This window comes from Dyadobacter sp. 3J3, assembly GCF_009801115.1.
Taxonomy (GTDB): Bacteria; Bacteroidota; Bacteroidia; order Cytophagales; family Spirosomataceae; genus Dyadobacter.
This window is the reverse complement of record NZ_VTOL01000010.1, coordinates 57,672-115,342: the sequence shown is the minus strand read 5'-3', so window position 1 is coordinate 115,342 and position 57,671 is coordinate 57,672. Positions and strand designations below refer to the sequence as shown.

Here is a 57,671-nt window from a genome sequence, read left to right as displayed (position 1 = left end):
CGCCCTTTATCACACACCAGATCATCATCAGTATACCTGCCGCTATAAAACGCAGCGCTCCCAAAAGAAACGGATGAAAGCCTGCAAGTGCTTTTTGAATAAAGAAATACGTAGATCCCCACACGATATACACCGTGGCGTAGGCCAAAACCACGATCAGGGTGGAAGCACTTTTGTTTTGGGCAGATTCCATGATTACTGTTTTTCGGGTATTACCAATTGTTGTTGTTCTTTCACAGTTTCCAAAACGATGGTTGTTCGGGTGGACAGTATATTAGGAATCTTACTGAAAGAATTCCGCATCAGATCCATTAAAGAGGAGGAGTCTGTTGTCCTGACTTTTATCAGGTAACAATCTTCCCCGGCAACGTGGTGCACTTCCTGGACTTCCGGAATTTTGGCGAGTTCCTGACCAACGTTGTTACTCCCAAGTCCATCCGCAGCTTTCATCGAAATAAAGGCAAGCAATTTTTGTTGCAGGGGAACGGGATTCAACCGCGTTGTATATTGCAGAATTACATTTTTCTGTTCCAGCTTTTTAACCCGTTCTAATACTGCCGACGGAGCCATTTCCAGCTCTCTTGCCAAATCTGCATTGGATATACGTGCGTTTTCCTGCATCAGTCTCAGGATGCTTAAATCCACTTTGTCTAATATAATATCGTTTCCGTTCATTATTCTGTAAAGTTATTGAAATTCAGAATTATATTCAAAATATTGACAATTTAATTTAGTAATATTCGATTTGGTTATTTTTAAGCGTATTCGTTAATTTTAAAAGGCTGGAATTTTCTTTCGACAAGCTTCGTTTTGGAAGTAGTTGATAGATTCCATTTACAAGTTTGTCCTAAATTCCATGGCTCGTAATTATAATGAAGCGGTGAAAATGAATAGTACGATTTCCACGACCACATATCAGGCAGCACAATCGGTAGCAAAAACGGTGGAGGAGCATTTTATTTTCCATCATGAGAATGCTAAAAGACATAATAAGGATGATTTTGCTCCGAAGCCTGATGCCCAGGTTATTGAGTCAATTATCGATACCACTTTCTGGGCCAGTTTGCGCAGGGAGGAAGGTCATTCGCCCTCTATTTCGCTTGCGTTTTTGCCTCCTGAGCTTGCCGGACAACCTTTGATTTTTGAAAACAGACTGACTTTCACGCCTGCCATTTTAACAAAGCTTGCACCAGCGGTGGAACGGTCAGGAATTCATTTAGGCATCTGGATAGATGGCGATCAGCTTTATATCTGGGGAACAACACGTGTAATTCCAAATCTTTGCTTTGTACTAGAAGTGATTGAACCGGGAATGCTGGTTATCAAACATCGCAGGATTGATGGATTTGGAAAATTTGTAAATGTGGCGGTTCTGAAAGGCGATCAGATCAAAATTGTGGACGATATCAGCGGAAAGATTCCTGATTGTCCAAATCTGGTAACCTCACTGATTGGTTTTAATTCTTCATCGCTTTGGAATGACTCTCTGAATGTGATGGTGCAGCTTGCGGTTTCGATGCGGGATCATAAAAGGGGAGGGATTCTGCTTGTTGTTCCATCCGGAAGAGAAACCTGGCGGGATTCTATTATTCACCCAATTTCCTATTCAATTACACCGATATTTTCGGAACTGGCGGAACTGTATGAGCAGCATGAGGAAGAATCTGAACATCCGATCTGGATCAATAAAATCACAAATGCCGTAAACCATATCGCCGGATTAACGGCTGTGGATGGAGCTACCATTATTAATGATCGTTTTGAACTGCTTGCTTTTGGAGTGAAAATAGGACGTTCTGCCTTTTCGTCTCGTGTTGATAAAATCATGGTTACTGAGCCTATTGTAGGAAACGTGGCCTCTGTTGTTCCGCCTGTGCAAAATGGAGGAACCCGGCATTTATCAGCAGCGCAGTTTGTTTTTGATCAGCGTGACAGCCTTGCGCTGGTGGCGTCTCAAGACGGCCGGTTTACCATATTTTCATGGTCTCCATGCGATAATATTGTACAGTCGCACCGGGTTGATACTTTGTTATTTTAAAATAATGTTTCAAATGAAATCAGAATATTAGCAATTTCGTATAGCGATTATCGTGTCGGAATTTCAAATATTCCACTTGGGTTGAAATAATTTAAAAATATTAAAGTAATCTTCAAAGTTGTGCGTCTTCCTTAAAAAATGAGGAAATGTTAAGCCAGGGAATGACTACAGATACCGGAAATGCTATTGCTAATACGATCAAAGAATACGGGAAACGTCTCTTTGGTTTTATTCGCAATAAGGTGCGGTCTGAGCAGGATGCTGAGGATATCATACAAGACGTATGGTATCAGTTGAGCAATGTCATCAATATAGAAGAAATTGATCAGATGAGCGGCTGGCTGCATCAGGTGGCGCGCAATAAAATTATTGATAAATACAGAAAAAAGACTCCGGAATTACTGGATGACTTCGCTTATGAAAACGATGAAGAAAGTTTCAATATAAGCGATATACTGCTGGCAGATAACTACACGCCGGAAACAGAATATATTCGCGAAGTTTTCTGGAAAGAATTATTTACTGCTTTGGAAGAATTACCTGAAAATCAGCGACAGGTTTTTGTTTGGAATGAATTGGAGGATGTTACTTTACAGGATATTGCCACGAATACAAATGAAAACCTGAAAACGATTATTTCCAGAAAAGGCTACGCTGTGAAACACTTGCGCAAGCGGATGAAAACTGTGTATGACGAATTTTTTAATTAAGAAACCTATTGATATGAATATGGAACCAAAGGATTTTAGAAGAAACAAGGCCAAATTTTTTCTATTTGTTCCGCTTATTATTGCGCTGGTCAGTACGGTTGTTATGTTGTTGTGGAACACGATTTTACCTGATCTGTTGGGGGTGAAGCATATCACTTTCTGGCAATCCGCAGGTTTATTGCTATTGTGTAAAATACTTTTCGGCGGCTTTGGATTTTCAAGGAACCAGGGAGGGGCCGGAATGCATTTGAGGGAAAAGTGGATGAATAGGATGGGGAGCGAAGACAAGCAGAAAATCAGAGAGGAATGGTTAAAGCGCTGTCGACAATGGAAAAAAGAAGAATGATTTCTAAAATGGTATGTATTTTTTTAAAATGTTTCAACCTGACTAATTAAAATTGAATTGGAAGGAAAGGTTAAATATTTAATGTATACCATAAATATAATGGGGAATTTTCAGAATTCTTGTTGAGAAAATTAATTTATACGCCTGTTCGAGAATAATTTAAAACAAAAAAGCAATCCATTTAATTGGATTGCTTTTTTGTTTTAAATTATTCTCATAAGTTGTGATATAGAAATAGAACAAATTTTATTCCTGAATTTAAACATATCATCGAAAGCGGAAGAAATAATATTATTTATTTTATGTTATTTCGAAAATTGTCTGCATGTTCAAAACTTGCGGAAACCAAAATAATGGATCGGTTAAGCTATATTTTTTGTTACCGAACAATAGAAATGAATATCATCAATATCCATTTTAGAAACCTGATCGAGTAGTAAAGAAAGTGCCACGTAAAATGGATAAGGAACTATAAGGTAAACTCAACGATGGACTTTTTAAAAAAGGAACTTTATAATTTAATCAGCAGTCAGGAAGATATATTTGATTTTATTCAGGACTTTGGACTGGATGGGTTTTGGTATTGTGACGTTGATAAATTTGAAAATCAGTGGATAAATCCAAAATTCTGGAATGGATTGGGGTACTTTACAAAGGAAATTTCTAATTTTTATCATAGTGTACAAAGTGTTTCCTTTAATGAAGATATTGAAGAATTAGTAAAAGGTGCACTAAGTCATTTTCAATTTTCGGATACAATTTTTAAGATAACAGCACGCTTTATCGAAAAAAACCAGCAAACGGTTTTGATGAATTGTCATGTTAAATGTATTCGTGATACAAACGGAAAGCCATTCCGGTTTTTGTGTGGTGTAGTTAAAAATGAGACAGAAGGTGAGAAAAGCCGAAAAGAATCGAAATTTTACGAATCTGTTTTAAACAGTCAATCGATATTTATCACACGTATTGACTGGAAGGGAACCTACACCTTTGTCAATGATTATTTCTGTAAAACTTTTGGCTACGAAAGAGAGGAAATAGTTGGTCAAAGTTCATTTTTGACAATTGTTAAAGAAGATCATATAAAATGTTTTGAAATCGGACGAAAATGTTTCGAACAACCGGATGTACCTTTTAAAATAGTTCTGCATAAAAGAGACAAGGAACAAAATGTCAAAGCGAGTGAATGGGAGTTCACCGGGATAAGAAATGAAGATGGGAGTTTTAGTGAAATTCTTTGTGTGGGCTACGACGTTACAGGCAAAATCAAAATAGAAAGAGATTATTCCGCCTTGGTTTCCAATATGACGGACGTCCTTTTCATCATTAATCCGGAAGGAGTTTTTGCTTATGTAACACCCAGCTGGACAAAAATATATGGCTATGAAGCCATCGAAACCATCGGTCATGTTTTCACCGAATTTGTTCATCCGGATGATGTTGAACGTTGCTTTCAGGCTCTTTCTGCAACCTATGAATCGGGGATTTCCCTGCCGTCTGTGGAGCATAGGATAAAACACAAAGACGGTTCGTGGTTTTGGAGCAGCACAAGGGCAAGTATAGATCCGGTAAACGGAGAAATGGTTTTGACCAGCCATGATATTACCAAAAGAAAAATTGATGAGGAAAAGTTAAGAGAACTTGCCCTGGTAGCGGCAAATACTACTGATATGATTATTACAACTGATTCGGAGGGGATAATAACCTGGACGAATGATGCTTTTACTAAACGTTCGGGGTATACCGTTGACGAGGTTATAGGCAAAAGGCCCTCGGACCTTGTGCAGGGCCCGGAAACAAATGCTGAAACACGATTGCGATTGCGCAAGGGGTTGGATGACAATATTTCCATGAGTGAAGTTATCCTGAATTATACCAAATCAGGAGAGCAGTACTGGATAGATCTCAATATAAACCCGATTATTGATGAGCATGGAAATTGCACACATTTTATTGCTGTAATGCGTGATATTTCCGTTTTCAAGCAAGCTCACGAGGAATTGAGACGGACCAAAGAATTACTTGAACAAACCAGCGAAGTTGCCAGAATTGGTGGCTGGGAATACTATCTGGAAAATAAGATCCTGACATGGTCCGATGTCATTAAAGAAATTCTCGGAGTTCCGATTGATTTTGTGCCAGACGTTGAAAACGTAATTCAATTTTACAGTTCGGTCGATAAAAAGAAACTTGAATTTGCATTCGGCGATTGTATGGAATCCGGTATGCCAATTGCTGAGGAAATTCATATTACAACATATGCCGGTAAAGAACTTTGGGTTAGGGTGATTGGTAAATCTGAATTTAAGGACGGAGCCTGTACAAGAATTTTCGGAACGATTCAGGATATTGATGAGCTCAAAAAGGCTGAGGAATTAAGCCATAAAAATGCTGAAATGCTAAGGAAAATGTCTGAACAGGTTCCTGGAATATTATATCAATTCCAGATTTTTGATGACGGCAGGATTAAATTTCCTTATGTTTCAAAGGAGGCAATGCATACGATAGAATTCCTGGAAGATGGCGAATACTTAGTGCCGGAGGCATTGGTAAAAATTATTCATCCGGATGATAAGGAAAAATTTATTAATTCTATAAACTTGTCCAAAGAAACGCTTCAAAATTGGGATTTGGATTACAGAATCATTAGTCCTACCGCAGGCGAGCGATGGCTTCGTGGAGAATCAATTCCGGAAAGGCTTGATGACAGCGTTTTATGGCATGGATATTTGCAGGATATCACGTTCCGGAAACAGGGAGAACAGGAGATTTTACAGTCCGAAATAAAATACCGGACTTTGTACAATTCCACGAGCGATGCTGTAATGCTGCTCAATGCAGACGGCTTTTTTGACTGTAACACGTCTGCATTGAAAATGTACGAAATTGATTCCTTTGAGGAATTTTACGCTTTGAACCCTACGGATCTTTCTTATCCGTACCAATCCGACGGGAGAGATTCTGCAAAAACAATTCTCGATTATAGTGTTTTGGCCATGCAAAATGGAAGTACCCGTTTTGAGTGGGAGCAAAAGCGCATGAAATCCGGAGAGATATTTTCGGTAGAGATTTTACTAAATGCCATTGACTTAAACGGTGCTCAAATTATTCAGTCCGTTGTTCGTGATATTACCGAACGTAAAATTGCAGAACAGGAAATTCGTGATGCGAGGGAACAGGCAGAAGCTGCCAGTAAATCAAAATCGGAGTTTCTTACCAATATGAGCCATGAGATCCGTACACCTCTGAATGGTGTAATCGGTTTTACTGATCTGCTCATGAAAACAGATCTTGATCCAACTCAGCACCAATATCTGTCCATGGTTTTTCAGTCTGCAAATTCTTTGCTGGACATTATTAATGATATCCTTGATTTTTCAAAAATAGAGGCAGGCAAGTTGGAGCTGGCCGTGGAAAAAATAGATCTGCTCGAAATATGTGGGCAGGTTACGGACATGATTACCTATCAGGCACATCAGAATAATCTGGAAATTTTGTTAGACATTGCTTCCAACGTACCCAGATATATTTGTGTTGACCCTGTGCGTCTCCGCCAGATTTTGATTAATTTATTGGGAAATGCTGTCAAGTTTACGGAAAAGGGAGAAATTGAACTAAAAGTAAATGTTTTGAAAGAATCCGGCGAGGATACTACTTTCAGGTTTTCGGTGCGAGATACCGGTATTGGAATAAATTCGAAGAACCTGCGAAAGATTTTTGAGGCCTTTGCTCAGGAAGATGCTTCCACAACCAAAAGATTTGGCGGTACGGGCTTAGGACTGCCGATCTCCAATAAACTTCTTGCACTGATGAATAGTGAGTTACAGCTCAAAAGCATTTTTGGCGAAGGAAGTACTTTTTATTTTGACGTAACGTTCAAGTCATTCCACAATTCATCTCAGGATTGGTCCAATATTGAATCGGTACATAAAATTCTGATTGCTGAAAACAACACTTCAAATAGTCTGATTTTGAAAAACATGTTGGCAAACCGGCAGATTGAATCAGAAATAGTGCAAACGGGTTATAGTGTGATTGAAAAAGTTAAGGCTGGAAACCGGTACGATGTTATTTTAATAGACTACCATTTGCCAGATCTTGACGGGATATCAGTGAGCAGGACAATAAGAGAAATTTATGGACAGGAAGAATCTGAGCAGGTAATTTTACTTATGCACCGCTCGGATGATAAGGAAATAAGCGCACTATCGGAAGGCCTGAATATTGTTCAGTTGAACAAACCTGTTAAAATTCAAAAGCTCTTTAACATATTATTAAAAATCGACGGCCGCGACGAAGAGCCATCCGTGTATGAAACAGATATAAAGGAATTGGAAAACAGAGAGATTGATCCAGGAAAAATAACGATTCTCATTGCTGAGGATAATAAAATAAACATGATTTTGGTCAAAACCTTTTTAAATAAAATTTTGACGAATACCATTTTAGTAGAAGCTGCTAACGGGAGAGAGGCTGTAAAACTTTTTGAATCCGAAAAGCCGGATCTGGTTCTCATGGATATACAAATGCCGGAGATGAATGGGTATGAGGCGGCATCGGAAATAAGAAAACTTGAAAAAGGAAAAAGGACACCGATCCTTGCTTTAACTGCCGGAACTCTGAAAGGAGAAAAAGAGCGCTGTGTTGAAGCCGGAATGGACGATTATCTAACAAAACCAATCCTTAAAGACACGTTGGAAAGCGTTCTGAATCAATGGTTGAAGTAACAACAAGGACATTCGTAATTATACGAATGTCCTTGTTCCAGCATAATTTTCCCGGAATTCTTTTGGTGTACAGCCATTTTTATTCTTAAAAATCCGATTGAAATAAGACAAATTATTAAATCCGCATTTATAGGCAATCTCGGAAATTGTATTTGTGGTATCGATCAACGAGCGCGAAGTATGTCCCAGCCTGATTTCGTTCAGGCTTTCAATAAATGTTTTTCCGGTCCTTTTTTTGATAAATCTGCTGAAAGATACCTCCGTCATTCCTGCAAGTTTAGCTACACCTTCCAACGAGACTTCCTTGTCGTAGTTATCCCGCATGTAAGCAAATACTTTTTCAATTCTGCGGCTGTTGAAATTAATATTCTCATCTGTAAAAGTACTGTTGGAAAGTACCTTCATATTTCTTGAAACTGATAAATCATGCAAAATCGACATCAGTTCCAACATAGAATCAAAACCGCTTTTTTGGGTAAGCGCTATCAGCCGTGGCATGATTCGGTCTATTGTTTCTTTTGAAAAAGAAATTCCCCTGACTGACTTGTCCAAAAGCGATTTGATAAAGAAAAGCTGATTTCTACGGAGCAATTTTTCATCAAACAGATCCCTATGAAATTGCAAGGTGATTTCCTGAACTTCCGGCATTCCTTCTTCCCATTTATATTGATTGGTAAACCAGCCATGCGGCAGATTATTCCCTACCAATACCAGTTCCGCATCATCAATAGTTTCTGTGTGATCGCCAACAATACGTTTCACCCCCTTTCCGCCCATAATCAGGTTGAGCTCAAATTCATCATGATTGTGAAGAGGAAAGTCGAAAAACTTCTTTTTTCTGGTGAAAATTGTAAAACAATCGTATTGGGTTAATGGCGTTATTTCACGGTAAACTTCAATCATTTCAATTTATTTTGATGTCAGATAAGATCAAATGTAAATATTAAAAGTGATTATTTGTACCATGTTAAAATTCTTTTAATTTTATTTTAATACAAATATATTTTAGCTTATTACTGTCATTATGTATACTTTTTAAATTTATTATATTTTTAATTTGCTATAAATAATTAAAATAGCCATGTATGAAATGTTTTTATTTATGAAGTGATAGATAAAATAGTACTATGTTTAAGATTGGAATTGTATATAATTTTATGAATTGATTTATAAATAAATTTATGTCTGTTTTTAATTCACGTCTTAAACAATTACAGGAAGAGCACCGGCAATTGCATGATCTTGAAAATCAGGCAATTTGGCCGGGAAACGGAATTTGTGATCGTTATACGCATCCGGTTCTGACAGCTGCCCATGTGCCCATTTTCTGGGAATATGATTTGAATCCGGATACAAACCCGTTTCTGATGAAACGTTTTGAAATCAATGCAGCTTTTAACGCGGGTGCTATAAAACACGAAGGAAAATATCTGATTGTAGCACGTATTGAGGGTTCAGATAGGAAATCATTTTTCGCTGTTGCAGAAAGTCCTGACGGTATCAGTCATTTCAAATTTTGGGACCATCCTGTGTTAATGCCTGAAACGGACGAGCTGGATGTCAATGTGTACGATATGCGCCTGACGAAACATGAGGACGGATTTATCTATGGACTTTTTTGCACAGAACGAAAAGATCCCAAGGCAAAACCTGGTGATGAAACCTCGGCTATTGCACAGTGCGGAATTGCCCGCACAACGGATTTGAAAACATGGATACGTCTGGCTGACCTCGTGACACCTTCACGGCAGCAGCGAAATGTGGTTTTGCATCCTGAGTTCGTTGATGGCAAATATGCTTTTTACACCCGTCCTCAGGATGGATTTATTGAAGCAGGTTCCGGCGGGGGGATTGGTTTTGGCTATTCTGAAACGATTGACAATGCCGTTATTGAGAAAGAACAGGTCGTTGACCACAAACAATATCACACGGTTTATGAAGTGAAAAATGGGCAGGGACCAGCACCGATCAAAACCGACAAAGGATGGTTGCATCTGGCACACGGCGTTAGGAATACGGCCGCTGGTTTGCGTTACGTACTTTATATGTTCATGACTGATCTCTACGATCTGACCAAAATTACTTACAAACCAGGGGGCTATTTTATCGCCGCAGAGGGTAACGAAAGGATCGGCGATGTATCTAATGTAGTTTTTTCAAACGGCTGGATTCTGGACGATGATGGAAGGATTTTCATTTACTATGCTTCTTCGGACACACGTTTACATGTGGCCACTTCTTCACTGGAAAAGCTCCTGGACTATGTCACCAACACACCGGCAGACGGATTTCGTTCGGCAGCATCAGTAGAAACACTTATTACAATTATTGATAAAAATCTTAATCTTCTACGTAAATGACTAGATTTTTCCGGACTCTTAATCATACATTTTAGTTCTTTTACCTTTTTTTTACTTATGTTAAAACCATTACTAATTGCCGGATTTACTTTATTGATAAGTCACTCCGGATTCGCACAGATTGACAGCAAAGCCACCAAGGAAACCAAAGCATTGTACCGTAATCTTGGTGAATTATCAAAAAAATCAATTTTGTTTGGCCATCAGGCAGCCACGGAATACGGCCATGGATGGTCAGGAGATGAAAACCGCTCGGATGTAAAATCGGTCACGGGTTCGCATCCTGCTATAATAGGTGCAGATTTTAGCGGATTGTCCGGACATCCAAAAGATCAAATTGAAAAAAATATAATATCTCTTCGGAAAAATGTAGTTGATACTTACAACAGGGGAGGCGTGACGACTATTGCCTGGCATTTCAATAATCCGGCTTCTGAGGGTGGGTTTTATTGGAAGGATTCGGTGTCGGCAAAATCCATTGCGCTCATCAAGCCGGGCGGATCTCATCATGAAAAATATAAGGAAATCCTTAAAACCATTGCCGATTTTGCACATTCTGTGAAAGGAAAAGACGGAACACTGGCACCGATGATTTTTCGCCCATATCACGAATTGGATGGCGACTGGTTTTGGTGGGGAAAAGGACATTGTTCGCGTGAAGATTTGATCGAAGTGTGGCAATTCACTGTTTCTTATCTGCGTGACGAACTGGGTGTTCATAATTTTATTTATGCCTTTTCACCAGATTGCAAGTTTAGCACAGAACAGGAATATCTGGAACGATACCCTGGCGATAAATATGTCGATATGGTAGGATTTGACGATTATGCAGATTTTGGACGTGACGGAAAATACAATCTGAATGCGGGTGTAAAAAAACTTAAAATCGTTTCTGATTATGCGAAAAAGGCAAATAAACTTGCAGCTTTCACAGAGTCCGGGCTGGAATCAATTCCTGATAAAAACTGGTGGACAGAATCACTTTTGAAATCCCTGAAAGCAGAAAAAGTGAACCTTGCTTATGTGTTGGTATGGCGGAATGATGCTAAAAGTCCAACTCATTTTTACGCACCTTTTCCCGGGCAAGTGAGCGTTCCTGATTTTATGACTTTTTACAATGATCCTTACACTTTATTTGAAAAGGATTTGAAAAATATTTACCGTTAAAACACGGCGAATTACTGATTTATAATTCAAGAATATCAATCAAAAACTTTACATTTGCAACGAAGATGCAAATGTAAAGTTTTTTTCAATAATGGAAAATCAAACACAAATAAATGTATATCTGATCACAGGATTTTTGGGAGCAGGTAAAACCACTTTGCTTAATAACCTGCTGAAAAGTCTGGAAGGAAGCAGAAATGTGGTTATTGAAAATGAATTTGGAAAAGCATCGATTGACGGAACGCTGATTGCCGAACAGTATAGTCAGTTGTTTGAATTAAACAATGGTTGTATCTGCTGCTCGCTCGATGAGGAATTATATGATGTCCTGAATATGCTGGCTCATAGCGACGAGCGTCCGGAAAATCTTTTTATTGAAACTACGGGTATAGCGGATGCAGGAACGGTAGCCGAAATTTTCAAAAGAGAGGATGTGGGTAAAATTTTCAAACTGAAAAAAGTTATCTGCGTTACGGATGCAGAAACGGTTGAGGATTATCTTAATGAAACAGAAGAAACCATTCGGCAGATTGTTGTTTCTGATTTGATCATCATTAATAAGACCAATTTTGTATCTGCCGATTATCTGGTAAAACTGAAAAGTCTTATGACTTCGCTGAATCCTTTTGCCGAAATTTTTCTATCCGCAGAAGGGCAGATCCCTTTGGAGAAACTGGAAAATCAAAGAGATGATTACTTTGAAATAAGCGAAAAGCCGGATGTGATTTTCACCCACACAAGTGGCCATAAAATAAAAACGGTAACCTTCAAAACGGAGAACGAGTTCTATAAAGATTACCTGATCCATACGTTGAATGTATCACTGATGTTACATTACAAACAGATCTATCGTATTAAAGGATTTGTAAAACTGGAAGGCAGTAACGAAAAAATTCTAGTGCAGTCGACCGGTAAAAGGCTTACACTAGAAAGTTACGGGAGCTGGAATGAAAATGAAGTTCCTATTTCTGAACTTGTATTTATTGGGATGGGTCTGGAATTAGCGTCAATCCAGAGAATTTTGCGCCCAGCTATCAAAAAGATAGCCGTGGAAAAACTGAAATCTATGAAATTATCAATTTTAAAAGGCTGATTGTTTAGAAAAAACACTCTTAGTTTTTTCTAAACAATGATTATTGCTAAATTGGCTTATCTCTACTCAAAGCCCGTTAATTTTGAAAACTTCTACCTTCTCATCAAATGGGCCAGGTTATGGCCCGGCAAAAAATTACAAGTTGATTAAATCTGTTTTTCTGCTCTTATTTCTTCTTTCGATAAGCCCGATGTTGCATGCGCAAAAGGCAAAAGTCAATGAAGATTCGGTTTACATCAGAGATCATTATTCCAAGATAGAGCGGATGATCCCGATGCGTGACGGGATTAAATTATTTACTGCAATTTACATCCCAAAGGATATTTCAGCGAGTCAAAAATATCCGATTTTGCTCAATCGCACACCTTATAATAGTGCGCCATACGGAGAAACGCTTTTCAAAACTTCGCTTGGTCCGTCCATGAGTTTTGCAAAAGATGGCTACATTGTCGCCTATCAGGATGTGCGTGGAAAGTATATGTCTGAGGGGGATTTTGAAGCGTATCGTCCTTTTATTGCCAATAAAAAAAGCCCGAAAGACATTGACGAAAGCTCGGATACTTTTGATACCATCGAATGGCTACTGAAAAATATTCCTGATAATAATGGCCGTGTGGGCTCCTGGGGCATTTCTGCACCTGGTTATTATGCAACGATGACAGCTGTTGATGCGCATCCTGCCCTAAAAGTAGTGTCCCCGCAAGCACCGGTTACGGATTGGTATATGGGTGACGACCGGCATCACAACGGTGCGTTTTTCCTGATGGGTACTTTCTCATTTATATCTTCCTACGGAGCACCGCGACCTGTTCCGACTCCAAAAGGTACACCTCCATTTTCCGCTTATGGTACGCCTGATTCTTATGAGTTTTATAAAAAACTGGGGCCGTTGAAAAATGTGAATGAGAAGATCTTCAAAAATGAAAACCGGATCTGGAACCAGTTGATGGAGCACGACAACTACGATGATTTCTGGCAGGCCAGGACTCCGGTTCCTTACCTGAAAAATATAAAACCCGCCATGCTGGTCGTTGGCGGATGGTTTGATCAGGAAGATTTGTACGGTCCGCTTAAAACATATGGTGGCATTGAAAACAACAAACCGAAATCTCCGAATCTTCTGGTTATGGGTCCCTGGATTCATGGTGGCTGGTCTCGAGGTACGGGTGAATCGCTTGGTAATATTCGTTTTGGATCAAAGACAAGTTCTTTTTATCAAACTTCGATTGAACTTCCATTTTTCAATCATTACCTGAAAGACAAGCAGGATCCGTCTTTACCGAAAGCCTACATTTTTGAAACCGGCTCTAATGAATGGAAAAAGTATGATCAATGGCCGCCGAAAAATACGGTTGAAAAGAAGTTATATCTACAAGCAAATGGAAAACTTTCCTTCGAATCGCCAAATGCTAAAACAGCTTCTTTCGATGAATATGTAAGTGACCCCGCGAAACCGGTACCTTATACTTCGGAGATCAGGATCATTCGTGGCAGTGATTATATGTATGAGGATCAGCGTTTTGCTGCAAGTCGTCCGGATGTTCTGGTTTACGAATCTGATGTTTTGAAAGAAGATGTTACAATTTCCGGAAATGTGTTTGCCAATCTTTTTGTATCCACAACAGGGACTGATGCGGATTTTGTTGTGAAATTAATTGACGTGTATCCAGGCGACGCGCCCAATAATAGTCCAGTAAATCCATCAATGAAAATGGGTGGTTTTCAGTTGCTTATCCGCGGAGAAGTAATGCGTGCAAAATTCAGGAACAGTTTTTCCAAACCGGAAGCCATGGTTCCTAACAAAGTGGAGCACGTCAAATTTGATATGCAGGATGCAGCGCATAGCTTTAAAAAAGGGCATAAAATCATGATTCAGGTTCAAAGTTCATGGTTCCCGCTGGTTGACCTTAATCCTCAGAAATTTGTCAATATTTACAAAGCTACGGAAGCTGATTTCCAGTCAGCAAAACATAGAATTTATACGTCGGGTACAAACGCATCGTATGTCGGTGTACGCGTAATGGAATAATATTCGGGACATAGACTAAAAAAAATCCGCAAAAGACTTTCTCTTTTTGCGGATTTTTTATGTCCAGACATTTTTTCGGTGTTCTTCTTTTTATTCGTTTCTTAATTTATTAAGTCTGTCAATCAGGTGAATTAGCTCACTTTCAGCACTGCTTAATTCCTTCAATTCGCCCTTATCGATTACGTTGCCTGCCGGATCGTAAACATTTTTAAAATCTTCACTTACATCCGGATTTTCGTTGTTTTCAGAGGAATATCCGGTCGTCAGATCCATGTCTGTTTTATCAAACTCGATCTGTTGTCTTTTAGCCATTATTTTTTCTTGCAGCTCCTTTATTTCCTTATCTTTTTGGTCTTGCATAATTGTAATATTTAATCTTTTGAAATAATTTATCAAAAACCAGGCCACTATGTCTGGTTATAGTTTGTCGGTATTAACGATAAAAATCGTTAAATTGTAACCAGTGTTATCAATTTGTTTATTTCATTTTGATAATTGACTTCCATTTTGATAAATAGATATCTTACCGAAAAACTGAATTTTAATTTGTAAGCAATTGATATTCAATTTACTGTAAATTTAAAAATATTTTGGAATACCTTTTTAAGTACTCAACATTATGATTTAAATTTCTGTACTATGATAACGCAATTTCAGGTTATTGGCTTATTGAAAGAAGAGTTACCGAGAATTACCGGACAGGCAAATTTTGAGGAAATTCCGAGAGCTTTTTCATCCATTCACGCCGCAATTTATTCCTTATCGGATTTTACAAGAATCAATCTTGAATTAAAACACTTCCAGACTGCCAGAAAATGTTTTTACCTCGCAGAAAAGATTTATCTGGAAGGTGATATTATGGTTCAGTTTCTGATTGAAAAAGTATTTATTGATTCACTTGTTCTGGCAAAAAAAGCAGGTACTAAAAATCATCTGGCCAGCCTGATTCCGCCAGCGCTTCAAAAAGTATATCTCAAACACCTTACGCCCCCAATACCTCCCAGCCATATTTGAATATCATAATAGTTACAACAACCAGAAAAATAATACGGACGAAGTCATTTCCTTTTCGAATAGCTAGTTTGCTGCCAATGATATTTCCGGTGATGTTCATAACAGCCATAACCAATGCAATTTCTAACATGTAATTTCCCTGTTTGACAAAGACAATCAAAGCGGAAATGTTGGTGACGCAGTTTACAATTTTGGCATAAGCGGAAGCCTGAACAAATTCGAAACCCAGGACAACGACAAAAGCGAGTACAAAAAAACTTCCCGTGCCCGGACCAAAGAAGCCGTCATAGAATCCAATGATCAATCCTATCATGGCACCGTAAATGATTTGTTGGCGATAAGCCAGCTCTTTTGTTTTTACTGATCCAAGGTCTTTTTTGAAAAAAGTATAAACTGCGATGCCTATCAGAATGAAAAGTATGAGGGGTTTCAATACTTCAACATTTATCAGACTTACAATTCTTGCGCCGGTAAAAGATGAAATGAAACAGCTGAATGAGATAACGAAAAGCAGTTTGAAGTCAAAAGTTATCCTTTTGGCATAATGAAAAGCAGCAACAGAAGTGCCAGCCAGCGCAGCGATTTTATTGGTACCGAAAAGCGTGGCAATAGGAGCATTTGGAAAGCTGATCAATAAGGCAGGAATCTGAATCAACCCACCGCCGCCAACGACAGAATCTATAAAACCGGCAATAAATGCAAGAGCACCAAGTGCAAGTAAAGTCCAGGTGTTGTAGTCGGAAAGAAAATTTGAAAACATGGGATTAATAGTAATGGGGCGTATTTCTGCGAAGCTAAGTAGGCAGTATTTAATAAAAAAGCGTTGGGCATTTTCCTAAACCTTTTATTCTTTCATTATAATTTAAAATGTAGCTTTAACCTGATTAAATTTTGTTTATTTTAGTCGGGAAATTGTCTGGAAAGTACTCAGACTTAAATTGTTGAAAATTTATTTAAACGAAAATTTAGCAAAAATGAAATCTGGATTCATCACAAAAGGAATTGTTCTGACAATGACAGCCATGCTTATTTCGTCACTTGTTTGGGCGCAGCAAGACAAAGCGAGTCGGCCAAGTCAGCCTCAGACGGCAACGGGAAAAGTTGACGGGGCAACCATTACGATTAATTATTCAAGCCCTTCGGTAAAGGGACGGAAGATATTTGGTGATCTTGTTCCTTTCGACAAAGTATGGAGAGCGGGTGCCAACGAAGCTACGATTTTCGAGACTGATAAAGCGATCAAAATCGATGGTAAATCACTTCCGGCAGGAAAGTATAGCTTATATGCTCAACCTGGTGAAAGCGAATGGACATTTTTCTTTAATTCAGAAGTTGGACAATGGGGGATTAAACGTACCGGGGATACCACAAAAGATACTGCAAAGGATGTTTTGAGCGTAAAGGCAAAACCTGCTAAAAGTGCTTCAATGACTGAAAAACTGGTTTATGAAGTAACGCCAAAAGGATTTGTTCTGCGTTGGGAAAATACAGAAGTTCCTGTATCAATAAAATAATGATGGAAATGAAAAAATACCGGCATCTGAAAATTTCAGATGCCGGTATTTTTTTGCTCTTTCAATCGGCTTGTTAAACCAGAACAACTTTGTCTGGTTGCGGATAGCTATGAATTGATTCCATAGGGTATTCCAGTCCAATTCTTTTTCCAGTTTCTTCGGCTACTTCCAAAAGTTGGAAAATTTTCTCTTCTCCTTCAATTTTCAGTGCCTGGTACAACAGATTTCCGTATAGAAATTCTTCGGAACCGAAACCATTGATCTGAGCAACAGACTGATAATGATCAAATAATTGTTTTCCTTTCATGGCTAATATTTTATTGGAGTGTTTCTTTTGCCTGAACAACAGATGCATGCAATAAAACAAAGGTTGCACGGCTTGAATGCGGATCATCATTTATTTTTACGAACGGCAAAATAAGCTGAGGAAAATGTAGGATTGCTATTAATAATCAACCTCCTGTAATATTGTGTTAAAGTAAGGAACGCAGCCGATTGCATAACTGTTGGTGAATGTATCCGTTTTTGTAGTTTCCGGTTTCAGAAATTTTCGGTTTATGGTTCAAAAAATTATACAAAATTATAAAGTTTCATTTAGTGGACTGAGCAGAGAAACCTGGCTATTGAGTCTGGTGATTCTCATTAATCGCTGCGGTTATATGGCCGTGCCTTTTATGAGTATGTACATCACCCAAAGTATGCATAGGAGCATTGCGGATGCGGGTTTAATTATAACACTTTTCGGCGTTGGCTCTGTGCTGGGCGCTTTGGCGGGCGGTTATTTTACGGATAAAATCGGTTTTCGTCCGGTTCAGGTAATAAGTTTGGTTTTAAGCGGAACCATGTTTGCGATCTTTGGGCACATTGATGATTTCAATGTGCTCTGTGCTTTAACCGTTATTTTAAGTTTTTTTGTTGAAGGATTCAGGCCCGCCAATAATACGGCCGTTGCATCCTATTCATCACCCGAAAACCTGACAAGATCTTACGCCTTAAACCGGCTGGCTACCAACGTCGGGTTTGGCTTTGGGACATCTGTGGGTGGTTTGCTTGCAGCCATAGACTATCATTTATTGTTTTGGGTTGATGGCGTCGTTTATACTTTGGCGGGAATTCTCATATTGGTTTTGTTACCAAAAGGAGAAAAAATCAAGGAAAAGACCTTAGAAGAAAAAGAATCTTTAATCGGCCAATCTCCTTGGCAGGACATGTTTTTCGTGCGATTTATTGTTTTGGTAACGATTTACATGATTGCATTTGTTCTGATTTTTCGTCTTGTTCCGGTTTACTGGAAAGAGCAGTGGAAAATCGGTGAATCTACGATCGGTATTTTGTTAGGGATGAATGGTGTGATTATAGCACTTTTTGAAATGGTACTGATCCAGAATCTGGGTAGCCGGAAAACTGATGCGTTTTATATTATTTCTGGCATAATATTAACTGCTTTTGCCTTCCTGTTTCTTATCGTTCCAGGTGTGGCGCCTGTAATTATAGCGGCGGCTGCTGTTTTATTTTTTACAATGGGGGAAATGCTCACTTTACCATATATCAGCACAATGATCATGAGCAGGGCTACGGAATCGAATCGTGGGAAATACTCCGCTGCATACTCCATGTCCTGGGCCGTCGCACAGATTATTGGACCGGCTGGTGGCGGTTTTATCGCCGCGAACTGGGGTTATAACAGTTTATGGCTCGCATTGGTTTTAATGAGTTTTGGTTGTGCTCTGGGCTTTAAAATTCTTTTCAGAAAAAGAAGAGATTTTAATGCATTTCCTCAGATTTAAGCCTTGTTAGTATCACCTTTGAAAAATACTTTTCTTAATTACGGTTCCATAACCACTTTTTACAATCTTTTCCTGGTTATATTTTTGATCTTAACTGACGATTTTATTCAATTCGCCAACCTGTTCAAATAGTTTTTTCAAAAAAGTAATCCAGCACGTATTTTGTGCGTATATTGATTTATATTGATGTATAAATTCCTCCATGCAAATTGATAAAAATACGATAAAACTTCTGAGGATTCCATTCTCTTTTTTCCTCATGCCCCTGTTTTTGTTTGCATTTAGTCAGGCAAGAAACATATCTTATTTGCAGGCCTCTCTTTCCTTTTTCATTATCCATTTTTTGATATATCCGGCCAGTAATGGGTATAATAGTTATATTGACAAGGACGAAGACAGTATTGGCGGAATTGAAAAGCCTCCCATGCCCACGGAAAGCCTTTTTTATCTAACCGTATTTTTGGACGCACTGGCGGTTTCGCTGGCTTATTTTTTTGTAAGTAAGTTATTTTCAGTTTGCTTAATTTTATACATTGTTGCTTCGCGGGCTTACAGCTCGAAACAAATCCGTTTGAAAAAGTATGCAGTTGTTGGCTTTCTGGTTGTAACAATCTTTCAGGGGGCTTTTACCTACTATATGTCGATTGTCGGTATCACGGGAAATGCTATGCCTTTGAACCGTGATACGATTTTCATTCTTTTAGGATGTTCTTTTCAAATCGCTGGTGCTTACCCGCTTACGCAAATATACCAGCACAAACAAGACCTCCGTGACGGTATTATTACATTGAGCTACAAACTTGGATATAAAGGGACATTCATTTTTACAGCCTTGATGTTTGCCTTATGTAATCTTTTTTACTATTTATATTTTCAAAGCCAGGATTCTGGAATGATTTTTTTTATAATCCAGCTGTTCTTCATACCGATCGTTTTGTATTTTTTTTACTGGTTTTATCTGGTTTATAAAAATACGGAAAATGCAAATTTCAGAAATACCATGCGTATGAACTGGATTGCGGCACTTTGTATGAACAGTTGTTTCTTTGTACTCATTATTATCAATTTTTTCCTTTGAGTTATATCACCGCTATCGGGACTGCAGTTCCGGAAAATTGTTTTTCGCAAGAAATGTTGAGTTCTTTTTATATGAATTCAACAAACGACGAAATATTTAAGCGTAAAATTAAAATCGTTGCCGGGAAAACCGGCATAAGTAAAAGGTATTCTGTACTGAAAGATTTTGACGGAGAATCAGCTGATTTTGAACTATTTTCAAAAACTTCATCGGTCGAGCCAGGTCTCACAGAAAGAATGAAGCTTTATAAAAAAAATGCTACGCAGCTGTCTCTTGCTGCCATTCAAAAAATTGATAACATTGAAACTCTAAAAAAGGAAATAACGCATATAATTACTGTGACCTGCACAGGGTTATTCGCTCCCGGCCTTGATATTGAGCTTATCAGAGAACTTGACCTGAATCCCGAAACGGAGCGTAGCAGCATTAATTTTATGGGATGTAATGCGGCAATTATTGCTTTAAAAAGTGCAGATTCAATATGTAGAAGTCTGCCAAATGCAAATGTCCTGATCGTTTGTACCGAATTATGCACCATTCACTTCCAGAAAAAATTCAACGACGATTATATCCTTTCCAATCTTATTTTTGGAGATGGCGCTGCTGCTGTCATGATGACTTCACAACCAAAGCAAACGCATAATCTCAAAAGAGTACAGGTTAACAGGTTCAATTCGATGATCCTCCATAACGGATACAGGGATATGGCCTGGCAGTTATCGGAAACAGGTTTTATCATGAACCTGACTTCCTATGTACCTGGGTTAATAAAGGAAAATATTCTACCGATGTTAGATAAGATTGGGTTAATCCCTTCTCAAATAGAGCATTGGGCAATTCATCCCGGTGGAAAGAAGATTGTAGATGACTTTGCTGCCGCATTGAGCCTTAATAAATCTTTGCTGACGGAAACCTATGATGTCCTGAAAAATTATGGAAATATGTCCTCTCCAACTGTTTTGTTTGTACTGAAAAAGGTATTGGAAAAAGCGGAAAGTGCGAAGGTCGGTGAAAGACTTTTCGCAGCTGCCTTTGGTCCTGGGCTGAGCATTGAAACCATGCAGCTGCAATATGTTTAAGTTGAGAAGTACCAGAAAAGAGCTTTTGGATCAGGAGGAAATTCCGGAACATGATTTATTCCAAAATCTTCGTGAACTGGATTTTATTAATCAATGGCTTGGAGGCTACCAAATTTCTTTTTCAGCTTTAAGATCCATAATACAGCCAACCATGCATTACTCGTTTACAGATATAGGTTGTGGGGCAGGAGATACGTTAAAGCGAATCAAAAAGTGGAGAACGAAACAGGGTTATTCTATTGATTTACATGGTGTTGACTTGAAGCCAATTTGCATTAAATATGCAGAAAGTAATCCTGAAAATACCGGAATCCGATTCATTTGTGATGATTACAGAAACATGTACAATCATATCAAAAAAATTGACATTATCCATGCCTGCTTATTTTGTCACCACCTTACCGAAAATGAAATTTTGACCCTGATAAGATTTGCAGTTCAAAATAAATCAATTCTGGTTATAAATGATCTGGAAAGAAATCGGCTTGCTTATTATTCGATCAAGGTGCTAACTTATTTTTTTTCAAAATCTTACCTTGTGAAAAATGACGCTCCGCTTTCGGTATTAAGAGGTTTTAAAAAGAAAGAATGGATTTCAATTTTGGAAAAATCTGTGGCCGTTCATTATTCAGTCAAAAATAAATGGGCTTTCCGGCACTTAATTATTGTTGATGGAACCAGAGAATAAAATATACGATTGTGCTATAATTGGTGGAGGTTTGGCAGGATTATGCCTGGCCATTCAGCTTGCGGATCAAGGCATTAGTGTCGTTTTGTTAGAGAAAAATGAATATCCCTTTCATAAAGTTTGCGGAGAATATATTTCCATGGAAAGCTGGGATTTTATTACAGGACTTGGTCTGCCGCTTGGTTCCTTCAATTTGCCCATCATTGACAGTCTGGGCATAAGTTCTGAACGCGGTTTTATGCTCAACCAAAGTCTTGAAATGGGCGGTTTCGGTATTAGCAGATATAGTCTTGATCATTATTTGTATCAACTGGCAATCGACAAAAAGGTATCAATTTATCAAAATTGTAGAGTTAATTCTGTTCATAAGTCTGACAATCAATTTCAGGAAATTGACACAACGATTGGGAAATTCCAGGCGTCAATTATTTGCGGAAGCTATGGAAAGTATATTCCTTCTTTTATTCAAAAAAATGAAAAATATCATGGTCATGATGATAGAAAAGGCACAAATTATATTGGTGTCAAATATCATATTAAGAGCGATTTAGCGGAGAATCGTATTGAGCTTCATAACTTTAAAAATGGCTATTGCGGTATTTCAAAAGTTGATAAGGATTGGCATTGCCTGTGTTATCTGACAACCGCTGAAAATCTTCAGAACAACGGAAAGGAAATCAAAACAATGGAAGAAAATGTACTTTACAAAAATCCATTTTTAAAAAACTACTTTACCAAATCAGAATTCGTCAGTTCTAATCCATTAGTAATCAGTAACATTCAATTTCGAAAAAAGCAAACTGACCTAGGGGATTCTTTTTTTCTATTGGGTGATGCAGCTGGCACAATTACGCCCCTTTGCGGAAACGGTATGAGCATGGGGATGAGAGCTTCAAAGTTGCTTTCCAAAGAATTGCTTAAATATTTTGACAATAAATGTTCAATTGAAGAAGTCTCCTCGGCATATAGAAAATCCTGGAACACCGCCTTCAACAGCAGAATCATTGCCGGTTATTATTTGCAGAATGTATTTGGCAAGAAAAATACTACCCACTTTGCTCTCAAATTATTGAGCAAAACGCCCGGATTGATGCGTAAGCTTATCACCCTTACCCACGGGGAAAAATTTTAATGTGCTTATACAGGCCGTTGTAGCTTATTTTGCTTGGCCATTGACTGCTTCGCTTCCTTAAAGTACTTGAATGAAACCCATAACATACCAAAACATTCTCCTTCTTCTTTTCCCAGATGTTTATGATGGACTTTATGCGCCTTCCGGATTGCTTTTAAATAAAAGGAATCCGTATTTCTGAAAATTTTGAAACGCTGGTGAATGAAGATGTCATGTACCAGAAAGTACGCCATTCCATATAAACTAATTCCAGTCCCGATCCAGAACAACATACTGAAATTCTGTTGAAGCCCGAAAAATAAAAGTAGTATTCCCGGTGTTGCGAAAATTAGAAAAAAGTAGTCGTTTTTTTCAAAAAAATCCTTATCATCTCTTTGGTGATGGTCATGATGAAGAAACCAGAAAAGACCGTGCATCAGATATTTATGCGCCAGCCAGGCCACACATTCCATTACCACAAAAGTTACAGCTACTGTCAGGATATTTATAATAACAGGATTCATATAATAATTAAATTCTTATTCTTTCTAAAACTTCATTGAGGCAGATCTTAAACCATTCGGTATAATGCGCAGGATTTTTTTGCATATCCGTGCGTAGGTCTTCTTCCGAAATGTACTTATAATTTAAAACCTCATCAGGATTTATTTCCGGAATTTTATCTGTAATTCCCCAGAAAACGTGGTCGAGTTCATGCTCAGTCAGTCCGTTATCAAGACCAGCCTCATACCGGAATGAATACAGAAAATTTAAAGATGCATCAATGCCCATTTCTTCATTCAGGCGCCTTATGGCCGCATTTGATGTACTTTCATCCGGGAAAGGATGGCTGCAACATGTATTGGACCACAATCCTTCTGAGTGGTATTTTCCATAAGCGCGTTGCTGCAGAAGCAATTCCCCGTTTGTATTGAAAATAAAAATTGAAAATGCCCGGTGCAAAACACCTTTCTGATGCGCCTCCAGCTTTGGCATTAAACCAATTTCAACATCATTTTCATTGACGAGGACAACGTGGTCATTCATTAGTTAATAGATTTAGGATTTGGAAGAAGCAGTATAATGTTGAGATGTCTGTTTATACTACTACTTTCTGTAACAAATTATTGTCATAAAAGATCAAATTGATGCCTAAATAATGACTGAACCATTAATCCGATTTTGTTATAGTCAGGAATTCTGACCCTGGCTGTCATCACTTTTTCCGGTGGCAATTCTTTAATTCTCAAAAACAACTTTTTGTAATAAAAATAAGCAAGATAAACACCTCGTCTGGCACCGGCAGGTAATTGTTTTATACCAATTAAGGCTTCCTCAAAATCTGCATCGATTTCATTCTGAATGTTCATTTTATCGTTGAAAGAAAAATGCTGAAAATTTACTTCCGGGAAATAATTTCTCCCTAGCAATTGGTAATCAGCCATTAAATCTCTCAGGAAATTGACCTTTTGAAAAGCTGCTCCAAGTTTCATCGCATAAGGTTTCAATTCGTCATAAACAACCAGATCTCCTTTGGTAAACACACGAAGACACATAAGTCCTACTACCTCGGCTGATCCCATAACATACTGATTGTAAGAGTCTTCTGTGTGTTCTTTTTGGTAAAGATCCATCTCCATACTTTTGAGAAAAGTGTCTATAAGCGCCCACTCAATTTTGTATGTATGCACAACATTTTGAAAACTGTTCAGGATAGGATTAATGCTGATTTTCATTGCGATAGCTTCCATGGTCTCACTTCTGATTTTTTGCATCAGAAATTCCTTGTCGTATTCATGAAAGCTGTCAACGATTTCATCTGCCAGCCTCACAAATCCATAAATTCCGTAAATAGGCTCATGATATTTTTTATCAAGAAACTGAATTCCAAGGGAAAAAGATGTACTATATAATCGGGTGGTGGTCTTACTGCACTCAGCAGATAGGGTATCAAAAATCACTTTCATATATTATTTGTTAAGGAATTTCAAAAGTTCTTTTGCAGCAATTTGTCCCGAAATAATGGAAGGTGGAACACCGGGCCCCGGTACCGTCAACTGTCCGGCATAGTAAAGGTTTTTTACTTTCTTACTTTTCATTTTTGGTTTGAAAATTGCTGTTTGCATTAAAGTGTTGGCAAGCCCGTAGGCGTTTCCTTTATAAGCGTTGTAGTCATTAATGAAATTCGAAACGCAATAACTTCTCTTATAGACGACATGGCTGTGGATATCTTCGCCAGCAAACTTTTCAAGCCGTTTCATCAGCACGTTATAATATTCTTCTCTGATTTCTTCGGAATCATTAAGTCCTATTGCAATTGGCATTAAAATAAAAATATTCTCGCTTCCTGCCGGGGCTACGGATGGGTCTGTTTTGGAGGGACAACAGACGTAAAAAAGAGGGTTCGCCGGCCATTTTTTTTCTTTATAAATTTCAACCGCATGCTGTTCAAAATCTTCATCAAAAAATAAATTATGATGTCTCAGCTTGCTTATTTTTTTATCTACACCAAGATAAAAAAGCAGACAAGATGGAGCGAATGTTCTTTTGGACCAATAAGAATCATCATAAGACCGAAGATATTCCGGAAGTAGATCGTTTTCGATATGGTGGTAATCGGCACTGCCAATAATGGCATCTACCTTATGGCTGTTACCGTTAGCGTGCAAATGACTTATCGCGTTTGCATTCATTTCTAATGATTCAACAATATGAGAAGTTTTGAAATTAACTCCCTCATTTTCAGCAATAATTTTAAAGGCATCAGCAACTTTTCCAAAACCTCCCATCGGATAAAACGTACCTTGCTTTAAACCCGCAAAATTCATCAAACTATACAGGGCTGGCGTATCTTTCGGCATTGCACCCAGAAAAAGAACAGGAAATTCTATAATTGCAAGCAATCTGGGATCCTTGAAATATTTTCTTACATGATCGCTAAAAGATGAAAATAACTGGATTTGCAATGCATCTTTAAACAATTTCAAACTAAAAAATTCAGATATGGAGTGACCTGGCTTAAATACCATTTCACCCATTCCAACCCGGTATTTGAATTCACCTTCTTCAATGAATTTTCTCAGTTTCGGACCACTTCCGGTTTCAATACTTTCAAATAATTCACTGATTTCGTCGAAATCAGCCGGAATATCCATGACCTCACTATTCCCGAAAACGACTGCAAATCCCGGATCCAGTTTATTTAATTCGTAGAAATCGGATGTAGTTTTACCAAATAAATTGAAATAATTTTCGAAAACGTCAGGCATCCAGTACCAGCTTGGCCCCATGTCAAAAACAAATCCATTACTTTCAAAGGATCTTGCGCGCCCACCAATATTCGCATTTTTTTCAAACACTGTGACGCTTGTTCCGTTCCCTGCCAGCAAGGCAGCGGCTGCCATCCCGGCAAATCCTGAACCGATCACAGCAACATCCTTGTTTATTATTTTACCAGTAGGGTTAAGCATTAGGTTTTGTTAAAATTTCAATAAGACTGTCAATTGTATTAATCTGCACGATGTTGTTATCCGCTGCAATTTTCTGGATGTTGTTATCGCCTCCCGAAATACAGATCACGGTGGATTTGAAATCACCTGATAATTTTATGATCAATTCTGAAAGTTCGTTTTCATATTGATTTCTTACAAAAAAGGAATAAATGTGTGTTGGTTTGCATTGTTCCACCACGTCGGCTAAGTCATTATATGGAACTCGCTGCCCAAGATAAATCACTTTTTTTCCATGTTGGCGAATCAGATAATTTGCGAAAAGAAGCCCGATTTCGTGATCTTCAGACTCGTTCAGGAATAGAATCCAGCTTTGGTCTGCATCTTTTGGCAAAGGAAGCGAATCGATAGCGCTGAAAATTTTTTGCTTAATAAGATTAGACAAAAAGTGTTCCTGAGCTGGCAAAAGGTCATCCTTAATCCACATTAATCCTGTCCTTACAAGTAGGGGGTAAATGATCTTGGTATAAGTTTTAGCCAAACCAAAATGGGTTATGGCGTTTGAGAAAATATCTTCAAAAAGTATTTCATCGTAAGTAGACTGAGAAATAATCACCTGATTAATAATAACTTCTATGTCTTTTTCACTATGAAATGATTCCGCAATAATCTTATCCATCTCAATATCCATTTCTGGCTTACTAAGTTTACTGATATGCGAAATTTTCATACCCCTGCTCATCAAGGTACAAACATTCAGTAGCTTTTTTAACTGATTGTCGTCATAAAACCGAATATTGGTTTCTGTTCTCTCTGGTTCAAGTAAACCGTAACGCTGCTCCCAGATACGAATGGTATGCGCCTTTTGGTTGCTGATCCGTTCAAGATCCTTGATAGAGTATAAAGCCATTTTGTTTAATGTTTTTCAAAAATAGTTAAACAAAATGATTTTTGTAATGTTTTGTGGAAATTCTTTAAATAAAAGTTAATCGTGTTCAAATACGGGCTATTGTTGCCGTAAATTTTGTAGCCGGACATTAACTTATTGGTTTGAAATAAAATACAGAAAAAAAAATATCAGGTTTTGTATGTTTTATTCAAAAAGTCATTACATTTGATATTGAAAATATCTACTGATTGATTTCAAAAGTATCATACCGTTATGGAGACGCAACAAATATTTTGGTCAGGAAACATTAAGCATTTACGGCTGCGAGGAAAAATGAGCCAGGAGGTGCTAGCCGAAAAGCTTGGGATTTCGCGTGTGAAGCTTAATGCGCATGAAAGTGGAAGAACCGTCAACCCAACGGTAGAAGATCTTGTGAATACCTCAGGGTTATTCAAGATGAGTATAGATTGTCTTTTGAAGATGGATCTGTCAAAACTCAGCGAGCAAAAACTGAAAGACCTGGAGGAAGGAAGCCAGGCTTATATGTCCGGAAGTAAGATCCGGGTGCTGGCTATTACCGTGGATAAAGATGAGAAAGAAAATGTAGAATATGTTCCGGTAAAAGCAAAAGCCGGATATCGTTCAGGATATAGCGATCCTGAATTCCTGGCTGGATTGCCTCGCTTTAATCTTCCGAATTTGCCGAAAAACGGTACTTTCAGAATGTTTCCTACCATCGGAGATTCTATGCTTCCGGTACCGGAAGGCAGCGATATCATCACGCGGTATGTTCAGGATTGGCGGATGCTAAAAAATGAAACGCCATGTATTGTCATTTTGAAAGGAGAGCAGGATTTTGTTTTCAAGCAAGTTACAATTAATGAAGACGGGACGATGCTTTTGCAATCTTTCAACAAACAATATTTTGCTTATACAGTTCCGGTATCCGAAGTTCTGGAATTATGGGAGTATTATAGTTTCCATAGTAAACAACTTCCTGAACCACAGACGGATATGCAGCAGTTGCTTAAAATGTTACAGGAAGTTCAGTTTGAAATTAAAGAACTGAAAAAATAATTTGAGATTGGGTGTTTGTAATGAGGAATAAAGGCTTTGGGTTTTGTTACCCGAAGCTTTTATTTTGTGATCGCCGTGATCATTCCTTTGAATATAAAAAAGTGAAAAGGCATAGAAGAATACCAGTAAAGTCTTCCGTAAAGGCCTTTCGGACGGAATGTTGCTGTTTGTGTTAATTCATTTCCGTTGATGCAGAATTCCAGCCATGCTTCCCCGGGAAGTTTCATTTCTGCAAATAATAATAATCGCCCCTGTTTTTTGTCGGCCAGTAAAACGCGCCAGAAATCAAGCGTGTCTCCGGAATGAACATCAATAGCCGACGTTCTTCCCCGGCGCATGCCAACACCTCCTGCCAGTTTATCAAAATACCCGCGAAGTTGCCAAAGCCAGGTTGCATAGTACCAGCCCGTTTGTCCGCCTATTTGCCATATTCTTGATTCAACAGTTTTAATATCCCGGATTGGGAATTTCTTAATATCCTTGAAGCAGCCATCAACCGGAACCTGTACATATTGCGTGAGTCGTGTATTGATCCTTCCACTAATCAGGGAATCTTTCCAGCTTGAAATAATTGCATTTTGTTCAATTTTTGTAAAAGCCGCAGCAATAGCCTCGTGATAACTCATGGGTTTGATATGAAGTAATTCTGATAGCCTATTGTCCCTGCAGATCACTTCAACGGTCATACTGTCTACCAGTTTTTTTGCTAATGAAAACGTAGTGGAAGTCACAAAATACAGCCAGTATGAAGATAATTTCGGTGTAAGTACTGGTAACGTTATAATGAAACGTTTCAAATTTCTGATTTCTGCAAATTCCAGCAGCATCTGTTTGTAAGTTAGAATATCAGGTCCGCCAATGTCAAAACTTTCTCCAAAAGTTTCACCATTAAAGAGCACTTTTTCAAGCATGGTGATCACATCCCGGATTCCAATGGGCTGCGACTTTGTCTGAAGCCATTTTGGTGTAATCATTACGGGCAGTTTTTCAATCAGATCTCTTATAATCTCGAATGAGGCACTGCCAGATCCGATGATGATTCCTGCCCTTAACGTTGTAAAATGATATTTTCCGGCTGCAAGAATATCTTCTACATTTTTCCTGGAAGCCAGGTGTTTTGACAAATTATGATCGTTAATAATCCCGCTCAGATAAACGATGTGTTTTACCTGGGTTTGATCCATACGATTCCGGAAATTTTCGGCAGACTCATCTTCTAGTTTGGCAAAATCCTTAGAATTGGATGACATGGAATGAATTAAGTAATAGGCTCCGTCCAAATCTTCCGGGATTTCAGTAAGTGTATCCGGATTAAGAAAATCGGCTTCAATAACGGTGACCTGATTTCCTGAATTTTCTGGTATCGTAAATCTGCCTTTATCACGTACACAGCAAATTACCTGGTGGCCGTTTTCTATCAAAACGGGCAACAATCTTTTGCCTATATAACCTGTGGCACCAGTAAGCAGGATTTTCATTGAATAAAATTTAGTAAGGATAGATTAATTTTTATTGGAATTAATAATTTGTGTGACGTTTGACAAGCATTACCGTCTCAATTCTGTTGCCGTTTTTAACTATGGCCTTACGTTTAATAACTTTTTAATAAAAAATCGAAACAATTTTCAAGTATAGAACGTTAATAGGGTAACTTTATATTGTTATAAAAAAAGAAAGAATAGTCATGACACATGAAAAACTTTTCACTCTGAAAAATCGCCGGGAGGTTAAAGTAATCTTCGGGGCGACTTATCTTCCTACCACGCAAAAATTAAAAACTGATTACGAAATTCTGATAAGGGAACCGGGAGAAAAATCGTTTCGGGCTCCCATTGGTATTAGTCATCCAAAATATTGGAAATTACAGACAGTTACAAAAGAACAGGGGAGGGAGCTTATTTTATTATACAGCGGCATAAGCCGTAAGCAAGTACAATTGGCAGAAAATGAATTTAATCAGCTTATGTTGATACCTGCCTGAAAAAGGAAATTTTAAGGTAGCCAACTTCTTTCATATTGAAAGAAGTTGGCGTTTTTTTGTTAGTAGATGCGTTTCACAACAACTTTACTATTGGTCAACTGAGCTGCATAAGCCCGTGCATTTTCATTTGGCAGGGAGATAAACGTTTGTTTTTTCTTTTTCCCATCTGTGGTAACCCAGTTGGCAGAGTAAATTTCAAAAGGAGGTGCGCCGGCATAAATCGGACGGTTATCTGAATGGACAAAATTGTCTTCTTCTTCGTAAGCCAATTCAAGGTCACTTCCTTCCAAAACTTCACAGATAATTCTCAATTTCCCAAACTCATCATCTGCCAGACCTTTAATACGCGCTTTACCGAAAAAGGGCTCTTCCCCGAATTCCCAGCGATCGTAGTATTCTATCACATTTCCTATTTGAGAATCAATATAATCTGCACTTAACTTCGTATCCTGGTCCATGGTAGTAACGGCTTTGTTAAACATTTCATTTTTAATAATCTTATCACTGATTTCAGTGATTTAGACTTACTGGTAATCCTGACATTCCATTTAAGCCAAAAGTCTGACTTTCAATTTTGTGAATATTTGCAAATATAGGAATGCCCTTATATCTATAACACAAACTATCATTATAATTAGTGTTTTTAGTGGTAAAATGTAAAAAAAAATTAGATATTGGTTCTATTTGATAAGATATTAAAGAATTGGAAGAAAAAAAGCATTTTGTAAAATATTTTATTTCAACACTTTACAAATATCCTGATGGCACCAACTGGCAAAATTGACAGTCGTTTTGATTAAATCTAAATTATCTAAATTTGATAAAAACCTCCGGAAATCCTTTTTCAAATGAATGTAAAAGTAAGATTCCGGAGGCTAGATCAATAAAACTGAATAACTACTGAATTTTAAAAAATAAACTTCGTACTTAAAAAATTAGAACTGTTTTCTCTTACTATTTCATTGATCAGCTGGTTATTACTGTCATTCATTTTAAATGCAACAAGCGAACGTATTGAAAAAGAACGAATTGCATCAGGAATAGACAATGTACCTTCTGCGCTGTCTTTGCGTCCCGTAAACGGAAAAGCATCAGGGCCTCGCTGTGATTGTGTATTAATGTTGACACGGCTCACCAGATTTACAAGCGGATCAATAAGCCAGGAAACTTCCTTAGCATTGTTGCTGAATATGCTAACCTGCTGACCGTGAGTAGAAGCAATCAGGAAATCGATCGTTTCTTCCAGATCATCAAAAGGAACAACAGGAATTATTGGCCCGAATTGTTCTTCATGATATAATTTCATCTGATCATTTACAGGATAAACAACTGCCGGATAAAAGAATGAAGCAACGGAAGTACCGCCGTTTTCATTCATGATACGGGCTCCAAATTTTTCCGCGTCCGCGATACATTCGTTTAGATAATCAATTTTATTAGGTTCGGGTAACGGTGTAAGCGAAACGCCTTTCTCCCAAGGCATACCAAATTTCAACTGCCCGACGGCAACATTAAACTGTTTGATAAATTCATCAGCAATACTTCGGTGTACCAATACAATTTTTAAAGCAGTACAGCGCTGCCCGTTAAAAGAAAGTGAGCCGGTAATTATCTCCTTCACAGCCAAAGGAATATCGGCATGAGCCGTAACAATGGCAGCGTTTTTGGCATCCAGACCCAAAACGGCACGAAGGCGGTTTACTTTTGGATGCTGTTTTTTTAATTCATTCGCAACTTTACTAGATCCAATAAGGGTTAATACGTTGATTTTTCCGGATTGCATCAAACCAGGAACAATTGCATTTCCACGGCCATAAATTACGTTTACGACACCTTTTGGAAAACAATCCCGGAAAGCTTCCTGCAAAGGATAGTGCAACAAAGTGCCGAATTTTGGAGGTTTGAACAAAATTGTATTGCCCATAATCAATGCCGGAATCAGCGTTGTAAAGGTTTCGTTCAAAGGATAATTAAACGGCCCCATACACAAAACAACACCCAAAGGCGACCTGCGAATCTGCGCGGCAATGCCATCAACAATTTCAAAACCGGACGAATCTCTGTCCAGATGTTTCAGAGAATCAATGGTAGCGTAAATATATTCAACGGTACGGTCAAATTCTTTTGTAGAATCCGCAAAGGATTTTCCGATTTCCCACATAATGAGCTTCACGATAATGTCTTTTTGCTCAATCATTTTGCCTGTGAATTTCTCCACGTGGTTGATACGCTCTTCAACGCTCATGATCGGCCATTCACCGCGGCCATTGTCGTAAGCCTCAACTGCCGCTTCCAAAGAAGCCTGAGCTTCGTTTTCGGTACAAATCGGATAACTTCCTATCAGTTTTCTTTCCAGACCATTTTCCGTTTTGATACAAATAGGTGAATATACTTCATGAACCTGTCCGTTCCACTGTTTCATTTCTCCATTACTAAGATATTCCCGCTGGTGAATTTCCGAAGGCAGGGAAAATTCGGCAGGAACATCCTTTGCCTCGACAAAGATGTTTTCTAATGTGGTTTTGAAATCCATTTTTAATTGTTAAAAAGGTACACGATGAATGAATGCCTGAATTGTTATGGTGACAATATTTAAATCAAAAATAATATTTCGATCAATTTAAGACCATAATTTATGGGAATATACTATGGATACAAAACTATTTTTTGTGATGCTAATTTGCCATGTCTGGTTCATTGGTATTTGGGTATAAATCCATTCGGATGCTGATTTTTTTTACAAAAAACAATCCGGAAAAATTTAAAACAGATCCGTATTTTAAATGAAAAAATCAACAGCACACTACGCTCTAAGAAAAACTGATTAGAGTTTTCTTATTATTTGATGTAAGCTCAAAAATAGGTCTATTCGGAAATTGCGATGGAAAGAAAATAAAGGTGCACCCGGTGACTTTATTGATTCAGCATATTAATAAAGTCACTAATTTCTTTTGAATCCAGTATCAAATCTATTTCAAGATTATTAATGGCGTTTTGGGGCATATATGGCATTTGTGCAGTTTCGGGCTTTTGCGCGATTATAAACCCGCCGGCCTCTTTTACTGTTTTTAACCCGGCCGTTCCATCATCATTTGAGCCTGATAAAAGAATGGCAACAAGTGAAGGGCCAAAGGTATCCGCAGCTGATTCAAAAGTAACATCCAGACTAGGCCGACTAAAATTTATTTTCTCCGAAACATCCAGTGAAAAGGAATAATTTTTTTCGATCAACGAATGGTAGTCCGCAGGAGCGAGATAGATGTGACCGGGAAGAATGGGATCTTTATCGTCAATTTCTTTTGTAGGCAATGATGTTTTGGTCGAAAGCAGATCAGATAAGGACGAGTCTCCGGAGTATTTACGGTGCAAAACCAAAATTATCGCAACATTCAACCTAGGATTTAAGGCAGGAAAAACTTCAAACAAAACGGACAAACTGCCGGCTGAACCACCAATGACAACGGCTTTGAACCTATTTTTTACATCGTTTTCTTCCATATTTTTTCCTTATCCAATTGCTTATACCGTGCCTGGATTGTTGAAAATTTCAAAGTTTCTTTTGATCCCAACGCGAGATATCCAAGTACTCCCAAACTTTCATCAAATAATTTCAAAGCTCTTTCCTGTAAATCCTTATCAAAATAGATGAGGACATTTCGACAAAGAATCAGGTCAAATTCATTAAAAGAACTATCAGAAACAAGGTTGTGTGTTGAAATAATAATTTTTTCAGATAAATCTTCATTCAATTTCGCCTGTCCGTAATTGGCGGTATAATAGGTGGAAAAATCCTTTGTTCCCCCCGAAGCTATATAACTTTCGGAATATTGCTTCATTTGGTTTAGAGGAAAAATTCCTTTTCTGACTTTTTCTAAAACGCTGGGATTGAGGTCTGTTGCATATAGTAATGATTTTTTAAGCAAGTTAGCTTCTTGCAATAATATAGCCATGGAGAAAACTTCTTCACCCGTTGAACAGCCTGCATGCCAGATCCGGATAAACGGTTTTGTGCCTAAAACCGGAAGAATTTCCGTTCGTAATACTTTGTAAAAAGACGGATCCCGAAACATTTCTGTCACATTCACTGTAATTTCTTCAATAAACCGCTTCAAATAATCTTCTTCTGTACGCACCCGATAACGCAGCTCCGCGAAGCTTGGAAACTTATCGAGCGCAAATAATCTTATGATACGTCTTTTCAATGATGCCCTGGAATAATTGGCAAAATCATAACCGTAAATTTCAAATACGTCATTCAAAAGAAGATCTATTTCCTCGTCCTCGATCATGATAAATTTTAAATGCTACCTAACAATTGCAATAAATGGTCAACATTAATAGGTTTGGAAATATAGTCATCAGCACCCGCCCGGAGACATTTTTCTTTATCACCGACCATCGCCTGAGCGGTAACAGCAAAAACAGGTGTGTTCCTTCTGGATTCAATATTTTTGATGAGCGGAATGGCTTCATATCCATCCATATCCGGCATCATCATGTCAATCAGAATGGCATCGATAATTTCCTCTGTTTTCAATAATTCCAGCGCTTCCCGCGCGCCGGTACGGGAAATACTTTCATATGACTTTGAGCGCAGGGTCGCGGAAAGTGCAAAAATATTTCTGGCATCATCGTCAATGATCAGCACCCTTTTTTTGTGCATAAATTTAAATACAATAAGTCAAATACTATTTTACCAATAATGTTAATCAGGATTTCTCATAAAGCCAAACACGCAAGAGCGACATAAGTTGATCGATATCAACAGGTTTCGTAATGTAATCGGATGCACCGGCATTTATGCATTTTTCCCGGTCACCCGTCATGGCTTTGGCAGTTACAGCTATTACCGGCAAATTTTTCCATTGATAATTTTCACGGATCCTTCGCGCCGTTTCGTAGCCGTCCATTTGCGGCATCATCATATCAAGCAAAACTACATCTATTAATGGATTTTCACGAAGTTTTTGTAGTGCTTCCTGGCCGTCAAGAGCCGTTATGACATTCATTTTATAGTTTTCAAGGGATTTGGTAAGTGAGAAAATGTTCCGGACATCGTCATCGGCTATTAAAACCGTTTTGCCATTCAGGATTTGCTCTAACGCTCCCAGTTTTTTAAAGTCCCCGTCGCGTACGAGAGGTTTTTTATTTTCTTCAACGACATGAAGAAATAGCGAGACTTCATCCAGCATACGTTGATATGAATGCGCAGTTTTCACAATAATAGAATCCGCATAATGTTTTATACGCAGTTCATCCGTCATGGAAAGACTTTTTCCGGTAAAAATTATGATGGGAAGGTGCTCGAAACCGGGATTCTTTTTGGCTTCTTCCAGTATTTCATAAGCCTGTTTATCAGGAATTCCCATATCCAGAATTACGCAGTCAACTTCTTTGTCTTTCAAAGCTTCAATTCCTTCTGAAATATTACTTCTAAGTTCTGAATTAATATTAAAAGTTTCCAGAAAATAGGCTAATGCTTTGGCGTGCTTTGGATTATCTTCAATGATCAATACTTTTTTTGATTTCCTGCTCAGTACGTATTCTATCTTTTTAAAGATCTCCTGCATCTTTTCAAGCGCCATCGGTTTATCAATAAAATCAACCGCGCCTTTCAATAGGCTTTCGTTTTTCATTTTATGAGAAGACATCATATGCACAGGAATATGTCTGGTTTTAAGGTTCGATTTCAGCCTGTCCATCACATCCCAGCCGCTCATTACGGGAAGCTGAATATCCAGTAAAATGCCTTGTGGTTTGAAATTTTCTGCAAGTTCCAGTCCTTCATCGCCACGCACAGCTACGATCCCTTTATAACCTTTTTTTCTGGTATAATCGAGAAGCGATTTTGCAAAATTAGTATCATCTTCAATGATCAGTATGGACTTATCTTTTTCTGTAATGACTGCTCTGTCGTCCGGAATGCTTTCAGGAATTATGGTACTGATAAAACGATTGTCAATGATTTCTTCCTTTTTGATAAAAGAGTCAGCTTTTACCATGCCAAATAAATTCTTATTTTCCTGAATTTCCGGATTGTGGCTTTGAGAAACAGGAATTTGCAGAATAAATTCACTGCCTTTACCCGATTCGCTAATTAACGAAATCTCTCCTTTCAACAATTTTATTAATTCCCGACTGATGGATAAACCAAGTCCTGTACCGCCATATTTCCTTTTTGTTGAGCCGTCTGCCTGTTGAAATGCTTCGAATATAAGTTGCTGTTTTTCAGCAGGAATTCCAATGCCGGTATCTTTCACCGAAAAGGAAAGCATTTTCACGTCGGTTGGATCCGATTTTACAATAAGTTCAACCGTACCAATTGATGTAAATTTAAGCGCGTTAGAAATCAGGTTCTTCAATATTTGTTCCAGGCGCATTCTGTCCGTTTCAATGGTTGAAGGCACGTCGTCTGCTACCGAAACCTTAAATTCCAGATTTTTTTCTTTTGCGACCTGATTAAAAAGTGCTTTGATGTCGTCCGTAATGTCCCGTACCGAAATCCTGGCATAATCTAAATCCATTTTTCCTGCTTCAATTTTGGAAAGATCCAGAATTTCATCAATCAGTCCCAATAATCCATTTCCCGACGACTGTATGACCGTGGCATATTCAATCTGATCGCTACTCAAATTTTTCTCGTCATTTTCAGCAAGTAACCGGCTAAGTAATAATATGGAATTAAGTGGTGTGCGAAGTTCATGCGACATATTGGCCAGAAACTCAGATTTATAGCGGGTTGTCAGTTCTAATTCTTCCGCTTTTTTCTCAATTTCCAGATTTTTTTCTTCCAGTAAACCGCTGCGTTCTTCCAGTTCACCATTGGTTTGTTGTAACTCCTCCTGTTGTACCCGAAGTTCTTCTTCGGATGCCTGGAGTTTTTGGGATTGTGCTTCAAGCTCAGCATTAAGGTTTTCAAGCTCATTATGCTGCGTTTGCAATTCTTCGGATTGTGCCTGCGTTTCTTCAAGGAATTCCTGCAATTTTACATAATCCAGCGCAGCATTTACACCGATGGAAAGCATTTCAAGGTTGTCATTCAAAAACTGCATTTCCAAAAATCCAGGTTCTCTTAACAGCCCGATTTCAATTATCCCAATGCACTCATTGGCGTAAACCAACGGTAAAATAACCAGACAAGTTGGTGGCGTATTTCCAAGCGACGAATTTACAGTGATGTAATTTTCTGGTAAATCGCGGATGATAAGTGATTTTTTATTTCTGATTGCCTGATCAGTAAGACCTTCTCCGGCTTTTATAGTTTCTGGTGCAAGGCTTGCAGCAACATTACCGAAGAGTTTATAATTCCAATCCTTATCCAGAATGTAAATAGTACCCAGCGGTGCGTTGATATAACCGGTAATTGTATTGATCAGATTTTCTGCGAGATTCTTTAAAATCCTTTCTCCACGAATCGCATCACTTAATTTAACTGTACCAGTTTGCAACCAGTTTTTGTTCGACAAATCATTAAAGGTTTGTTCCAGCGAGCCGGTCATCGTATTCAATGCCGTAGAAATCCGTCCCAACTCGTCGTCCATAGTATCAGAACTTCGTACTGAATAATCACCTTCTGATACCAGTTTGGTCATACCTTCAATAAAAGTAATTCGTTGTGCAGTTTCAATGTATTTTGCCTCAGCCTCTTTTTGTTTGAGAAGGCGGTCATCCAGATCTTTTTTAATACGGAAATAAGCAAAACCAGTAATTAAGATTGATATCAACGCTGCAAATACGAGCAAAATGGGCGTGTAATTAATGTATGCCTGCTGGGCTTCCGTCAGCTCTTTGAGCATTTTGTTCTCTTGTGTTTTTATCCTTTCAGCCACCAGTCGCAACTGATCCATCACTAATTTGCCTTTCACCATTTCTTTTTGTCGGGCGTCAGTATCAAATACAGTTTGTGCGTTTCTTTTGGTCCTGTCAATGATTTTCTGCATTTGTATGAATTTGGCTTCATACAAAGTTTTTGCTTCTTCCAGATTTTTTTGCTGTGCAGGATTATTGCTTGTCAGTAGAAGTAGCGTATTGTAGCTCGCTGATGTTTTTTCGTAAGAACCATTATAAGGCTGCAAAAACTGAGGATCCAGTGTTACAAGGAAGCCACGCTGAGCCGTTTCCGCATCTTTCATGTAAGAAATGATGTTTTCTGCCTCTATCAAAACCTGATTGGTATGATTAACAAGCTGCGAATTCAGGATTAATTTTTGCGTACTGTAAAAAGAGGCAAAAAGACTCAGAACCAGAAGAACAACAGAAATGGAAAATACAATTTGCAGTTGCCGGATTATTGAATTAGAGGAAGTCGCAGGCATATTATGATTGGTAAATATTTTCTGTATTGGCTGGTTGTATGGATTCGTTAACTTGTTTTATTGGAAGAATAATGATGAAACTGGCACCTTCATTTTCATGACTTTTTGCGGAAATAAGACCATTATGTTTATCCATTATCTTCTTTGCAATGGCAAGTCCGATACCCGTTCCTTCGTAACTACTCTGATTGTTGAGACGCTGGAAAATAACAAAAATTCTGTCCAGGAATTTTTCGTCAAATCCTATTCCGTTATCGCTGAGCGTTATACGGCAAAAGTTTCCGGATTCTGATTGAGGACTGTCCAATTCCTTTTCTTCTATTGTTTCGGAGGAAATACTGATAACAGGAATTTTATCTTTCTTCGCAAATTTTAACGCATTGCTGATCAGATTCTGAAAAACCTGACGGATCTGGCTGGAAATTGTTTCGATCAGTGGTAATTTATCAACCTGAATGATTGCGTTCTTCTCTTTTATCTGATCATCAAAATCACTTAGAATGTCATTAATCAAAAGATTCAAATCCGTAGGCTGGAAATTGGCAGAAATTGATAGGCGGGAATAATCCAGCAAATCACTAATTAAACGCGTCATCCTGGCGGAAGAGCTTATGGAGCGGTCGAGGTAGGAAGCGGCCTCCTGATTTCCGTTTAAAAATTTATCTTTGATAAGATGGTTAAACGTCTGGATCTTTCGAAGCGGCTCTTTCAAGTCATGAGAAACTACCCAGGCAAATTGCTGCAATTCATGATTGATGGTTTCAAGCTCCGAGTTTTTTGCAAGCAGTTCTTTTGTTCTCTGAAGGACTTTATGTTCCAGCAATTCATTGGCCATTTTTTGCTGATGAATGTCGGTAAATGTTCCGACCCAGCGAATAATAGTACCTTGCTGCAAAACCGGAATAGTTTTCAGCAGAAAATAACGGTAGTCTTCGGTGGATAAATTTTTTAAACGCACATCGGAAGAAAATTCCAAACCCTCTGATACGGATTGTTGCCAGATTTCCCATGTCGTATCATCCGGATGTATCTGCGGGAGTGTATGTGCATCTTGGGAATATTGAAACCAATGTTGATTTACATATTCAATTTTGCGATTAGCAGACATGGTGAATGCAATTTGTGGCAATGATTCGAGCACAAACTGTAATTCCTGCATATTGGAAGCAAGCTTTTCTTGAGCCTCTTTTCTAACTTCAATTTCGTTTTGTAGAGATAGCTGAATAGCTTTAAGTTCTTGCTGCTGTTCGTAAAGCTTATTAAATGTTTTGACTTTCAGTAGTAATATATCAGGATCTACCGGTTTTGTAATATAGTCGATACCGCCGGAAGTGTAACCTTTGGTGATAAATTTTTTCTCTTTATTAACTGCAGACAAAAAAAGGATTGGTGTGTCCTTTGCTTTGTTAAAGCCGGATATTGCCTCGGCAACCTCAAATCCGTCCATGCCGGGCATTTGAACATCCAGAATAATGAGCGAATAACTGTTGTTCAGGATTTTTTTTAAAGCCTCTTCTCCGGATTCTGCACTGTCAGTTTTGAAGTTATTCAGTTCAAGAATTTTTTTCAGAGGAAGGATATTTTCGGATCTATCGTCAACTATAAGAATCATAATTCAGAAAGTGAATTTATTAATGGACCAGCCTTTAATTTATTCTTATGTTTTTTTAACAGGTTGGCAGAATATAATTTCATCAATAGAGGGTTTTGGAATACACGAAAACCGATATTTAAATATCATACCAATTCATCTTTCAGGATTTTTCTGGCAGTCATAATAATATTAAGGATGCAAAGAAGATGAAAGGACATTACGGGCTTGCCATTATTTTATCAATTGTCATGATTTTAATGTTCAATCAAATTTTACCACCGCCTAAACCCTCTATCCTAAGATTTTTCGTCAAAATGCTATTGCCTATTACTATTATTTAATTCGTTTAGTGCTTCATCTGCAATATGTTTTAAGTCAATAACCCATTTCTGAATGGTAATGAGATGATGGATATACGCCTTTTCAAACTCGTCCACAAGATCTTGCCTTCCTTTAATTTTAACCAGTTCAATAATTGATTTTACAATGTATTCCTTATCCGTGGAGTATTCGGTACTTTCATTAGTCTCGCCAATTTTATTTAAAAAGACTTTGATTTCCTGAAGCCGGGATTTATTGATACTTGGTAGTTGCGGCATAAAATAAGCATTGTTTAGTTTGGTGGGGAATTATTCCCACATGTTGTAAAATCAATTTCTGTGACAATTATCTTGTTAGCTATTAGAAAACACAATTTTAAAGTAAAAATCATGCCTTTCATATTCCTATTGGAACGATTATTTTTATTATTTCCATCAAAATCTGATTTTGGTATAATTAAAATAATTTATTAAATATTTACAATATGGCTAGAGAGTTAGAACTTCAAAGCCTTGATAACAAAATGAGGCGAAGGGTAGCCAACAGACCTTTTGAGGACATTCAGGGAATTAAAAATGTAATTCCGGTTCAACGTCATACAGAAGCGCAGGATAAGTTGGCAGAAAAAAGTGCGGCAGTAAAAGCCGGTAAAGAAAGAAGATTAAGAGAAGAGCCGCCAACAAAAGCAAGGCTGACGGTAAGAGAGAAAAAAAGAAGTCTTGTAAGGTCTAGTATAAGTTTGGCAGATGAATAGTTTATTGCCTGAAAACAAAAACCAGCAAAATGAAAATTTTGCTGGTTTTTGTTTTGAAAAATGAAATACTAATCTACGTTCCGGATTTTAATTTTAATATCATGGGGCGCCACCTCATCACCACCAAAATAGGGTAGTAATTTGTAAGAAATTCCAAGACCACCTGAGCAATGTCTCGGCATGATAGTTTGCTGGCCGTTAAAAGTAAAAATGTATGTATTGTTTAAAGTAGACAACCCGAAACTTCCCATTTTACCAAGAGCCAGTGTTCCCAATTGCTTTTCCTGCCTTTGCCCGGCCACATAAATATAAGCGAAGATATTTAGTGCATTGTCCCTCCAGTTCCATCCAAACCTCGCGCTATTTTCATGATGCTGAGAATTGCAATCCGAAAATCCCAATAACTTATTAATGTCATACTGATTACCAGCATCCGAAGTTTGATAAATGCATGTACTATCAAAAATAGCCTGAAATTTTAATTCCCCCGCCGTAAAAAGCGCGTTGGAATTATCGTCAATTTCATGATTCCCTTTGCTGATTTGGTAGGTAATGTAATCATCCCCAAAGCTGGGCTGATTTCCCAACCATTGGCAGGAACAACAAAACATCAAAATGACAATTGAAAAACTGATCTTCATCGGGTAAAAAAAAGAAACGTTACTAGTGGACGTGTATTAAACGACTTAGTAACGTTTGTATTAATATTGAATTACATATTGTGTATCAGTTTTCCTGAGGGACAATAATTTTAACATCCCTTGTACCAGCGTATAGTTCATATTCAAGCAGGCGGCAATCGATTGTACTGGTATAAAATTCGATTCGGCGTTTTGCTTTCAAACCAATTTTTTTTGCAAGATCAAGATTTCCTGTAAACACGTAACCAAAATATCCCTTGCATTTTTGTTTCATAAAATCACCGATACGGGCATAAGTTTCTTCCAGCTCGTCAATTTCTCCCAAACGATCTCCATATTCCGGGTTAACAAAAAATACTCCGTTTCCGCCTTCCGGAACTTCTGTATCGGCAAAATCACAAACGCTGAATTCAATCATATCGGCAACTCCGGCTGCAATTGCATTTTTTCGCGCATTGTTTACAGCCATTTCACTGATATCCGTAGCGAGAATTCTGAGGCCGGGAACTTGAATGATCTGGTCTTCGAGCACATACATTTCGTTGTAATACACTTCTTTGTCGTATCCTTGTAAATGCATAAATGCAAAATTATCACGGAACAAACCCGGACGCGTTTTACTTGCGATCAAAGCCGCCTCAATCGCCAACGTTCCTGAACCGCACATCGGATTGATAAACGGCGAAGTTTTGTCCCATTTGCTTGCCAGAATTGTAGCGGAGGCAAGCGCTTCCAGCATAGGAGCTTTTCCAGGAATTTTTCTATACCCGTGACGCGCAAGCGAGTCGCCGGAAGTATCTACAAAAATTTCGGCATGATCATGTTTCCAGAAAAGGTGGATCACAGCACCGACAAGCTCAGAACCTGTGGATGGACGATTCCCTCTTTTATCCCGTAACCTGTCAACAATGGCATCTTTCACACGAAGGTTAGCAAACATTCCGTTGTTAATCGTTGGATGCTGTACATTGCTGGTAACCGAAAAATAACCCGGATCAGGAAGAATATCTTCCCAGGCCATTTTTACCAGATGGTTGTAAACGTGATCGGGACTTTGTGCTTCAAACTGTTCAAGACTATACAAAACCTGACTTGCACAATACAAATTCAGATTAAGTTTGATGCAGTCATTGATGGTACCTTTTATGCGGACACCAGTAACAAAAGCTTCTTCAATTTTATAGCCCAGATCCAGTACTTCCTGTTCAAGATAAGGCGCAAGGCGCTTGTTGCAGGTAATAATGATCGGAGCTTCGGTTGTATATAATGACATGACTGTGATTTGCAATTCAAGCGGAAAAGTGGCAAAGGTAACGTTTCAGGGTGGAGTTTTGATATGTTGAGGGAAATGTTTGATTTAAAATTTCATTTATAGTTTTCTGAAATTAAAATATTGTTTTAGTTTTGAATCATTTGATTGTATGATTTCAGTTAATTTTTCTCTATTTTTCCAACTTAACGAAACATTCTTCTGATGACACAGGAAATTAACAATCCTTTACCTGGTGCTTTTGTCGCTATTGACCTGGCTACCAAAGCTTCCGGCTTTACCATGGCGTCTGATATTCAGACTTGTTCACTCTTAAAAACGCTTGCGGCTTCAAAACCGGGTGGGAAATTTCTTGAACTCGGAACCGGTACCGGATTGTCAACTTCCTGGATCCTCGCAGGAATGGATAGAAATTCAACTTTGATATCCATCGATAATGATGAAAAATTTCTGGACATCGCCGAAAATCATTTGTCCCAGGATACTCGTTTGGCATTGGTATTGGCGGATGGCGAAGACTGGGTGGAAAGTAACCTTGAGATGAAATTTGATTATATTTTTGCTGATACCTGGCATGGAAAATATTTGCTTCTGGACGAGGTGTTGGAAATGTTGAACAAAGGCGGAATATATATTATTGACGATATGCTTCCTCAGCCAAACTGGCCCGAAGGACATGACCGAAAAGCAATTAATTTGATCAAGGATCTTGAAGCAAGAAAAGATCTGGTGCTTACCAAGCAGGTTTGGGCGACTGGAATTGTGATCGCTGTAAAAGTTTAGAAATCATAATAAAAATGCCTGACCCGGAAATCGGCTCAGGCATTTTTATTAATAAAATAATTGAAATTTACATTCCGTTCAGCTCTTCCACAGTAAATGCTTTTTGACGGGCATTTAATTTTTTACGCGTTGAGACTACTTCATCGGTTGTAATTTTCTCCCCATTATTTCTCCATGATTTCCGTATGAAACTCAGAAGCTGCGCTACATCTTCACTTGGCATATCTTTATCATAACCGATTCCCGGCATATCTCCGCTCACTTCCGGCGTTTTGTACACATGTCCGTTTACTTTCACAGGTCCTGTCAATCCAAAAAGGACAATTGAAATAAGTTTCCCTTTATCGCCGGTTACCCATTCAGACTGATTTAAAGGTGGTCCAAGAGATTTTACACCATTTCCATCCGGCCCATGACAAGTCTGGCAAATTGAGGTAAACAAGGCGACACCTTTTGGGAATTCTTTAAGCAGCATTTGTGGATCACGGTTCCCTTTGGTGTTGGCAGCCTGTGCAATTGCCTTCCGTAATTGTGTTTGAATAATTAGCGTAGTATCAGAAACGGAAGCAACCAGCTCATTTTTAAATGCATCTTCATGATCCTGCAAATTGCTGATAACGGCATCACTTACATAGCGGTTAGATGGATATTTTTTAGCCACTTTCAGTAACAGATCATTCGCAGCGCTTTTGTCAAATTCACTAATATTATGGGTTAAAAAAGCGACATAAGGAGCCGATAGCGTATCATTCTGATCAACCAGTTTATTTAATGCAGCGGTATATGTTTTACAGGTTTGTCCATTTATAACAGATGGCAAAACGCTAAGCGCTTCCATCCGAACGGGCCACGACGACTGATTCAATAAAGCCAAAACCTCATCCGTTTTTAAAGCACTCAAACCTTCGAGTGTCCAAAGTGCATGGATGGCAAGAAACGTATTGGCTGTTTGTTTTGAAGCAGATTCCAAAGCAGGAATTGCCTGGCTCATCTTTCCGTCAACCAACGTTTGCTGAGCATAATCTCTAATCCAGCCGTTGTTATCCCCCAATAATTTAACCAGACTTTCGGCATCAGTTGGAAGTGCTGTAATTTTTGTATTGCTGTTTTTAGGAACAACTTTATATATCCTGCCAGCTGAAAGTGGCTGCGTCAAATCTCTTTTTCCAATTTGTCCTTTCAAATATGGAGTCAAATAGGTTTTGTGCTGGATTATTCCGCGGTACATATCCACAATATACATAGCACCATCAGGAGCATTGTACAAACTTACCGGGCGAAAACGCTCATCTGTACTTGCCAGAAATTCTTTTCCTTTGTAAGCTTGCTCGCCTTTTACGATATATCCTTTATCATTTAGAATATTTCTTTTAATCAAATTCGCGGATGGCTCTGCCACAAAAACATTTGATTCATATGCTTTTCCAAACAAGTTTCCGCGATAAACCATTGGAGAACAGGCAGCTGTAAAATCAACAAGTTTCAAACTGTCGTTTATTACGCCCTTCATGTAGGCACGATTCACACCCGGAGTAGGGCGGATCGGGTAAACATGATTATTGGCAACAGATTTTTCGTTGTATCCGGCTACGTTTCTTTGGTTCTTATTGTTAGCACCAAAGCCGGGAGAGAAGAAATCACTCAATACATTTTGTGAATTGTTGTTGTAATATAAGCGACCATAATTATCCTGGGAAATTCCCCATTGTCCACGGAAATGTGTTTGTTCGATCAGCCATTTACTTCCTTGTCTGCGGTAGCGTTTGCTTGATTTTGCATTATAGATCCAATTATCCATCGCACGCATCAATCCGTTTGGCTGATGTTCAACGTTTCCGCCTTCGGTATACAAAGGATCCACCAGTGTTTTATTGACTGGTTTATCATTTTTTATCTCAAAAAACCACAAATTCGTCGGCTCACCTACAAGTATTCCGTTGTCAATCAAACAAATAGCACGAGGCAAAACCAGAGAATCCAGGAAAACTTTCCTGTCGTCCATGACGCCATCTTTATTTTTATCTTCCAGAATGACAATTTTTCCATTAGGGATATCCTCGCCGGTTCCAACGGTATCTGGCATATAACCGGTCATTTCAATAACCCACATCCGTCCTTTTTGATCAAAAGAAAAAGCGACGGGAGTGCTTATCAAAGGTTCCGAGGCAACCAGTTTTACTTCAAATCCATCTTCTACCTGAATCTTTTTCATGGATTCCTGGGCAGTTAGAAATGGCGATTTACTGAAATCTATTTTGGCAGGATCTTCTTTTGAAGTTTCCTGGACATTTGTTGCAACGATTTGTGATCCAGCCTGTTTATTCGATTTACAATAGAATAAAGTACCCGCTAAGGTTAGCAACAGAATGGGGTAACGAAACTTTTTCATTTTTATATTTATTCAGGTGAATGACTGTCGAAACCATTCTGTTTCCGGCAGATATTATTACGTTTATTTAGTGGGATTAGTATATTACAGCTCCCGTAATGATTCTTCTACCGGCTTCATTTCTCTTGTCAAAAAATGAATGATGGTCCAGGCCACCAAATAGGTACAGCCGCAAATTGTAAACAGGATATTATATCCTGCGCCAATATTTCCGGCAGCTTTATAGTAATCCAAAAGCGAGCCAACAAGCAGCGGGAAAAGTGTAGAACCCATTGAACCAACAAATCCACCCATCCCTACAACAGAGCTAACAGCGCGTTTAGGAAATAAATCCGATACTACGGTAAAAATATTGGAGCTCCATGCCTGATGCGCCGCAGCTGCAATGCTGATAATGCCAACTGCAAACCAGATATCTGTTGCAAATTGGGCAAGCATAATCGGTGTAACAACGATTGCTGCTATCAAAAGAGAGATTTTTCTGGCTTTAAAAGGTGTCCAGCCTTTTTTTATCAAATAAGATGATAGATAGCCGCCACCAATACTCCCGAATGTTGTTGCCGTGTAAATGACGACCAAATGAATGCTCGGCTTTTTTAAATCGAGAGCAAATGTTGTTGAAAAATAGGACGGAAGCCAGAAAAGGAAAAACCACCAGATCGGATCGGTAAGAAATTTACCAATAATAAATACCCAGGTTTGTTTGATTCGGAGCAACGCAGCCCATTTAATTGGCTTTGAAGTTGCTTCCGTAGTTACTTCATTGTCGCTATGAATAAATTCATATTCCGGAAGCGCTAATCTCTTTTGTTTTGATGGGATTTCGTAAAATAACCACCAGAATATAAGCCAGATAAAACCTAATGCCCCTGTGATAATAAAGGCCTGTTGCCAGCCATAAGTGCCAAGTAACCAAGGAACTAAAATAGGTGCTGCGACGGCTCCGATGCTCGTGCCTGAGTTAAATATTCCAGTGGCCAGCGCACGTTCTTTCTTAGGGAACCATTCGGCGACTGCTTTTACGGCAGCAGGAAAATTTCCAGCTTCCCCGAGACCTAAAATCGCGCGGGCAGCTCCAAAACCAAAGGTGCTTTTTACAAAAGCATGTGCAATTGCCGCCACACTCCAAATGATGATTGAAACAACGTAGCCAAGTTTAGAACCTATTTTGTCAATAAAATTTCCGAAAATAACATAGCCAAAAGCATAACACGCCGCGAAAATCATAACGATATTCGCATAGTCCGTTTCGGTCCAGTTAAATTCAATTTCAAGGGTAGGTTTTAAATAACCAAGTATTTGTCTGTCAACGTAATTGATTGTGGTGGCAAAGAAAAGTAACGCGCAAATTACCCAGCGGTAATTACCAATTTTGGTTTTTTCCATGGTTTGAAATAATGGATTTTCAGGAATTTAAGGGTGTTGGAATGTTTATCTTCTTGGGAGTAAGACGGCGAAATGTGATTTCTACCCCTTAAATGGCGTTTAAGTCTTTGATGAATTAATATTGAAATTAAAAAACCTGCGCTTTCGAATGTTGAATCCGGGAGCGCAGGTTTTGAATAAAAGGATGATTTATTTCATTCTTTCTGCTACTTATGAAGTTGATTTTTTTAGGAAATCGGATATTTCAGTTGTGCTTTTACCAATTCAGCCTCGTTTGTAAGATCAAGACGCAAAGGCGTAATGGAAACAAAATCATTTTCAATCGCCCACCTGTCAGATCCTTCTTCGGCTGCTTCCAGTGGAATTACGGTGAACCAGTAGCTTTTTCTTCCCATCGGGTCAAGCGCCGGAACAATCTTGTTATCATATAATCGAACCGATTGGCGGGTCCATCTTACACCTTTCGGGTTTTTGGGGAAGTTGACGTTAATCAGATTCAGGTCAGGATTTTCAAGCAGGATTTTTAGTGCTTTTTCCACAAAAGGATCCAGAAGTTCAAAATCGGGGCCGTCTTCTCCAGCCGGAGTGCTCAAAGCAATTCCTTTCATACCAAACAAAACAGCTTGTTTCGCAGCCGCAAGTGTACCCGAATGCCACATGGCATTGCCCAGGTTTGGTCCCATATTGATGCCGGACAGGACAACGTCTGTTTTCTCCCAAAGATGCTGGCCCAATGCCACGCAATCGGCCGGTGTACCATTTACCCGGTAAGCATCTATACCTTCAAAAACGATTGGTGATTTTTTGTATGACAAAGGTCTTGAAGCCGTAATAGCATGACCCATAGAGGATTGTTCCACATCCGGAGCTACAATTCTGACCTCTCCAAAACGGGATGCTATCTTGGCAAGTGCTGCAATTCCGGGACTATAAATTCCGTCGTCATTTGTTACAAGGATTCTCATAAGCGTTTAATTTTTTTCAAAAGTGGTAATAAAATTGTGCCTGGTATATTTTTATTAGAACAATTTCAACTTAAACCAATACTATGAAAAGAGCTCACCTTTTACATAACCCGGGTGCAGGAGAGAAGGATTTTTCGAAAAATGAGTTGATGGAACTGATTGGAAAAGCTGGTTTTGACTGTACATATTCTTCTGTTAAAAAGGAGAATTGGGACAAATTTGAAGACGAAATAGATTTTATTGTAATAGCCGGAGGAGATGGGACCGTGCGTAGGACGGCGAAAGCGTTATTGAAAAGAAAAGTACTCGATAAACAATTTCCCCTTGCCCTGCTTCCTCACGGCACTGCCAATAATGTAGCTGGCACTCTCAACATTTCAGGGACAGTGGATGAAATAATTCCTACCTGGCACAAATCCATCATCAAGAAATTCGATGTTGGGAAAATAGGAGGGTTGCCGGATAATATGTTTTTTCTGGAAGCTTTCGGTTTTGGAATTTTTCCAAAACTTATGAAAGTAATGGATAAGATGGAGGAAGACGAACAGGAAAGCCGGGAGGATAAAATTAAAATGGCAAGGGCTGTTTTGTATGATGTTGTTCTTTCGTATAGACCGCGTACTTGTAAGATTATCGCCGATGGTGAGGATCATACCGGAAAGTATATCATGGTGGAAATCATGAATACGCGTTCTATGGGTCCAAATCTGGAATTGTCCCCACAATCTGACCCGGGAGACGGAGAATTTGAAGTCGTTTTAATTCCGGAAAATCATCACAAAAAGTTTGAAGAATATCTTCTGAATCTTATTAATGGAAAGGAAGATCATTATTCTTTCACGACCTTGAAAGCAAAAAATGTTCAGGTTTTTTGGGATGGAAAGGATCTTCACGCGGATGATCAAACGATTAAGATTGATAAACCTGTTGAGGTAAATATTCAGGTTCGTCCGGGGTTGCTGGAGTTTTTAGTGAGTGATCCGGAAAATTGAAGTTTCGAGGTGTCTGTTTTATTGTGCTGGCTTCGTGCTTTTCTTACCCGTCGGACGGCGGAAAAAGCCGTCCGACGAGTGGCCCGTTCCAAAGTTTTTTGTAATTCATGATTTTGGGCCTGGACTCCGGTCGGACGGTTTTTTTTCGTCCTACCGGTAAGAAACAAACTGATAATTATTGATTTTTCCAGGTATCCCTTATTTCTGATTAAAGAAATAGACAATCAGCATCAGACAACTTTCCGAGTGTTTGTTTTTTGGCACGTGGGGTAATCTCCCGTCAAAGAAAAGTGAATCTCCCGCTTCGAGGCTGTAAACATCGCCATTGATGAGGTAATCAACTTTTCCGCTTAAAATATATTTGAATTCGAAAGCTTCTGTATAAACTTCTTCCCGATGCGAGTTTGGCGATAATTCCAGCAAAACAAAATCTATCGTTGTGGCCTGAAGACTTTTTGTAAAAATCCGCTGGTAACTGAATCCTTTGGTATTCTCCTTTTCAAAAGTTTCGTAATGATCTTTTTTCTGAATGATCACCGTTGGTTCTACAAAATTCAGATCTTTAAAAAAATCACCCACTTCCATTTCCAGCGATTGAATGATACTGAACATTACCGGCAGGGAGGGGATGCTGCGGCCATTTTCAATTTGAGAAATCAAACCTTTGCTGACGTTGGATTTATCCGCCAGTTCCTGTAATGTAAGTTTTTTATCAATTCTTTTTTCCTTAATTCTACGGCTTACTTCCAACAAAAATGCACCTTCCATAGTAATCTAATCGCTATAACGTTTTTTAAAACACCTCAAAGTTAAATGCTTATTGCATTTACGAAGGTGTTTTTTTCAATACTTCACGATTTAGCAATCTGATCTTAACTTAGGGCAGCAATATTTTGTTTATTTTATTGAAATGCACGAGCGTCGAGAGAATGATTTTTGAAAAAATTACAATAAAGATTTAACTTTTGTTAAAGCTTCATCTACCCACAATTGGTGCATTTTGGCAGAATAATGTAAATTATCATTCGCGACCATTGTAGGATCATTTAGCGCCTTTCGGGAAATTGGCGTAATATCAATAAACAATATTTTCTCTTTGGCGCATTCTTCTTTTACAACAAGATTGAATTTATCAATACTTTTTCCGATTTCTTCACGGCTTCCTGAGCCAAGTAATGTGGAGCCCCAATCAGGAATTGATAAAACGAAAACACGATTATTGTGCCCGCCCGCATAGATTATGCTTTGTAAAAGCAATTCATAAAAATCAATCCGGAACTGATCAATGCTCAGTCCCTGAAACTGATTATTAACGCCAATTAGCAAGGAAACCAGATCATAATTTTCAGTCGGTTTATAGCCATAAACGGCACTTAATAAATTGGCTGTCGTCCAACCGGTTTTTGCCAGAATATCAGTTGTGGCCACAGGAGTTCTGTTTTCTTTCAGGCTTTTTGTCAAAAGCACCGGCCAACGATCTGTTTCCGGCACACTTTGCCCAATGGTGTAAGAATCTCCAAGAGCCAGATACCGAAGGCCGCCTGTTGTTTCAGTGCTATTTCCTGAATGAACTACGGAGACTTCGGGTTCATTTATACAGGCAATGCAAAAAAGAAATGAAGAAAGAATTAATTTGTACATTATTAGATTCTGTGTTTAATATATCTTTAAACAGCTTTTAACTAATCTGTTGGTCTTATATACCGTATTTTGGCAGGTTTAGATCAAAATGAACCCGATTTAACTTATTATTTAAATTCTTCCATTTGGCACTGTTATTTAAGTATATTAGAAATAAAGAAAAATTGCTTAAACTAACAGAGAAATCGACCCTGCTTAATACATTTAAACCTATGAGGATGCTCAAAACCATTCGAACTATTACAATTTCCTTTATTATAAGTCAGTTACATACTATTACTTTGGTGAATGCACAGTCATTGGATTCCACCAAGACAATGAATTACCGGCCTGCATTTCATTTTACACCACCTCAAAACTGGACAAATGATCCCAACGGACTGGTTTTTTACAATGATTTATATCACATTTTCTACCAATATAACCCGGAAGGAGATACCTGGGGCCACATGTCGTGGGGGCACGCAACAAGTAAGGATATGATGAAATGGGAACATCAGCCGGTTGCTTTGCAGGATTATCCCAACGGAAACGGAACGAGTACTATGTTTTTTAGCGGCACTGCCGTTGTTGATAAAAACAACACATCCGGTTTGGGTAAAAAGGATGGAGAAATTCCTCTGGTAGCCATTTATACGGCGCATATTGACAGTAGCGGTACGGGAATTTCTCAAAACCAAAGCATGGCGTATAGTCTTGACGGAATACAATTTACCCGTTATGATAAAAACCCATTGCTGGATTTACACACGAAAGATTTTCGCGACCCAAAAGTTTTCTGGCAGGAACAATCCAAACAATGGATTATGATTGTTGCGAAACCGCTGGATTTCAAAGTGCAGCTTTATGCTTCACAGGATCTAAAATCGTGGAGTTTGTTGAGCGAATTCGGGGACAAATTTGGAGATAAAAGTAAAATCTGGGAATGTCCTGATCTTTTTGAATTACCGGTTGAAAATGAACCGGGCGTTACAAAATGGGTCATTACAGTTTCAGGTGGACATCCGCAGCAAAATGGAAATCTCGGGATGCAATATTTTATCGGAAACTTTGATGGAAAAACGTTTACTCCCGATGCCTTGAAGTATCCGTTGTATCTGGATTATGGAAAAGATTTTTACGCTGGAATTATTTTCAACAATCTGCCAGATAGTGACAAACGAAAAATAATGATCGGATGGCAAAATAGCTGGGAATATGCAGCGGTTACACCGTCAAAAGGTGTTAGAGGACAGATGTCGGTACCAAGAGAGCTTTCAATTTATAAAAATGAAAACAGCGAATACCGGATAAAATCGTTTCCAACAAAAGAAGTGACATCCTATCGCGGACAGCTTCTGGCAACACAAAATTCAGTAGCCGTGACGGGTAGTAAACTTTTGAATTCTATTTCTGGCAGTAAGCTGGATATCGAGTTTGTAATCAAAAGAAGTTCAGCTGAACAAGCGGGGATTAAACTGTTGAAACACGGGGAAAACCAGACGCTGGTTTACTACAATAAAATTGATAATACACTGAAAATTGACCGGACAAAAAGCGGAAATGTGGATTTTAGCCCAAAATTTCCAAGCATTGAATCTGTACCGCTGCCAGATACTAATGATGATATTTACATCCGAATTCTGGTTGACAGAAATAATATTGAAGTTTTTGCAAATGGAGGCGATCAGGTGATGACGGATCTTGTTTTTCCGCTTTCTGAAAAAGTCAGTTACGAATTGTTTTCAACCGAAGTAGCAACGACTTTCAGAGACCTGAATATCTGGGAGATGAAGTCTTCTATGGAGTAATTTTTCATACAAAAAATAAAAGGCTGTATCAAATTTTTATCTGATACAGCCTTTTATTTTGTAAAACTAGAAAGTAATCGGCGTTTCAACCACTGTATTTTCCCATCCAAATTTCATCACGGCACCTGCATCTGCTTTTGTAAACTGTATTGTGAAATTTTCAATATTGTCTGCTGTCTTTTTTGCTGGCACTTTTACTCTTAGCACGTCGTCAGCTTCTTTGTAGCTGTAAGCTCCCCAGTAATCCAGATCCTTGTTCAGGATAATCGTCCATTCCGTTTCGCCCGGAATTGCGAATAAAGCATAGGTACCTGCTTTAACTTTTTGTCCCTGAATTGTTGCATCCTGGTAAAATTTGATTTCGGTTGACTCATCGGCGCCAACTCTCCATACTTTTCCAAATGGAACAAGTTTTCCAATGACTTCACGGTTCTTTTTAGCCGGTCGGCTGTACGTCACACGAACAAGTGCTTTGTCATCGCCTTTACGGTCGTGTGAAAAATTGTCAGGATAAAAAGCCTTATCCATTGGACTTGCATCAAGACCTCTGAATGCCTGTGCATTGGCAGAAATTACACCTATGAAAAGCATAGATGAAAGTAAAATTGCTTTTTTCATTTTTTGAAAGAATTATTGGGAATAGTAATTGAATGATAATTTAGTTCTTTTTCATAAAGTTATCCAGATTTTCCCTGGCCGTAGTTTGAACTTTATTTCTGAAATAAGACGTCCAGCCAAGTAATAGTCCTGTTACGCCAAAGGCTTGTTGGGCCCAGATATAAAAGTCAAATGCGTCGGTATGTTTTACAATTTTATTATTTTCTACAATGAACTTCGCCTGAACATTATTGACTACCCGTTTTCCAGTTTTTGAAAAAAGATATGATGCAGTCCATTCCGCCGTTCCGCCTGTTTCATTTTCTGTAATATTGCCGAAAGTAAGGCTCAGTTCCTTTCCTGATTTACAAAGCATTTCCCACATTGCTTTCACTTCGCCGCTGTTGAGATCTTTAAATACTTCGTCATTGAAAACGGCATTTTCGGAATAACAGTCCTGCATACCTTTGTAATCTTTGTTGCGAAAACTTGTATAAAATGCTGTGATCAATTGTCCGTTAGACGCCATAAAGGTTGATTTGTAGGAAGAAAATTAAATGCAGAAAATATGCTTTTATATGCGGGATGCTATAAATGTACAAAAGCCTGACAGAAACAATAGGGTATGAGCTTATATAAATTATTAGATAAAGCTTAAACTAACCTTTTGGATTTGGTATTTTTGTGCAGAATTGATTTAATTGCACGACAGGAGGGATTTATTTCACACGGGAATCCTTCCATTATTTAAAGTAAATTGGAATTATGACTTATTGCCTGGGAATTAAAGTGAAAGAAGGATTGGTGGCCATTGCGGATACGAGGATAACTGCCGGTACCAATACGACTACAAAAAAGAAAATGTACATCGCTCAAAAGGATAATTATTCACTTTTTATCATGACAAGCGGCCTGCGTTCGGTAAGGGATAAGGCGGTACATTATTTTGAAGAACTGATCGAAGAAGGAGTAGTTTATAACAAATTGTATAAGGCGGTCAATGCGTTTGGAGAGCAGGTGAAAAGGGTGGCTGTTGAAGATAAAGAGGCTCTTGAACGTGCCGGTTTGAAGTTCAATCTAAACACAATTGTTGGTGGACAGCTTAAAGATGACGCTGAACATAAACTTTTTCTTTTGTATTCAGAGGGAAACTGGGTGGAGCTTGATGAAGGGTCTCCATATGTAATTATTGGAAATTCTGGTCAGGGAAAAGCGATTCTGAATCGTGTTCTGGATGATGAATCTACGATGAAACAAGCTTTAAAAGCAGGTTTTCTTTCCTTTGATTCGACACGTGTAAGTAACAATGACGTTGAATTTCCTATTGACGTGGTCCTTTACAAAAAGGATAGTTTCTCCATTGTTGAGCATCGCTATGAAAAGAAAGACCTTGAAAAAGTTTCAGAACTTTGGGCTGAAAAGCTGAAAGAAGATCTGGACGAAATTCCTGAAGATTGGATGGACATCTCATTTGACAAGATTCAAGTGAAGCAGGATTAATCATCCTGATAAAAAAACCGGGGCCTGAATAAATAAATTATTCAGGCCCCGGTTTTTTATGTTTCGTATTAAATTATTCTACTCCGTATTTGTCAATCAGATATAACATAGCTGCCATGGAGGCTCCGCCTAATTCAAGTTCACGCTTGCTGACTTTGTCAAAAGTATCATTCGCAGCATGGTGATAGTCGAAATATCTTTGCGAATCTGGAATCAATTCCATAAGAACAGTTCCTTGTGGAGCCAACGGACCAATATCTGCACCGCCGCCGCCTGGTCCTAATTCATATAAACCGTAAGGTGTAAATAATTTTGTCCAGGAAACTATTTTTGCTTTCTGAGCCGGAGTTCCAACAACACCAAATCCCAAAGGAATAAATCCACCGCGATCTGATTCGATAGCTGCTATATGTTTCTCATTTTTGTTTTTAGCTGAATCCGCATAAGCGATACCACCTTTCAAACCGTTTTCTTCATTCATAAACATGACAGCTCTCAGCGTATTTTTTGGTTTGTAACCCAAAACTTTAAGCAAACGCACCGCTTCTATCGACTGAACACAGCCAGATCCGTCATCGTGTGCGCCCTGTGCAAAATCCCATGAGTCAAGATGACCGCCAACAACGATATATTTTGCAGGATTTTCAGATCCTTTCAGTTCCCCAATCACATTATGCGAAGGTACATCAGGAAGCGTTTCGCTGAATTGTTCAAAATAAATTTCTGTATCTACATTTTCTTTGATCAGCTTGCTTAGCAATTCAGCGCCGTTTGTAGAAATGGCTGCGGCCGGAATCATACCGGCTCCGCTTGCATAACGTAGGCTGCCTGTATGAGGAAAATCATCAAGTCTTGTGGTCATTGAACGAACGATTGCGCCAATAGCACCAAGTTTCGCAGCTTCACTCGGGCCGTAACCACGTTGTTCAACGGCACCACCATAAGCTTCAAAAGTATTTAATCTGGTAGGATCCATCGGACGGTTGAAGAAAACAATTTTCCCTTTCACCTTATCCGCTCCAAGCGCTCTTAATTCCTGGAAATTTTGTACTTCAATCACTTTTGCTTTTGTTCCGCCTTTTGGCGTTGCTACGGAGCCTCCCAAAGCAGCGATAGGAATAACAATTTTTTGTTTTCCAGAAAGAATATACGCTTTCTCTTTTGCACCACGTACCCAATGCGGAACCATTACGTTTTGCAAAAACACATTGTCAAAGTTTTCCTTTACCATGACATCTCTCGTGTATTCAACGGCCTTCGCAGCTCCGGCTGATCCGCTTAATCTGGCTCCAACTTTCTGCGTAAGATCTCTCAGATATTCATAAGAATGACCTTCGGATAAGGCTGTGTTAAAAATTTTACGGATAAAAATCGAGTCGGCCTGGTAGTCCGCCTGGGCAAAAGTCGCCGTTGTTGAGCATAACGCCAACAGCGCCGCAGAGAGCAATTTGTGTTTCATTTTGTGTTTTTTATAGGAGTGTTTACTAGGCAATGGTAATGCTTGTCAGGATGGTTTTTCGCCTTTTCCCTGCCATTTCGAAATGGAAAGTAACAAGGCGGGTAATAAGATCAAATTGGTACACATCGCGACCAGCAACGTTATTGAAACCATGACACCCATTGCCGCTGTTCCGCCGAAGCTTGAAGCAGAGAAAATTGAGAATCCGCAGAAAAGAATTATCGCTGTATAAATCATACTAAGTCCGGTTCCAAAAATCGAATTGGTAACGGCTTGTGAAGCATTAAGTCCTTTGTCATAAATTTCCTGACGATATCGGGTAAGGAAATAAACGGTTCCATCCGACGCGATACCAAAAGTGATACTGAAAATAAGAATGGTTGTTGGCTTGAAATAAATCCCGAAATACCCCATAATTCCCGCTGTAAGTGCCAAAGGAATAAGACAAGGTAATTTTGACAAAAGAATGATAGGGATTGAACGGAAAAGTACCATTCCAACCACTGCAATCAGCAAAATTGCAATCAGCAAACTTTCATATAAATTCCCCAGCAGGTAGTCATTGCTTTTCAAAAACACAAGACTATGTCCCGTCAAACTCACTTTGTATTTAGCCGGATTGAAAATAGAATCCACTTTGGGGCGGATTTCTTTCATCAAAACTTTGATACGTTCTGATCCCACATCAGCCATCTGGAAACTTACACGCGTTACGCTTTTATCTTCATTCAAAAATGAATTTATTTGTTTGGAAGCACCTTGTTTTCCCTGAACATAATTGGTCAGTTTTGCTAATTCCAATGCGCCCGGTAAAGCATAATATTTGGCGTCACCACCCCGGTAAGCCTGATAAAGAAAACGGGAAGCTTCTACAACCGAAACCGGTTTTGAAAACTCTTTATATTTTCCAAGTTCGTTTTGCAGCGATTTTATTTTGTAAAGTACTGCGGCATTATCACCAAACACGCCATTTTTTTCTTTGGTATTGATCATCACTTCAAAAGGTAGAACCCCGTTAAAGTTTTTTTCCAGGAATCTAAGGTCTGTGTAAACCGGGTCGTTTTTTGGCAAATCATCCACAACGAACCCAATCGCTTTGATCTTGGTCATCCCATATCCGGAAACGATAATCATAAC

At 38.6% G+C, this 57,671-nt stretch carries 53 protein-coding genes (2 of these 53 cut by a window edge); 22 read left to right on the top strand and 31 right to left on the bottom strand.

Annotated elements, in window-relative coordinates; translation table 11 throughout:
* Together FZF08_RS21530 and FZF08_RS21525 are read right to left on the bottom strand one after the other, a co-directional pair.
* A protein-coding gene (locus tag FZF08_RS21530) for an EamA family transporter (protein WP_159473118.1) crosses the window boundary here: on the bottom strand, window positions 1-193 show its 5' portion. Its footprint begins 764 nt before the window's first position; only the first 193 of its 957 coding nucleotides appear in the window; it begins with the start codon at window positions 191-193; the stop codon falls past the left edge of the window.
* A gap of 2 nt (window positions 194-195) precedes the next feature.
* A complete protein-coding gene (locus tag FZF08_RS21525; RefSeq protein ID WP_159473115.1) occupies window positions 196-675 on the bottom strand; it encodes an Lrp/AsnC family transcriptional regulator in 480 nt (159 codons plus the stop codon).
* 181 nt (window positions 676-856) lie between these two features.
* On the opposite strand from FZF08_RS21525, the gene FZF08_RS21520 reads away from it, so the two are divergent.
* The 4 genes from FZF08_RS21520 to FZF08_RS21505 all read left to right on the top strand — a co-directional run bounded on the left by FZF08_RS21520 (window position 857) and on the right by FZF08_RS21505 (window position 7,821).
* A complete protein-coding gene (locus FZF08_RS21520) occupies window positions 857-2,038 on the top strand; it encodes a putative sensor domain DACNV-containing protein (protein WP_200837147.1) in 1,182 nt (393 codons plus the stop codon).
* Window positions 2,039-2,199: 161 nt separating this feature from the next.
* Complete coding sequence (locus FZF08_RS21515; protein WP_159473112.1) at window positions 2,200-2,748, top strand: RNA polymerase sigma factor; 549 nt, start codon at window positions 2,200-2,202, stop codon at window positions 2,746-2,748.
* A gap of 13 nt (window positions 2,749-2,761) precedes the next feature.
* Complete coding sequence (locus tag FZF08_RS21510; RefSeq protein ID WP_159473109.1) at window positions 2,762-3,094, top strand: hypothetical protein; 333 nt, start codon at window positions 2,762-2,764, stop codon at window positions 3,092-3,094.
* Window positions 3,095-3,582: 488 nt separating this feature from the next.
* Entirely contained in the window at window positions 3,583-7,821 is a 4,239-nt protein-coding gene (locus FZF08_RS21505) for a PAS domain-containing hybrid sensor histidine kinase/response regulator (protein WP_159473107.1), read from the top strand.
* 18 nt (window positions 7,822-7,839) lie between these two features.
* Here FZF08_RS21505 and FZF08_RS21500 read toward each other — a convergent pair whose 3' ends face one another.
* Window positions 7,840-8,724 (bottom strand): AraC family transcriptional regulator, encoded by an 885-nt coding sequence (locus tag FZF08_RS21500; RefSeq protein ID WP_159473105.1) that lies wholly within the window; start codon window positions 8,722-8,724, stop codon window positions 7,840-7,842.
* A gap of 278 nt (window positions 8,725-9,002) precedes the next feature.
* On the opposite strand from FZF08_RS21500, the gene FZF08_RS21495 reads away from it, so the two are divergent.
* The 4 genes from FZF08_RS21495 to FZF08_RS21480 all read left to right on the top strand — a co-directional run bounded on the left by FZF08_RS21495 (window position 9,003) and on the right by FZF08_RS21480 (window position 14,470).
* On the top strand, window positions 9,003-10,181 hold the full coding sequence (locus FZF08_RS21495; RefSeq protein ID WP_159473103.1) for a glycosidase: 1,179 nt from the start codon (window positions 9,003-9,005) through the stop codon (window positions 10,179-10,181).
* 57 nt (window positions 10,182-10,238) lie between these two features.
* Entirely contained in the window at window positions 10,239-11,348 is a 1,110-nt protein-coding gene (locus FZF08_RS21490) for a glycoside hydrolase family 26 protein (RefSeq protein WP_159473101.1), read from the top strand.
* 91 nt (window positions 11,349-11,439) lie between these two features.
* On the top strand, window positions 11,440-12,441 hold the full coding sequence (locus FZF08_RS21485) for a GTP-binding protein (protein WP_159473099.1): 1,002 nt from the start codon (window positions 11,440-11,442) through the stop codon (window positions 12,439-12,441).
* A gap of 82 nt (window positions 12,442-12,523) precedes the next feature.
* The gene (locus FZF08_RS21480) at window positions 12,524-14,470 is read left to right on the top strand and encodes a CocE/NonD family hydrolase (protein WP_229216638.1); all 1,947 of its coding nucleotides are present in this window, start codon (window positions 12,524-12,526) and stop codon (window positions 14,468-14,470) included.
* A 90-nt stretch (window positions 14,471-14,560) separates the two neighbouring features.
* Here FZF08_RS21480 and FZF08_RS21475 read toward each other — a convergent pair whose 3' ends face one another.
* Window positions 14,561-14,830 (bottom strand): hypothetical protein, encoded by a 270-nt coding sequence (locus FZF08_RS21475; protein ID WP_159473097.1) that lies wholly within the window; start codon window positions 14,828-14,830, stop codon window positions 14,561-14,563.
* 279 nt (window positions 14,831-15,109) lie between these two features.
* Between FZF08_RS21475 and FZF08_RS21470 the strand changes: the two genes are divergently transcribed.
* Entirely contained in the window at window positions 15,110-15,484 is a 375-nt protein-coding gene (locus tag FZF08_RS21470; RefSeq protein ID WP_159473095.1) for a hypothetical protein, read from the top strand.
* Here the strand turns inward: FZF08_RS21470 and FZF08_RS21465 are convergent.
* Window positions 15,453-16,244, bottom strand: coding sequence for a TSUP family transporter (locus FZF08_RS21465; protein ID WP_159473093.1), 792 nt, complete (start codon window positions 16,242-16,244; stop codon window positions 15,453-15,455). The two genes, FZF08_RS21470 and FZF08_RS21465, sit on opposite strands and share 32 nt — an antisense overlap.
* Window positions 16,245-16,458: 214 nt before the next feature.
* Here FZF08_RS21465 and FZF08_RS21460 point away from each other — a divergent pair, with 214 nt between their 5' ends.
* Entirely contained in the window at window positions 16,459-16,998 is a 540-nt protein-coding gene (locus FZF08_RS21460; protein ID WP_159473091.1) for a DUF2911 domain-containing protein, read from the top strand.
* Between the two features lie 73 nt (window positions 16,999-17,071).
* Here FZF08_RS21460 and FZF08_RS21455 read toward each other — a convergent pair whose 3' ends face one another.
* The gene (locus FZF08_RS21455; RefSeq protein ID WP_159473088.1) at window positions 17,072-17,305 is read right to left on the bottom strand and encodes a hypothetical protein; all 234 of its coding nucleotides are present in this window, start codon (window positions 17,303-17,305) and stop codon (window positions 17,072-17,074) included.
* 250 nt (window positions 17,306-17,555) lie between these two features.
* Between FZF08_RS21455 and FZF08_RS21450 the strand changes: the two genes are divergently transcribed.
* The 5 genes from FZF08_RS21450 to FZF08_RS21435 all read left to right on the top strand — a co-directional run bounded on the left by FZF08_RS21450 (window position 17,556) and on the right by FZF08_RS21435 (window position 22,762).
* Window positions 17,556-18,785: an MFS transporter gene (locus FZF08_RS21450; protein WP_159473085.1), complete on the top strand. Its 1,230-nt coding sequence runs from the start codon at window positions 17,556-17,558 to the stop codon at window positions 18,783-18,785.
* Between the two features lie 202 nt (window positions 18,786-18,987).
* Window positions 18,988-19,863, top strand: a complete 876-nt coding sequence (locus FZF08_RS31855; protein ID WP_229216637.1) for a UbiA family prenyltransferase — start codon at window positions 18,988-18,990, stop codon at window positions 19,861-19,863.
* A gap of 53 nt (window positions 19,864-19,916) precedes the next feature.
* Window positions 19,917-20,942: a type III polyketide synthase gene (locus FZF08_RS31850; protein ID WP_229216647.1), complete on the top strand. Its 1,026-nt coding sequence runs from the start codon at window positions 19,917-19,919 to the stop codon at window positions 20,940-20,942.
* Window positions 20,935-21,630, top strand: a complete 696-nt coding sequence (locus FZF08_RS21440) for a methyltransferase domain-containing protein (protein ID WP_159473083.1) — start codon at window positions 20,935-20,937, stop codon at window positions 21,628-21,630. Before FZF08_RS31850 ends, FZF08_RS21440 begins: the two co-directional genes overlap by 8 nt.
* Window positions 21,614-22,762 (top strand): NAD(P)/FAD-dependent oxidoreductase, encoded by a 1,149-nt coding sequence (locus tag FZF08_RS21435; RefSeq protein ID WP_159473081.1) that lies wholly within the window; start codon window positions 21,614-21,616, stop codon window positions 22,760-22,762. Before FZF08_RS21440 ends, FZF08_RS21435 begins: the two co-directional genes overlap by 17 nt.
* Window positions 22,763-22,767: 5 nt before the next feature.
* Here the strand turns inward: FZF08_RS21435 and FZF08_RS21430 are convergent, their stop codons facing one another.
* From FZF08_RS21430 to FZF08_RS21410, 5 genes are all read right to left on the bottom strand, one after another.
* Window positions 22,768-23,265: a sterol desaturase family protein gene (locus FZF08_RS21430; RefSeq protein WP_159473079.1), complete on the bottom strand. Its 498-nt coding sequence runs from the start codon at window positions 23,263-23,265 to the stop codon at window positions 22,768-22,770.
* A gap of 7 nt (window positions 23,266-23,272) precedes the next feature.
* Complete coding sequence (gene idi / locus FZF08_RS21425; protein ID WP_159473077.1) at window positions 23,273-23,788, bottom strand: isopentenyl-diphosphate Delta-isomerase; 516 nt, start codon at window positions 23,786-23,788, stop codon at window positions 23,273-23,275.
* Window positions 23,789-23,871: 83 nt separating this feature from the next.
* Window positions 23,872-24,708: a phytoene/squalene synthase family protein gene (locus FZF08_RS21420; protein ID WP_159473075.1), complete on the bottom strand. Its 837-nt coding sequence runs from the start codon at window positions 24,706-24,708 to the stop codon at window positions 23,872-23,874.
* A gap of 3 nt (window positions 24,709-24,711) precedes the next feature.
* Window positions 24,712-26,211, bottom strand: a complete 1,500-nt coding sequence (locus FZF08_RS21415; RefSeq protein WP_159473073.1) for an NAD(P)/FAD-dependent oxidoreductase — start codon at window positions 26,209-26,211, stop codon at window positions 24,712-24,714.
* On the bottom strand, window positions 26,204-27,100 hold the full coding sequence (locus FZF08_RS21410; RefSeq protein WP_159473070.1) for a MerR family transcriptional regulator: 897 nt from the start codon (window positions 27,098-27,100) through the stop codon (window positions 26,204-26,206). The genes FZF08_RS21415 and FZF08_RS21410 overlap by 8 nt, the downstream gene beginning before the upstream one ends.
* Before the next feature lie 252 nt (window positions 27,101-27,352).
* Here FZF08_RS21410 and FZF08_RS21405 point away from each other — a divergent pair, with 252 nt between their 5' ends.
* Entirely contained in the window at window positions 27,353-28,156 is an 804-nt protein-coding gene (locus FZF08_RS21405) for a helix-turn-helix domain-containing protein (RefSeq protein WP_159473067.1), read from the top strand.
* Window positions 28,157-28,215: 59 nt separating this feature from the next.
* Here FZF08_RS21405 and FZF08_RS21400 read toward each other — a convergent pair whose 3' ends face one another.
* Window positions 28,216-29,634: an SDR family oxidoreductase gene (locus tag FZF08_RS21400; RefSeq protein ID WP_159473064.1), complete on the bottom strand. Its 1,419-nt coding sequence runs from the start codon at window positions 29,632-29,634 to the stop codon at window positions 28,216-28,218.
* 206 nt (window positions 29,635-29,840) lie between these two features.
* Here FZF08_RS21400 and FZF08_RS21395 point away from each other — a divergent pair, with 206 nt between their 5' ends.
* Window positions 29,841-30,137 carry a hypothetical protein gene (locus tag FZF08_RS21395; RefSeq protein ID WP_159473061.1) on the top strand — a complete coding sequence of 99 codons (297 nt, stop codon included), beginning with the start codon at window positions 29,841-29,843 and terminating at the stop codon, window positions 30,135-30,137.
* 59 nt (window positions 30,138-30,196) lie between these two features.
* Here FZF08_RS21395 and FZF08_RS21390 read toward each other — a convergent pair whose 3' ends face one another.
* The 8 genes from FZF08_RS21390 to FZF08_RS21355 all read right to left on the bottom strand — a co-directional run bounded on the left by FZF08_RS21390 (window position 30,197) and on the right by FZF08_RS21355 (window position 40,645).
* Window positions 30,197-30,619, bottom strand: coding sequence for a hypothetical protein (locus tag FZF08_RS21390; protein WP_229216636.1), 423 nt, complete (start codon window positions 30,617-30,619; stop codon window positions 30,197-30,199).
* Window positions 30,620-31,044: 425 nt separating this feature from the next.
* Window positions 31,045-32,670 carry an NADP-dependent glyceraldehyde-3-phosphate dehydrogenase gene (locus tag FZF08_RS21385; protein ID WP_159473058.1) on the bottom strand — a complete coding sequence of 542 codons (1,626 nt, stop codon included), beginning with the start codon at window positions 32,668-32,670 and terminating at the stop codon, window positions 31,045-31,047.
* A gap of 380 nt (window positions 32,671-33,050) precedes the next feature.
* Window positions 33,051-33,635, bottom strand: a complete 585-nt coding sequence (locus FZF08_RS21380) for a chemotaxis protein CheB (protein ID WP_159473055.1) — start codon at window positions 33,633-33,635, stop codon at window positions 33,051-33,053.
* Window positions 33,617-34,426: a protein-glutamate O-methyltransferase CheR gene (locus FZF08_RS21375; RefSeq protein ID WP_159473050.1), complete on the bottom strand. Its 810-nt coding sequence runs from the start codon at window positions 34,424-34,426 to the stop codon at window positions 33,617-33,619. Before FZF08_RS21375 ends, FZF08_RS21380 begins: the two co-directional genes overlap by 19 nt.
* An 8-nt stretch (window positions 34,427-34,434) precedes the next feature.
* Window positions 34,435-34,800 (bottom strand): response regulator, encoded by a 366-nt coding sequence (locus tag FZF08_RS21370; protein WP_159473047.1) that lies wholly within the window; start codon window positions 34,798-34,800, stop codon window positions 34,435-34,437.
* 46 nt (window positions 34,801-34,846) lie between these two features.
* Window positions 34,847-38,452 (bottom strand): response regulator, encoded by a 3,606-nt coding sequence (locus FZF08_RS21365; RefSeq protein WP_159473042.1) that lies wholly within the window; start codon window positions 38,450-38,452, stop codon window positions 34,847-34,849.
* Between the two features lies 1 nt (window position 38,453).
* Window positions 38,454-40,064, bottom strand: a complete 1,611-nt coding sequence (locus FZF08_RS21360; RefSeq protein WP_159473039.1) for a response regulator — start codon at window positions 40,062-40,064, stop codon at window positions 38,454-38,456.
* A 299-nt stretch (window positions 40,065-40,363) separates the two neighbouring features.
* Window positions 40,364-40,645 carry a hypothetical protein gene (locus tag FZF08_RS21355; protein WP_159473036.1) on the bottom strand — a complete coding sequence of 94 codons (282 nt, stop codon included), beginning with the start codon at window positions 40,643-40,645 and terminating at the stop codon, window positions 40,364-40,366.
* 206 nt (window positions 40,646-40,851) lie between these two features.
* Between FZF08_RS21355 and FZF08_RS21350 the strand changes: the two genes are divergently transcribed.
* Complete coding sequence (locus FZF08_RS21350) at window positions 40,852-41,121, top strand: hypothetical protein (protein WP_159473033.1); 270 nt, start codon at window positions 40,852-40,854, stop codon at window positions 41,119-41,121.
* A 68-nt stretch (window positions 41,122-41,189) separates the two neighbouring features.
* Here FZF08_RS21350 and FZF08_RS21345 read toward each other — a convergent pair whose 3' ends face one another.
* A complete protein-coding gene (locus FZF08_RS21345; protein ID WP_159473031.1) occupies window positions 41,190-41,762 on the bottom strand; it encodes a hypothetical protein in 573 nt (190 codons plus the stop codon).
* Window positions 41,763-41,847: 85 nt separating this feature from the next.
* Window positions 41,848-43,035 (bottom strand): class I SAM-dependent RNA methyltransferase, encoded by a 1,188-nt coding sequence (locus FZF08_RS21340; protein WP_159473029.1) that lies wholly within the window; start codon window positions 43,033-43,035, stop codon window positions 41,848-41,850.
* A 201-nt stretch (window positions 43,036-43,236) separates the two neighbouring features.
* Between FZF08_RS21340 and FZF08_RS21335 the strand changes: the two genes are divergently transcribed.
* Window positions 43,237-43,815: an O-methyltransferase gene (locus tag FZF08_RS21335; RefSeq protein WP_159473027.1), complete on the top strand. Its 579-nt coding sequence runs from the start codon at window positions 43,237-43,239 to the stop codon at window positions 43,813-43,815.
* 67 nt (window positions 43,816-43,882) lie between these two features.
* Here FZF08_RS21335 and FZF08_RS21330 read toward each other — a convergent pair whose 3' ends face one another.
* The 3 genes from FZF08_RS21330 to surE form a co-directional block, all read right to left on the bottom strand.
* Entirely contained in the window at window positions 43,883-46,204 is a 2,322-nt protein-coding gene (locus FZF08_RS21330; RefSeq protein ID WP_159473025.1) for a PVC-type heme-binding CxxCH protein, read from the bottom strand.
* Between the two features lie 84 nt (window positions 46,205-46,288).
* Window positions 46,289-47,590, bottom strand: coding sequence for an MFS transporter (locus FZF08_RS21325; protein WP_159473023.1), 1,302 nt, complete (start codon window positions 47,588-47,590; stop codon window positions 46,289-46,291).
* 227 nt (window positions 47,591-47,817) lie between these two features.
* Window positions 47,818-48,555: a 5'/3'-nucleotidase SurE gene (gene surE / locus FZF08_RS21320; RefSeq protein WP_159473021.1), complete on the bottom strand. Its 738-nt coding sequence runs from the start codon at window positions 48,553-48,555 to the stop codon at window positions 47,818-47,820.
* A gap of 83 nt (window positions 48,556-48,638) precedes the next feature.
* Here surE and FZF08_RS21315 point away from each other — a divergent pair, with 83 nt between their 5' ends.
* Window positions 48,639-49,547 carry a diacylglycerol kinase family protein gene (locus FZF08_RS21315; protein ID WP_159473006.1) on the top strand — a complete coding sequence of 303 codons (909 nt, stop codon included), beginning with the start codon at window positions 48,639-48,641 and terminating at the stop codon, window positions 49,545-49,547.
* A gap of 198 nt (window positions 49,548-49,745) precedes the next feature.
* Here FZF08_RS21315 and FZF08_RS21310 read toward each other — a convergent pair whose 3' ends face one another.
* Together FZF08_RS21310 and FZF08_RS21305 are read right to left on the bottom strand one after the other, a co-directional pair.
* A complete protein-coding gene (locus FZF08_RS21310; protein ID WP_159473004.1) occupies window positions 49,746-50,315 on the bottom strand; it encodes a helix-turn-helix domain-containing protein in 570 nt (189 codons plus the stop codon).
* 177 nt (window positions 50,316-50,492) lie between these two features.
* Window positions 50,493-51,188, bottom strand: a complete 696-nt coding sequence (locus FZF08_RS21305; protein WP_159473002.1) for an SGNH/GDSL hydrolase family protein — start codon at window positions 51,186-51,188, stop codon at window positions 50,493-50,495.
* Window positions 51,189-51,406: 218 nt separating this feature from the next.
* Here FZF08_RS21305 and FZF08_RS21300 point away from each other — a divergent pair, with 218 nt between their 5' ends.
* Window positions 51,407-52,978, top strand: a complete 1,572-nt coding sequence (locus FZF08_RS21300) for a glycoside hydrolase family 32 protein (RefSeq protein ID WP_159473000.1) — start codon at window positions 51,407-51,409, stop codon at window positions 52,976-52,978.
* A gap of 66 nt (window positions 52,979-53,044) precedes the next feature.
* Here FZF08_RS21300 and FZF08_RS21295 read toward each other — a convergent pair whose 3' ends face one another.
* Window positions 53,045-53,596 carry a DUF2911 domain-containing protein gene (locus FZF08_RS21295; RefSeq protein WP_159472998.1) on the bottom strand — a complete coding sequence of 184 codons (552 nt, stop codon included), beginning with the start codon at window positions 53,594-53,596 and terminating at the stop codon, window positions 53,045-53,047.
* A 40-nt stretch (window positions 53,597-53,636) separates the two neighbouring features.
* On the bottom strand, window positions 53,637-54,104 hold the full coding sequence (locus FZF08_RS21290) for a nuclear transport factor 2 family protein (RefSeq protein ID WP_159472996.1): 468 nt from the start codon (window positions 54,102-54,104) through the stop codon (window positions 53,637-53,639).
* A 236-nt stretch (window positions 54,105-54,340) separates the two neighbouring features.
* On the opposite strand from FZF08_RS21290, the gene FZF08_RS21285 reads away from it, so the two are divergent.
* Window positions 54,341-55,075 (top strand): peptidase, encoded by a 735-nt coding sequence (locus FZF08_RS21285; protein ID WP_159472994.1) that lies wholly within the window; start codon window positions 54,341-54,343, stop codon window positions 55,073-55,075.
* A gap of 73 nt (window positions 55,076-55,148) precedes the next feature.
* Here the strand turns inward: FZF08_RS21285 and FZF08_RS21280 are convergent, their stop codons facing one another.
* Window positions 55,149-56,534 (bottom strand): M28 family peptidase, encoded by a 1,386-nt coding sequence (locus FZF08_RS21280; protein ID WP_159472991.1) that lies wholly within the window; start codon window positions 56,532-56,534, stop codon window positions 55,149-55,151.
* Window positions 56,535-56,579: 45 nt separating this feature from the next.
* Window positions 56,580-57,671 carry the end of an RND family transporter gene (locus tag FZF08_RS21275; protein WP_159472988.1) on the bottom strand. The gene runs 1,230 nt beyond the window's last position, so 1,092 of the gene's 2,322 nt are visible here — the last part of the coding sequence; its start codon lies off the right edge, out of view; its stop codon occupies window positions 56,580-56,582.

What these genes read in the sequence shown, in the direction of transcription:
- FZF08_RS21525 (WP_159473115.1), bottom strand. Translation starts at nt 675, where the DNA reads ATGAACGGAAACGATATTATATTAGACAAAGTGGATTTAAGCATCCTG.
- FZF08_RS21520 (WP_200837147.1), top strand. Translation starts at nt 857, where the DNA reads ATGGCTCGTAATTATAATGAAGCGGTGAAAATGAATAGTACGATTTCC.
- FZF08_RS21515 (WP_159473112.1), top strand. Translation starts at nt 2,200, where the DNA reads ATGACTACAGATACCGGAAATGCTATTGCTAATACGATCAAAGAATAC.
- FZF08_RS21510 (WP_159473109.1), top strand. Translation starts at nt 2,762, where the DNA reads ATGAATATGGAACCAAAGGATTTTAGAAGAAACAAGGCCAAATTTTTT.
- FZF08_RS21505 (WP_159473107.1), top strand. Translation starts at nt 3,583, where the DNA reads ATGGACTTTTTAAAAAAGGAACTTTATAATTTAATCAGCAGTCAGGAA.
- FZF08_RS21500 (WP_159473105.1), bottom strand. Translation starts at nt 8,724, where the DNA reads ATGATTGAAGTTTACCGTGAAATAACGCCATTAACCCAATACGATTGT.
- FZF08_RS21495 (WP_159473103.1), top strand. Translation starts at nt 9,003, where the DNA reads ATGTCTGTTTTTAATTCACGTCTTAAACAATTACAGGAAGAGCACCGG.
- FZF08_RS21490 (WP_159473101.1), top strand. Translation starts at nt 10,239, where the DNA reads ATGTTAAAACCATTACTAATTGCCGGATTTACTTTATTGATAAGTCAC.
- FZF08_RS21485 (WP_159473099.1), top strand. Translation starts at nt 11,440, where the DNA reads ATGGAAAATCAAACACAAATAAATGTATATCTGATCACAGGATTTTTG.
- FZF08_RS21475 (WP_159473097.1), bottom strand. Translation starts at nt 14,830, where the DNA reads ATGCAAGACCAAAAAGATAAGGAAATAAAGGAGCTGCAAGAAAAAATA.
- FZF08_RS21470 (WP_159473095.1), top strand. Translation starts at nt 15,110, where the DNA reads ATGATAACGCAATTTCAGGTTATTGGCTTATTGAAAGAAGAGTTACCG.
- FZF08_RS21465 (WP_159473093.1), bottom strand. Translation starts at nt 16,244, where the DNA reads ATGTTTTCAAATTTTCTTTCCGACTACAACACCTGGACTTTACTTGCA.
- FZF08_RS21460 (WP_159473091.1), top strand. Translation starts at nt 16,459, where the DNA reads ATGAAATCTGGATTCATCACAAAAGGAATTGTTCTGACAATGACAGCC.
- FZF08_RS21455 (WP_159473088.1), bottom strand. Translation starts at nt 17,305, where the DNA reads ATGAAAGGAAAACAATTATTTGATCATTATCAGTCTGTTGCTCAGATC.
- FZF08_RS21450 (WP_159473085.1), top strand. Translation starts at nt 17,556, where the DNA reads ATGGTTCAAAAAATTATACAAAATTATAAAGTTTCATTTAGTGGACTG.
- FZF08_RS31855 (WP_229216637.1), top strand. Translation starts at nt 18,988, where the DNA reads ATGCAAATTGATAAAAATACGATAAAACTTCTGAGGATTCCATTCTCT.
- FZF08_RS31850 (WP_229216647.1), top strand. Translation starts at nt 19,917, where the DNA reads ATGTTGAGTTCTTTTTATATGAATTCAACAAACGACGAAATATTTAAG.
- FZF08_RS21440 (WP_159473083.1), top strand. Translation starts at nt 20,935, where the DNA reads ATGTTTAAGTTGAGAAGTACCAGAAAAGAGCTTTTGGATCAGGAGGAA.
- FZF08_RS21435 (WP_159473081.1), top strand. Translation starts at nt 21,614, where the DNA reads ATGGAACCAGAGAATAAAATATACGATTGTGCTATAATTGGTGGAGGT.
- FZF08_RS21430 (WP_159473079.1), bottom strand. Translation starts at nt 23,265, where the DNA reads ATGAATCCTGTTATTATAAATATCCTGACAGTAGCTGTAACTTTTGTG.
- idi (WP_159473077.1), bottom strand. Translation starts at nt 23,788, where the DNA reads ATGAATGACCACGTTGTCCTCGTCAATGAAAATGATGTTGAAATTGGT.
- FZF08_RS21420 (WP_159473075.1), bottom strand. Translation starts at nt 24,708, where the DNA reads ATGAAAGTGATTTTTGATACCCTATCTGCTGAGTGCAGTAAGACCACC.
- FZF08_RS21415 (WP_159473073.1), bottom strand. Translation starts at nt 26,211, where the DNA reads ATGCTTAACCCTACTGGTAAAATAATAAACAAGGATGTTGCTGTGATC.
- FZF08_RS21410 (WP_159473070.1), bottom strand. Translation starts at nt 27,100, where the DNA reads ATGGCTTTATACTCTATCAAGGATCTTGAACGGATCAGCAACCAAAAG.
- FZF08_RS21405 (WP_159473067.1), top strand. Translation starts at nt 27,353, where the DNA reads ATGGAGACGCAACAAATATTTTGGTCAGGAAACATTAAGCATTTACGG.
- FZF08_RS21400 (WP_159473064.1), bottom strand. Translation starts at nt 29,634, where the DNA reads ATGAAAATCCTGCTTACTGGTGCCACAGGTTATATAGGCAAAAGATTG.
- FZF08_RS21395 (WP_159473061.1), top strand. Translation starts at nt 29,841, where the DNA reads ATGACACATGAAAAACTTTTCACTCTGAAAAATCGCCGGGAGGTTAAA.
- FZF08_RS21390 (WP_229216636.1), bottom strand. Translation starts at nt 30,619, where the DNA reads ATGTTTAACAAAGCCGTTACTACCATGGACCAGGATACGAAGTTAAGT.
- FZF08_RS21385 (WP_159473058.1), bottom strand. Translation starts at nt 32,670, where the DNA reads ATGGATTTCAAAACCACATTAGAAAACATCTTTGTCGAGGCAAAGGAT.
- FZF08_RS21380 (WP_159473055.1), bottom strand. Translation starts at nt 33,635, where the DNA reads ATGGAAGAAAACGATGTAAAAAATAGGTTCAAAGCCGTTGTCATTGGT.
- FZF08_RS21375 (WP_159473050.1), bottom strand. Translation starts at nt 34,426, where the DNA reads ATGATCGAGGACGAGGAAATAGATCTTCTTTTGAATGACGTATTTGAA.
- FZF08_RS21370 (WP_159473047.1), bottom strand. Translation starts at nt 34,800, where the DNA reads ATGCACAAAAAAAGGGTGCTGATCATTGACGATGATGCCAGAAATATT.
- FZF08_RS21365 (WP_159473042.1), bottom strand. Translation starts at nt 38,452, where the DNA reads ATGCCTGCGACTTCCTCTAATTCAATAATCCGGCAACTGCAAATTGTA.
- FZF08_RS21360 (WP_159473039.1), bottom strand. Translation starts at nt 40,064, where the DNA reads ATGATTCTTATAGTTGACGATAGATCCGAAAATATCCTTCCTCTGAAA.
- FZF08_RS21355 (WP_159473036.1), bottom strand. Translation starts at nt 40,645, where the DNA reads ATGCCGCAACTACCAAGTATCAATAAATCCCGGCTTCAGGAAATCAAA.
- FZF08_RS21350 (WP_159473033.1), top strand. Translation starts at nt 40,852, where the DNA reads ATGGCTAGAGAGTTAGAACTTCAAAGCCTTGATAACAAAATGAGGCGA.
- FZF08_RS21345 (WP_159473031.1), bottom strand. Translation starts at nt 41,762, where the DNA reads ATGAAGATCAGTTTTTCAATTGTCATTTTGATGTTTTGTTGTTCCTGC.
- FZF08_RS21340 (WP_159473029.1), bottom strand. Translation starts at nt 43,035, where the DNA reads ATGTCATTATATACAACCGAAGCTCCGATCATTATTACCTGCAACAAG.
- FZF08_RS21335 (WP_159473027.1), top strand. Translation starts at nt 43,237, where the DNA reads ATGACACAGGAAATTAACAATCCTTTACCTGGTGCTTTTGTCGCTATT.
- FZF08_RS21330 (WP_159473025.1), bottom strand. Translation starts at nt 46,204, where the DNA reads ATGAAAAAGTTTCGTTACCCCATTCTGTTGCTAACCTTAGCGGGTACT.
- FZF08_RS21325 (WP_159473023.1), bottom strand. Translation starts at nt 47,590, where the DNA reads ATGGAAAAAACCAAAATTGGTAATTACCGCTGGGTAATTTGCGCGTTA.
- surE (WP_159473021.1), bottom strand. Translation starts at nt 48,555, where the DNA reads ATGAGAATCCTTGTAACAAATGACGACGGAATTTATAGTCCCGGAATT.
- FZF08_RS21315 (WP_159473006.1), top strand. Translation starts at nt 48,639, where the DNA reads ATGAAAAGAGCTCACCTTTTACATAACCCGGGTGCAGGAGAGAAGGAT.
- FZF08_RS21310 (WP_159473004.1), bottom strand. Translation starts at nt 50,315, where the DNA reads ATGGAAGGTGCATTTTTGTTGGAAGTAAGCCGTAGAATTAAGGAAAAA.
- FZF08_RS21305 (WP_159473002.1), bottom strand. Translation starts at nt 51,188, where the DNA reads ATGTACAAATTAATTCTTTCTTCATTTCTTTTTTGCATTGCCTGTATA.
- FZF08_RS21300 (WP_159473000.1), top strand. Translation starts at nt 51,407, where the DNA reads ATGCTCAAAACCATTCGAACTATTACAATTTCCTTTATTATAAGTCAG.
- FZF08_RS21295 (WP_159472998.1), bottom strand. Translation starts at nt 53,596, where the DNA reads ATGAAAAAAGCAATTTTACTTTCATCTATGCTTTTCATAGGTGTAATT.
- FZF08_RS21290 (WP_159472996.1), bottom strand. Translation starts at nt 54,104, where the DNA reads ATGGCGTCTAACGGACAATTGATCACAGCATTTTATACAAGTTTTCGC.
- FZF08_RS21285 (WP_159472994.1), top strand. Translation starts at nt 54,341, where the DNA reads ATGACTTATTGCCTGGGAATTAAAGTGAAAGAAGGATTGGTGGCCATT.
- FZF08_RS21280 (WP_159472991.1), bottom strand. Translation starts at nt 56,534, where the DNA reads ATGAAACACAAATTGCTCTCTGCGGCGCTGTTGGCGTTATGCTCAACA.